The sequence below is a fragment of the Bradyrhizobium sp. genome (genome assembly GCF_035570375.1).
Classification (GTDB): Bacteria; Pseudomonadota; Alphaproteobacteria; order Rhizobiales; family Xanthobacteraceae; genus Bradyrhizobium.
Genome location: NZ_DATMLW010000001.1, coordinates 1 through 54,526 on the forward strand (window position 1 = coordinate 1; position 54,526 = coordinate 54,526).

At 61.6% G+C, this 54,526-nt stretch carries 52 protein-coding genes and 1 pseudogene; 21 read left to right on the top strand and 32 right to left on the bottom strand.

Annotated features, from left to right (window positions below; all coding sequences use genetic code 11):
• Together VNX23_RS00005 and VNX23_RS00010 are read right to left on the bottom strand one after the other, a co-directional pair.
• The coding region (locus VNX23_RS00005; protein WP_325626698.1) for a DUF5939 domain-containing protein at positions 1-1,054 on the bottom strand (1,054 nt) is incomplete at its 3' end.
• Positions 1,055-1,249: 195 nt separating this feature from the next.
• On the bottom strand, positions 1,250-2,008 hold the full coding sequence (locus tag VNX23_RS00010; RefSeq protein ID WP_325626700.1) for an alpha/beta hydrolase: 759 nt from the start codon (positions 2,006-2,008) through the stop codon (positions 1,250-1,252).
• 171 nt (positions 2,009-2,179) lie between these two features.
• Here VNX23_RS00010 and VNX23_RS00015 point away from each other — a divergent pair, with 171 nt between their 5' ends.
• On the top strand, positions 2,180-3,070 hold the full coding sequence (locus VNX23_RS00015) for a GlxA family transcriptional regulator (protein WP_325626702.1): 891 nt from the start codon (positions 2,180-2,182) through the stop codon (positions 3,068-3,070).
• Positions 3,071-3,136: 66 nt separating this feature from the next.
• Here the strand turns inward: VNX23_RS00015 and VNX23_RS00020 are convergent, their stop codons facing one another.
• Complete coding sequence (locus tag VNX23_RS00020) at positions 3,137-3,397, bottom strand: hypothetical protein (protein ID WP_325626704.1); 261 nt, start codon at positions 3,395-3,397, stop codon at positions 3,137-3,139.
• Between the two features lie 523 nt (positions 3,398-3,920).
• On the opposite strand from VNX23_RS00020, the gene VNX23_RS00025 reads away from it, so the two are divergent.
• A complete protein-coding gene (locus VNX23_RS00025; protein WP_325626705.1) occupies positions 3,921-5,327 on the top strand; it encodes a CoA transferase in 1,407 nt (468 codons plus the stop codon).
• Between the two features lie 128 nt (positions 5,328-5,455).
• Here the strand turns inward: VNX23_RS00025 and VNX23_RS00030 are convergent, their stop codons facing one another.
• From VNX23_RS00030 to VNX23_RS00040, 3 genes are all read right to left on the bottom strand, one after another.
• Complete coding sequence (locus VNX23_RS00030) at positions 5,456-6,424, bottom strand: amidohydrolase family protein (RefSeq protein WP_325626706.1); 969 nt, start codon at positions 6,422-6,424, stop codon at positions 5,456-5,458.
• Positions 6,425-6,452: 28 nt separating this feature from the next.
• Complete coding sequence (locus VNX23_RS00035; protein WP_325626707.1) at positions 6,453-7,784, bottom strand: MFS transporter; 1,332 nt, start codon at positions 7,782-7,784, stop codon at positions 6,453-6,455.
• Positions 7,785-7,967: 183 nt separating this feature from the next.
• Complete coding sequence (locus VNX23_RS00040; RefSeq protein ID WP_325626709.1) at positions 7,968-8,588, bottom strand: glutathione S-transferase family protein; 621 nt, start codon at positions 8,586-8,588, stop codon at positions 7,968-7,970.
• A 166-nt stretch (positions 8,589-8,754) separates the two neighbouring features.
• Between VNX23_RS00040 and VNX23_RS00045 the strand changes: the two genes are divergently transcribed.
• Positions 8,755-10,620, top strand: coding sequence for an acetyl-CoA hydrolase/transferase C-terminal domain-containing protein (locus tag VNX23_RS00045; protein ID WP_325626711.1), 1,866 nt, complete (start codon positions 8,755-8,757; stop codon positions 10,618-10,620).
• A 69-nt stretch (positions 10,621-10,689) separates the two neighbouring features.
• Here the strand turns inward: VNX23_RS00045 and VNX23_RS00050 are convergent, their stop codons facing one another.
• A complete protein-coding gene (locus VNX23_RS00050; RefSeq protein WP_325626713.1) occupies positions 10,690-11,469 on the bottom strand; it encodes an enoyl-CoA hydratase in 780 nt (259 codons plus the stop codon).
• Positions 11,470-11,618: 149 nt separating this feature from the next.
• Positions 11,619-12,260, bottom strand: coding sequence for a hypothetical protein (locus VNX23_RS00055; protein WP_325626715.1), 642 nt, complete (start codon positions 12,258-12,260; stop codon positions 11,619-11,621).
• A 336-nt stretch (positions 12,261-12,596) separates the two neighbouring features.
• On the opposite strand from VNX23_RS00055, the gene VNX23_RS00060 reads away from it, so the two are divergent.
• Both VNX23_RS00060 and VNX23_RS00065 read left to right on the top strand, forming a co-directional pair.
• Positions 12,597-13,142, top strand: a complete 546-nt coding sequence (locus VNX23_RS00060; protein ID WP_325626717.1) for a sigma-70 family RNA polymerase sigma factor — start codon at positions 12,597-12,599, stop codon at positions 13,140-13,142.
• A 2-nt stretch (positions 13,143-13,144) separates the two neighbouring features.
• Positions 13,145-13,783, top strand: a complete 639-nt coding sequence (locus VNX23_RS00065; protein WP_325626718.1) for a DUF1109 domain-containing protein — start codon at positions 13,145-13,147, stop codon at positions 13,781-13,783.
• Positions 13,784-13,821: 38 nt separating this feature from the next.
• Here VNX23_RS00065 and VNX23_RS00070 read toward each other — a convergent pair whose 3' ends face one another.
• Both VNX23_RS00070 and VNX23_RS00075 read right to left on the bottom strand, forming a co-directional pair.
• The gene (locus tag VNX23_RS00070) at positions 13,822-14,937 is read right to left on the bottom strand and encodes a DUF2336 domain-containing protein (RefSeq protein WP_325626719.1); all 1,116 of its coding nucleotides are present in this window, start codon (positions 14,935-14,937) and stop codon (positions 13,822-13,824) included.
• A gap of 67 nt (positions 14,938-15,004) precedes the next feature.
• Entirely contained in the window at positions 15,005-16,153 is a 1,149-nt protein-coding gene (locus tag VNX23_RS00075; protein ID WP_325626720.1) for a GGDEF domain-containing protein, read from the bottom strand.
• A gap of 402 nt (positions 16,154-16,555) precedes the next feature.
• Between VNX23_RS00075 and VNX23_RS00080 the strand changes: the two are divergent.
• The 3 genes and pseudogenes from VNX23_RS00080 to VNX23_RS00090 all read left to right on the top strand — a co-directional run bounded on the left by VNX23_RS00080 (position 16,556) and on the right by VNX23_RS00090 (position 18,950).
• Positions 16,556-17,125 (top strand): annotated as a pseudogene (locus tag VNX23_RS00080) (sigma-70 family RNA polymerase sigma factor).
• Positions 17,122-17,820 (top strand): hypothetical protein, encoded by a 699-nt coding sequence (locus VNX23_RS00085; protein WP_325626722.1) that lies wholly within the window; start codon positions 17,122-17,124, stop codon positions 17,818-17,820. The pseudogene VNX23_RS00080 and the gene VNX23_RS00085 overlap by 4 nt, the downstream one beginning before the upstream one ends.
• A 662-nt stretch (positions 17,821-18,482) precedes the next feature.
• Positions 18,483-18,950, top strand: a complete 468-nt coding sequence (locus VNX23_RS00090; protein WP_325626724.1) for a TIGR03809 family protein — start codon at positions 18,483-18,485, stop codon at positions 18,948-18,950.
• A gap of 181 nt (positions 18,951-19,131) precedes the next feature.
• On the opposite strand, the gene VNX23_RS00095 is transcribed toward VNX23_RS00090, so the two are convergent.
• From VNX23_RS00095 to VNX23_RS00150, 12 genes are all read right to left on the bottom strand, one after another.
• Positions 19,132-19,797: a pyroglutamyl-peptidase I gene (locus VNX23_RS00095; protein ID WP_325626726.1), complete on the bottom strand. Its 666-nt coding sequence runs from the start codon at positions 19,795-19,797 to the stop codon at positions 19,132-19,134.
• Entirely contained in the window at positions 19,794-20,786 is a 993-nt protein-coding gene (gene meaB, locus VNX23_RS00100) for a methylmalonyl Co-A mutase-associated GTPase MeaB (protein WP_325626728.1), read from the bottom strand. The genes VNX23_RS00095 and meaB overlap by 4 nt, the downstream gene beginning before the upstream one ends.
• A 69-nt stretch (positions 20,787-20,855) precedes the next feature.
• On the bottom strand, positions 20,856-22,508 hold the full coding sequence (locus tag VNX23_RS00105; RefSeq protein ID WP_325626730.1) for a rhomboid family intramembrane serine protease: 1,653 nt from the start codon (positions 22,506-22,508) through the stop codon (positions 20,856-20,858).
• A gap of 85 nt (positions 22,509-22,593) precedes the next feature.
• Positions 22,594-23,364, bottom strand: a complete 771-nt coding sequence (locus tag VNX23_RS00110; RefSeq protein ID WP_325626791.1) for a hypothetical protein — start codon at positions 23,362-23,364, stop codon at positions 22,594-22,596.
• Positions 23,365-23,429: 65 nt separating this feature from the next.
• Positions 23,430-25,586 carry a methylmalonyl-CoA mutase gene (gene scpA / locus VNX23_RS00115; RefSeq protein ID WP_325626732.1) on the bottom strand — a complete coding sequence of 719 codons (2,157 nt, stop codon included), beginning with the start codon at positions 25,584-25,586 and terminating at the stop codon, positions 23,430-23,432.
• Positions 25,587-25,628: 42 nt separating this feature from the next.
• Positions 25,629-26,093 carry a GFA family protein gene (locus tag VNX23_RS00120; protein ID WP_325626734.1) on the bottom strand — a complete coding sequence of 155 codons (465 nt, stop codon included), beginning with the start codon at positions 26,091-26,093 and terminating at the stop codon, positions 25,629-25,631.
• Positions 26,090-27,958 carry a methylmalonyl-CoA mutase subunit beta gene (locus VNX23_RS00125; protein WP_325626736.1) on the bottom strand — a complete coding sequence of 623 codons (1,869 nt, stop codon included), beginning with the start codon at positions 27,956-27,958 and terminating at the stop codon, positions 26,090-26,092. The genes VNX23_RS00120 and VNX23_RS00125 overlap by 4 nt, the downstream gene beginning before the upstream one ends.
• Before the next feature lie 89 nt (positions 27,959-28,047).
• Positions 28,048-28,539, bottom strand: a complete 492-nt coding sequence (folK, locus tag VNX23_RS00130) for a 2-amino-4-hydroxy-6-hydroxymethyldihydropteridine diphosphokinase (protein ID WP_325626738.1) — start codon at positions 28,537-28,539, stop codon at positions 28,048-28,050.
• Positions 28,539-28,907, bottom strand: coding sequence for a dihydroneopterin aldolase (folB, locus tag VNX23_RS00135; protein WP_325626740.1), 369 nt, complete (start codon positions 28,905-28,907; stop codon positions 28,539-28,541). The genes folK and folB overlap by 1 nt, the downstream gene beginning before the upstream one ends.
• Entirely contained in the window at positions 28,904-29,761 is an 858-nt protein-coding gene (gene folP / locus VNX23_RS00140; RefSeq protein ID WP_325626742.1) for a dihydropteroate synthase, read from the bottom strand. The genes folB and folP overlap by 4 nt, the downstream gene beginning before the upstream one ends.
• Before the next feature lie 105 nt (positions 29,762-29,866).
• Complete coding sequence (locus tag VNX23_RS00145; RefSeq protein WP_325626744.1) at positions 29,867-30,274, bottom strand: DUF4332 domain-containing protein; 408 nt, start codon at positions 30,272-30,274, stop codon at positions 29,867-29,869.
• Between the two features lie 21 nt (positions 30,275-30,295).
• Positions 30,296-30,661 (bottom strand): DUF2267 domain-containing protein, encoded by a 366-nt coding sequence (locus tag VNX23_RS00150; RefSeq protein ID WP_325626745.1) that lies wholly within the window; start codon positions 30,659-30,661, stop codon positions 30,296-30,298.
• Between the two features lie 364 nt (positions 30,662-31,025).
• Here VNX23_RS00150 and VNX23_RS00155 point away from each other — a divergent pair, with 364 nt between their 5' ends.
• From VNX23_RS00155 to VNX23_RS00165, 3 genes are read left to right on the top strand one after another with little or no spacing between them, the layout of a single operon-like run.
• Positions 31,026-32,582: a helicase HerA-like domain-containing protein gene (locus VNX23_RS00155; protein ID WP_325626747.1), complete on the top strand. Its 1,557-nt coding sequence runs from the start codon at positions 31,026-31,028 to the stop codon at positions 32,580-32,582.
• Positions 32,583-32,634: 52 nt separating this feature from the next.
• Entirely contained in the window at positions 32,635-33,933 is a 1,299-nt protein-coding gene (locus VNX23_RS00160; RefSeq protein ID WP_325626749.1) for a glycosyltransferase family 87 protein, read from the top strand.
• Positions 33,934-33,967: 34 nt separating this feature from the next.
• Positions 33,968-35,377 carry a M20/M25/M40 family metallo-hydrolase gene (locus tag VNX23_RS00165; protein ID WP_325626751.1) on the top strand — a complete coding sequence of 470 codons (1,410 nt, stop codon included), beginning with the start codon at positions 33,968-33,970 and terminating at the stop codon, positions 35,375-35,377.
• A 119-nt stretch (positions 35,378-35,496) separates the two neighbouring features.
• Here VNX23_RS00165 and VNX23_RS00170 read toward each other — a convergent pair whose 3' ends face one another.
• Together VNX23_RS00170 and VNX23_RS00175 are read right to left on the bottom strand one after the other, a co-directional pair.
• Positions 35,497-36,276 (bottom strand): class II aldolase/adducin family protein, encoded by a 780-nt coding sequence (locus tag VNX23_RS00170; protein WP_325626753.1) that lies wholly within the window; start codon positions 36,274-36,276, stop codon positions 35,497-35,499.
• Positions 36,277-36,386: 110 nt separating this feature from the next.
• Positions 36,387-38,036, bottom strand: coding sequence for a glycosyltransferase family 39 protein (locus VNX23_RS00175; protein WP_325626755.1), 1,650 nt, complete (start codon positions 38,034-38,036; stop codon positions 36,387-36,389).
• Between the two features lie 274 nt (positions 38,037-38,310).
• Here VNX23_RS00175 and VNX23_RS00180 point away from each other — a divergent pair, with 274 nt between their 5' ends.
• Together VNX23_RS00180 and VNX23_RS00185 are read left to right on the top strand one after the other, a co-directional pair.
• Positions 38,311-39,201, top strand: a complete 891-nt coding sequence (locus VNX23_RS00180; RefSeq protein ID WP_325626757.1) for a DUF308 domain-containing protein — start codon at positions 38,311-38,313, stop codon at positions 39,199-39,201.
• A gap of 173 nt (positions 39,202-39,374) precedes the next feature.
• Positions 39,375-39,788 carry a MucR family transcriptional regulator gene (locus VNX23_RS00185; RefSeq protein ID WP_325626759.1) on the top strand — a complete coding sequence of 138 codons (414 nt, stop codon included), beginning with the start codon at positions 39,375-39,377 and terminating at the stop codon, positions 39,786-39,788.
• Positions 39,789-39,852: 64 nt separating this feature from the next.
• Here VNX23_RS00185 and VNX23_RS00190 read toward each other — a convergent pair whose 3' ends face one another.
• Complete coding sequence (locus tag VNX23_RS00190; RefSeq protein WP_325626761.1) at positions 39,853-40,284, bottom strand: SufE family protein; 432 nt, start codon at positions 40,282-40,284, stop codon at positions 39,853-39,855.
• Positions 40,285-40,395: 111 nt separating this feature from the next.
• Positions 40,396-40,791 (bottom strand): DUF5330 domain-containing protein, encoded by a 396-nt coding sequence (locus tag VNX23_RS00195; protein ID WP_325626763.1) that lies wholly within the window; start codon positions 40,789-40,791, stop codon positions 40,396-40,398.
• Between the two features lie 595 nt (positions 40,792-41,386).
• On the opposite strand from VNX23_RS00195, the gene VNX23_RS00200 reads away from it, so the two are divergent.
• The 3 genes from VNX23_RS00200 to VNX23_RS00210 all read left to right on the top strand — a co-directional run bounded on the left by VNX23_RS00200 (position 41,387) and on the right by VNX23_RS00210 (position 44,200).
• Positions 41,387-42,859, top strand: coding sequence for a PAS domain-containing sensor histidine kinase (locus VNX23_RS00200; protein ID WP_325626793.1), 1,473 nt, complete (start codon positions 41,387-41,389; stop codon positions 42,857-42,859).
• 22 nt (positions 42,860-42,881) lie between these two features.
• Complete coding sequence (locus VNX23_RS00205; RefSeq protein WP_325626765.1) at positions 42,882-43,496, top strand: peptidoglycan-binding protein; 615 nt, start codon at positions 42,882-42,884, stop codon at positions 43,494-43,496.
• A 359-nt stretch (positions 43,497-43,855) separates the two neighbouring features.
• Positions 43,856-44,200, top strand: coding sequence for a DUF1491 family protein (locus VNX23_RS00210; protein ID WP_325626767.1), 345 nt, complete (start codon positions 43,856-43,858; stop codon positions 44,198-44,200).
• Positions 44,201-44,299: 99 nt separating this feature from the next.
• Here VNX23_RS00210 and VNX23_RS00215 read toward each other — a convergent pair whose 3' ends face one another.
• Positions 44,300-45,286, bottom strand: a complete 987-nt coding sequence (locus tag VNX23_RS00215) for a DUF2336 domain-containing protein (RefSeq protein ID WP_325626769.1) — start codon at positions 45,284-45,286, stop codon at positions 44,300-44,302.
• Between the two features lie 247 nt (positions 45,287-45,533).
• Here VNX23_RS00215 and VNX23_RS00220 point away from each other — a divergent pair, with 247 nt between their 5' ends.
• Both VNX23_RS00220 and VNX23_RS00225 read left to right on the top strand, forming a co-directional pair.
• Positions 45,534-45,728, top strand: a complete 195-nt coding sequence (locus VNX23_RS00220) for a hypothetical protein (RefSeq protein ID WP_325626771.1) — start codon at positions 45,534-45,536, stop codon at positions 45,726-45,728.
• A 17-nt stretch (positions 45,729-45,745) separates the two neighbouring features.
• Positions 45,746-46,525: a hypothetical protein gene (locus tag VNX23_RS00225; RefSeq protein ID WP_325626773.1), complete on the top strand. Its 780-nt coding sequence runs from the start codon at positions 45,746-45,748 to the stop codon at positions 46,523-46,525.
• A 67-nt stretch (positions 46,526-46,592) separates the two neighbouring features.
• On the opposite strand, the gene VNX23_RS00230 is transcribed toward VNX23_RS00225, so the two are convergent.
• From VNX23_RS00230 to VNX23_RS00240, 3 genes are all read right to left on the bottom strand, one after another.
• On the bottom strand, positions 46,593-47,159 hold the full coding sequence (locus VNX23_RS00230; protein ID WP_325626775.1) for a DUF1254 domain-containing protein: 567 nt from the start codon (positions 47,157-47,159) through the stop codon (positions 46,593-46,595).
• Positions 47,156-47,734 carry a DUF1214 domain-containing protein gene (locus tag VNX23_RS00235; protein WP_325626777.1) on the bottom strand — a complete coding sequence of 193 codons (579 nt, stop codon included), beginning with the start codon at positions 47,732-47,734 and terminating at the stop codon, positions 47,156-47,158. Before VNX23_RS00235 ends, VNX23_RS00230 begins: the two co-directional genes overlap by 4 nt.
• 94 nt (positions 47,735-47,828) lie before the next feature.
• Entirely contained in the window at positions 47,829-50,099 is a 2,271-nt protein-coding gene (locus tag VNX23_RS00240) for a PBP1A family penicillin-binding protein (RefSeq protein ID WP_325626779.1), read from the bottom strand.
• Positions 50,100-50,705: 606 nt separating this feature from the next.
• Between VNX23_RS00240 and VNX23_RS00245 the strand changes: the two genes are divergently transcribed.
• The 3 genes from VNX23_RS00245 (at position 50,706) to VNX23_RS00255 (ending at position 53,273) form a co-directional block, all read left to right on the top strand.
• Complete coding sequence (locus VNX23_RS00245; RefSeq protein ID WP_325626781.1) at positions 50,706-51,242, top strand: YcgN family cysteine cluster protein; 537 nt, start codon at positions 50,706-50,708, stop codon at positions 51,240-51,242.
• A gap of 123 nt (positions 51,243-51,365) precedes the next feature.
• Positions 51,366-52,940, top strand: coding sequence for an MDR family MFS transporter (locus VNX23_RS00250; RefSeq protein WP_325626783.1), 1,575 nt, complete (start codon positions 51,366-51,368; stop codon positions 52,938-52,940).
• A gap of 168 nt (positions 52,941-53,108) precedes the next feature.
• Positions 53,109-53,273: a Flp family type IVb pilin gene (locus tag VNX23_RS00255; protein ID WP_325626785.1), complete on the top strand. Its 165-nt coding sequence runs from the start codon at positions 53,109-53,111 to the stop codon at positions 53,271-53,273.
• Between the two features lie 3 nt (positions 53,274-53,276).
• Here VNX23_RS00255 and VNX23_RS00260 read toward each other — a convergent pair whose 3' ends face one another.
• Positions 53,277-53,507 (bottom strand): hypothetical protein, encoded by a 231-nt coding sequence (locus tag VNX23_RS00260; protein WP_325626787.1) that lies wholly within the window; start codon positions 53,505-53,507, stop codon positions 53,277-53,279.
• Between the two features lie 74 nt (positions 53,508-53,581).
• Positions 53,582-54,526: Ku protein (locus tag VNX23_RS00265; RefSeq protein ID WP_325626789.1), on the bottom strand; the 945-nt coding region annotated here is incomplete at its 5' end.

Here is a 54,526-nt window from a genome sequence, read left to right on the forward strand (position 1 = left end):
TGGCGTCGAGAAGATGCTGGAAGTGCCGCTGCACCTGAATGTAGGCGTTAAGGTCGCCGATCCGCTCGTAGAGCGCCGTCGAGCCCTTGAGATCGGTGAATACGAGGGTAACGTCGAGAACCGCAATGCCCTCCGTCGCGCCGATCACCTCCGAGCGGAAGCAGTCGCGAAAGGTTTGTGTCATCAGCAGTCGCTTGCCGGATAAGGACGGCGTGAAGTGAAGCTTCGGGCGCTGAAACGTCGCCATCGGAAGCTGCAGGATGCCGAATACCACCGGCAGCTTGCCAGCGTTGCGAACTTCGAACACGACCTTGCCGGGTGCGATGTTCGCTCTGGCGGTCACGCATTTGCCGCCGTCGAGCATGACCGGCACATGGCTCGGCGTTACGCCCGTCCCGCTTGCGACCGGGACAAAAAAATGGGCGTCGCTGTCGAAATCCTGGCCCAGAAGCGCGCCTTCGGCGGCATCAACCTCGAGATTGGCCGCAGAGCCCGGCTCCATGCGGGTGAGCACCCTCACAAGCCCTTTGGCAGCGTCGCTCCATGGCACGCCGTCGGGCAGTACCCCGCCCGGCGTCAATTTGTAATAGAACACGTAATCCCAGGCCGAAAGCGCATCCGGTTTATGGAAGCGGATGCTGCGCACGGCAGGCGAGACCGTAAACGTCACCGTGATGTAATCGTCGAGCGCGGCGTCATAATCGCTTTGACAGAGGTGGCAGTGGAAATGCGTGTGCAGTTTGCGCAGGCTTCGGAAACTCTCGACAACGTCGGAGCACATCGGACAAACGAGCTGCCAGTCCATGTCGAATAGACCAGCCACGCAGGCATGGAGGAAAAGATCGATGCTTTCAGCCTCGGCAATCGATTTCTCTGTGGCGAACTGGATCGGATTGATGCGGTAGAGTGCCTCGTCCGTGCCCGAGCGCAGCAGCATCTCCAGCCGCGAGACGACGCGCGGACTCCAGGATTTGGCCGCTTCGAGCGCGACCAAGCGCTCTTCGAGCTTTTTTTCGTCGATGATCGCATTACACCGCGATAAAACCTCGATCATCCTCGGCGTTCTGTTAAACCCAAATACACAATTCATGAGTTCGGGGCGAGCCCATCGGGGCGGTATTTTAGCTGGCTGCAACCTTACGACTGAAGGTTATGGTTTGTTCGGTTGTTATTGGCCCAGGCTGTGCAAGCTTTCTCCACACAGCCTGGGCCGCAAAGCGGGCAGGTCACTGATCGAGATAATCAGAGGTCATTCCGTCTGATTTGCCGCGGTCTCGATAACTTGAGCGACCGTCGCTGGCTGAGAAATAAAGACGGCGTGACTTGCACTGACCTCGGTAACCTTGGCACCCGAGCGTTGATACATCCAGCGTTGAAGCTGAGGGCTCACGACATGATCCTGGGTGGTCAGGATCGCGTAACTAGGCTTGGTTCGCCATGCCGCCACCGAGACAGCTGTCCCCAAAGCCTTCTCGGCGAGCTGCTGCTGCGAGTCCGCCATGAATTGAGCATCCGAGGGCGAGACGTCCGCCGCATAGACCTCACGGAATCTCGCTGACGGGATGAAGAAATACTTTTGGGGTGCCCGCATGGCGTCGTTGGGCGGGGCGAACTTTGACAACAGTTGACCGCTGGCTTCCCCCGCGTCGGGTTGCAGTGCGGCCACATAGACAAGCGTCTTGACCTTGGGATCGGTGCCTGCATCGGTGATCACCGAGCCGGCATAGCTGTGACCGACCAGCACGACAGGGCCCTTCTGCTGACCAATGATGCGCTTGGTGGCCTCGACGTCCTCCATGAGGCTGGTGAGTGGCTCTTGCACGATAGTCACATGAAAACCGTCCTTGGACAGGATGTCGTAGACGGCCCGCCAGCCAGAGCCATCGACCAATGCGCCATGGACGATGACAATATCTTTCGCAGCCGGCTTGGGCTCGGCGTGAGCCGCCATCGCGCCACCGAGGGCAAGCATGAGGGCAACAGCAAACTTCTTTCGTAGCGTGGACATTTGACTCTCCAAAATCTCGGGTTGTTTGTGTGCCCGCTTTACAAATGCGGTGCTCTCAGAGATAGTGGCACGATTGACATTTTTGATGCCGATTAGGCCATGCGAATTTCCATACTCGCGCTTGAGGGGACGTTCGACTCCGGTCTCTCAACGGTGCTCGATGCTCTTGCGATGGCCAACACGCTGGCGCAATGGGAAGGAGTGCCTACGCCGGGCTTCGAAGTCACGGTGGTGGGAGTATGGCCCGAAGTGCACACGGCGCTCGGGCTGCGGGTGCCGGTGTGCGAAATTGCCGACGCACCGACCCCCGATTGGGTCATCGTGCCAGCGCTCGCGAGCATAGTGCCCGAGAAACTCCTGCCCGCGCTCCGGCATGATGACGTCATTGACGCTCTCGGTGTCTTGCGTTCTTGGCGTAGCGCCGGCGCTCGCCTTGCGGCAGCCTGTACCGGCACGTTCGTGCTGGCTGAAAGCGGCGTGCTCGACGGGTGCGACGCCACGACGACCTGGTGGCTCACGCCGGTGTTCAGGCAGCGTTATCCGGACGTGCGCCTGGATGCGCATCGCATCGTCGTTCCCAGTGGCGCAATGGTGACGGCTGGTGCCGCCCTCAGTCATCTCGACCTTGCGCTCTGGCTTATCCGAAGCAACAGCCCTGAGCTCGCCGCGCTTGTCGCCAAGTATCTTGTCTTCGATACGAGGCTATCCCAATCGGCCTATATGATTTCTGATCACCTTGCCCATTCCGACCCGCTGGTCGAGCGTTTTGACCGTTGGGTGCGCGAGCGCCTCGGCTCAATACTCACGCTCGATTCGATCGCCGAAGCGCTGGGGACCAGCAAGCGTACGTTGTCCCGACGTCTCGATGCAGTACTAGGCAAGACCCCGGTCGAGTACATTCAAGATCTGCGGATCGAGCGTGCCGTTCACTTGCTGAAAACCAGCAACACCAGCGTCGATCGGATCGCGGAAAAGGTAGGCTATGCAGACGGCGCGACGCTCCGCACGCTGCTGCGCCGACGGCTCGGAAAGGGCATACGCGAGCTGCGACCTCGGGAGTGAGTCCGGCGCTGCGCCAAACAAGGTCAATGCCGCCGGCCGTGCCTATCGTCTCACGCCCGCTTCGCCTTAATGAACCTGTGCGGTGATTTGCCCGACGGGCAAAACAGCTATGCGCTTTTCCGCGAAGTCCAAAAAGTCCAGTCCCTCTCGAAAAAATTTTTCGGTTTCGCCGTCGGGCAAAACACTTTTAGAGATTCGCGCGTCTCGTGCTCCGATAGAGAGGGGCGTATCGCGATCGTCAACGACACGTTGGGCGCGGGATGCGATGGATGTGAATAGCGTCAGGCGCGGTTGATCGATCGCGCCGGACGAGAACGCTTTCCGCATACGGCGAAGTCGTGTGGTTCTGGCGCCCCGACGCTGGCGCTAAGTTGGCGACGATGCTCATCCATCGCGCCGATGACGGGGGCAAGAAAGCCCGGTCCCCGGGAAGAGCGCGAAGGAAACCGTAAAACCATCGCGCAGGGAATGCCGTCATGTTTCGGCGTACCTGTGGTGACTAAAGCTTGTGTGCTCTCATCTTTCGCACACAAGGCCGTGGGTGCAGCCGAAGCACCTGGCATTCCCTGCGCCCTCTTTTTGAGGGTGGTCGGCCAAACGACTCGGGCGCGTTCGCGCCGCGGGAGGGTAAACTCATGTAAGGACGTCATTGCGAGCAGCGATAGCTGCGAAGCAATCCAGTGCCGCGGCGAAAGATTTGGATCGCTTCGCTCGCGATCGCGGTGACGGCGACCGAGTGACTTTTGTGACTCAAATACCGAAAGCCAACCGTTCGATTCCGTCATGGCCGGGCTTGTCCACGCCATCCACGTCTTGTTTGATGCTGTCTTGACGAACACATGGAATTGGCATGCAGACGCCCCGCGAAATCCTGACTGACCTCTGGACTCTCGCCGGAGGTCCGCGTGATGCACTCGACTCCGTCACGCTGACGGGAGAAGAGCCGCAACTGCCGTCATCGTTTCGCGTCGCCGCCGCCGCGCAATCAAGCGTCGCCGCGGCCGGGCTTGCCGCCGCGCACCTCTGGCAATTGCGCAGCGGACAAAGCCAGCAAGTCGCGGTCGACATGCGTCATGCCGTGGTCGAATGCCGCAGCGAACCTTACCTGCGCCTCGACGGCAAGCCGCCGCCGCCGGCATGGGATGCCATCGCCGGTGTCTACAGGACGCGCGATCGGCGTTTCGTCCGCCTGCACACCAATTTTCCGCATCACCGCGAAGCCGTCTGCCAGGTTCTGAACTGCAAGGCGGAGCGCGACGCCGTCCAGGCCGCGCTGATGCAATGGGACGCGGAGCCTTTCGAGACCGCCGCCTATGCCGCGGCCGGCGTGGTGGCGATGATGCGCTCACATGAGGAATGGTCGGAACTGCCGGCTGCCAAAGCGCTTGCGCCATTGCCGGTGCTCACCATTGAGAAAATCGGCGAGGCTGCGCCAAAACCCTGGCCGCGGGGCAATCGTCCGCTCGCGGGCTTGCGCGTGCTCGATCTGTCGCGGGTGATCGCAGGTCCCGTGGCAGGCCGAACGCTCGCCGCGCACGGTGCCGACGTGATGCTGATTTCCGGCCCTGTTCTGCCGGCGATCCCGTGGCTCACGATCGACACCGGCCGCGGCAAATTGACGAGCTTTGTCGATCTCAAGAGCGAGCAGGGACGGGCGCAATTGCGCGATCTGTTGACGGAAGCGGATATTTTTTCGCAAAGCTATCGCCCGCTTGCGCTCGCCCATCTCGGCTTCTCGCCGCAAGACGCTGCAACGATCAATCCCGGCATTGTCTATGTGTCGCTCTCGGCCTACGGCCACGCCGGGCCATGGGCGGAACGCCGCGGCTTCGACTCGCTGGTGCAAACCGCAACTGGCTTCAACCATGCGGAAGGGCAGGCGGCAGGCCTCGATGGGGCGAAGGAATTGCCGGCGCAGATACTCGACCACACCACCGGTTATCTGATGGCCTTCGGCGCCATGATGGCCAAGGCGCGCCAGTCGCGCGAGGGCGGCAGCTGGCACGTGCGCGTGTCGCTCGCACAGACCGGGCGCTGGATCTGGAATTTGGGTCGCGTGCCAAACGGTCTTGCGACCGAAGATTTGAAGGGTGAGGCGATCGCGCCCTTCGTGGAAGAGGCGTCATCGGGCTTCGGCCAGCTCAAATCCATCAGCCACTCGGCGAAGCTGTCGAAGACGCCTGCCTTCTGGGAGTATCCCTCGATGCCGCTCGGCAGTCACGCTCCGCAGTGGCCGGCGCGCCCGTCAGAAGCATGATCCGGACCCGAAGGGCCGTGTCAGCGCAAAGTGTGCAGCCGTTTTCCCTCGCGACAAACGCGGAACGCGTTTGCGCGGAGATCATGCCCCAAAAGAATGGCGCGCCGTGTTTGCTCAAACCAGGTCGGTCACGAGAATCCGTAAAGTCTGGCCGGATTGTCGACCAGAATCTTCTTTCGGATGCCGGCGTCGGGCGCCCACACCGGGAGCTGGTCGAGCAAGCGGCCGTCATCGATCTGGAACAGCGGCGTCACGTCAATTGGCTTCTTGTCCGGCGGCGTCACGGAATTCGGATGCGGCCAATCAGTGCCCCAGACAATGCGGTCGGGATTGGCCGCGATCAGCGATTTGGCGAAGGGTACAGCGTCGGGATAATCCGGCGCCTTGTTCGACAAGCGGTAGGCGCCGGAGATCTTCACATAGCCCTTGCCACTCTTCACCGCTTCGACCAGGTCCGCCCAGCCTGGCTGTTCGAGACCAAGCGCTGCGTCCGCGCCGCCGAAATGGTCGAACACGACCGGGACCGGCGAGGAGGCAAGCACGTCCTTGATCGACGAGAGCAATGCAAGGTTGGTGTAGACCTGGACATGCCATCCGCGCCCCTTGACGCGGGCGATCGCCGCCTCAAGGCGCTTGCGTCCGACGCCTGGATCGTTGACACCGCTGGTGGCGAGGTTGACGCGTATGCCGCGGATGCCTGCTTGTCCCATGGCATCGAGATCGCTCTCCGACGTCTTGTCGTCGATCACCGCAACGCCGCGTGCGGTTGCGCCGCGCGCCTTGATGCCGAACAGGGTCGCCGAATTATCGGTCCCGTAGACGCTCGGCGTCACAATCACCACGCGCTCGATATGCAGCGCCTTGTGAAGGGCCGACATTTCCTCGGGCGAAGCCGGCTCCGGTGTGTAAACCCGGCCTGCGAAGAACGGGAATTTCTCGGGATCGCCGTGGATGTGGGTGTGGCAGTCGCAGGCGCCAGCCGGAACATCGAAGTTCACCGCCGTTGCGGGCTGTGACGGCTTTGCCAGTGCAGTTCGGTCTTGCATGGCTACACCGGCGGCAATCGAGGCAAGCAGAAGATCACGTCTGTTGAGCATTTAGGTCGTCTCCTCTATGCGGTTCTTGTTATTCGGCTGCGGCAGTTCTCGCGCTCGCTCTAGCCATGGCGGCGGGATCGCCGGCTGCGCGGGCGGCGAAGAAGGCAATGATCGCCGCCATCAGCGAACAGGCGGCCAGGAAATACAGCCCGGCCTGGAAACTATCGGTGGCGTCCTTGATCCAGCCGACGATGAAGGGGCCGATATAGCCGCCGAGATTGCCGGTGGCATTGATCAAGGCGATCGCGCCCGCCGCCGCCGTTCCCGTGAGGAAGAGCGAGGGCATCGGCCAGAAGGCGGCGCGGGAGCCGTAAATGCCGGTGGTGGCGGCGGACATTCCGAGCAGCGCCCACCAGGAAGCGCCCGACCAGGCCGCAAAGGCCAGACCCAGCGCGCCAAGGGTCGAGGCCACGATCAGGTGCCAGCGGCGCTCCTGGTTGCGGTCGGACGACCAGCCCCACGCGATCAGTCCGATGGTGCCGATGATATAGGGGACCGACGCCGCCACGCCGGTCATCATGTTGGAAAGGCCGATGCCCTTGATGATCTGCGGCATGAAGAAAACAATGCCGTAATTCGCCGTCACGCTCATGAGGTAGATCAGCGAAAGCGCGACCACGCGCGGGTCGCCCAGCGCCCGCATCAAGGTCAGGCGGCCGGTGCTTTCGACCTGGCGATTTTCCGAATCGATGCGCGCCTGCAGCCAGTTTCTCTCATCCTCGGCGAGCCACTCGGCGCGCGCGGGCTTGTCCGTCATCACCTTGAAGATGACCAGACCGAGCAGCACGGCCGGCAAGGCCTCGAGGATGAATATCCACTGCCAGCCCTTGAAGCCGAGAATGCCATCCATTCCGAGAATGGCGGCAGAAACGATCGACGCGACAGCGTTGGCGACGGGTTGGGCGACGAACAGTGTCGAGATCACCCGGCCGCGATATTCGGCAGGAAACCAGTAGGTGAAGTAAAGGATCATGCCGGGGAAGAAACCGGCTTCGGCCGCACCAAGCAGGAAACGAATGATCAGGAAGCTGGTGGGGCCGGTGACGAAGGCGGTGAGCGCGGAGATGATGCCCCAGGTGATCATGATCCGCGCAATCCAGATGCGCGCACCGATCTTTTCCAGAATGAGGTTGCTCGGAATTTCGAACAGGAAATAGCCAAAGAAGAAGATTCCCGCGCCCCAGCCGTAAATATAGGCGCTGAAACCGAGATCCTTGTTCATGGTCAGCGCGGCGAAGGAGATGTTGCTGCGATCGATATAGGCGATGCAGTAGGCAAGCGCGACAAGAGGCAGCAGTCGCCAGGAAACCTTTGCGATGGTTCGATGCTCGATTGTCTGCGCACCTTCCGCAATCGCCATGAAATCCTCCCGTTGCGCCCGTCCGGTGTTAATCCGCCGCAGCCTTTGCTTTCAGACTATCGAGACAAGCGGCGGGCGGAAAGGGCTTCGCGCCAGGCCACGGCTCCCAGGTTTTTGCAAGACCGATACGCAAGGGCGGGAACACGCGCTCTGTGGCACCTGCGCGCCGATTTCGCCGAGCTTTCAGCCCAGTTCCGCCGCGACCGCCTTGCACACGGCCGGCCTTTCGGACATGCGGTCCCGGTGACCCCTGACCTTGGGAAATCGCGCCGGCTCGACGCCGTCGCCCTCCAACCACTGCGCGATCGTGAACAGATAGGGGTCGCAGATCGTATAGCTTTCACCCATCACCCACGGGCCCTTCAGCATTTTGCTCTCGATCAGATCAAAGCAGGCACTAACGGAGTCCGGCACCTTGCGCTTCATCGCCTCGATCGCGGCGGGATCGTCGGCCCAGCGCGTTCCGCGCATGCGGTGGGCATGAGCCACATGCACCGTCGAGCACAGATAGCTGTTGAACGCCTGCACCTCGGCGAAGCGGAAGGGGTCATCGAGCGGCGCGAGGCGGGCCTTCGGAAAGCTCTGCGCGATGAAGGCGAGCATGGCGGGCGTCTCCGTCAATATCCCCTTCTCGGTGACCAAAGAGGGGACGCGTGCCTTGGGATTGATGGCGAGATAATCCGCCGAACGCTGCTCCTGGACGGCGAAGTTGACCCGCATGGTCGAATATTCGGCGCCGGCCTCTTCCAGGGCGATATGAGACGCCAGCGCGCAGGTGCCCTTCTCGTAGTACAACTTCATCATCTTGTTTCCTCCGTCCGACGGTCTGGTGCCGTGACAAAGCTGTTATCGCAGCGGCGCGGCCAAGACCAGCCGGGATATTGCATGCTGCCTGATCAGCGGCGAAGATCAAGCTTGAATTCTTCGTGCACGGCCGGGCCACCCCGGGACCATCCTTGGCAAGAAATGTATGACAAAACTGTTCTCCGATCCGGAAGCCATCGCCGAAGATATCATCCGCGAGGTCGGCACCAGGCTGGTGGTGGGTTTGCCGCTCGGGCTCGGCAAGGCCAACCACATCGCCAACGCCTTGTATGCGCGCGCGGTCGCGGACCGCAGCATCGATCTCACTTTCTTCTCCGCGCTCACGCTTGAAAAGCCGCAACCTTCGAACCTGCTGGAGCGGCGTTTCATCACACCCGTGATCGATCGCCTGTTCGGTGGCTATCCCGAGCTTGCCTATGCGCAGGCCGTGCGTGCCAACGCCCTGCCGCCCAATGTCAAGGTGATCGAATTTTTCTTTCTCGCCGGCAGGTGGCTGCATGTACCGTACGCGCAGCAGCACTATATCTCCGCCAACTACACCCATGCTTCGTCATACCTGTTGGCGCAGGGCCTCAACGTCGTTGCGCAGCTTGTGGCCAAGCGCGTCATCGACGGCGTCACCCGCTATAGCCTGAGCTGCAACACCGATACCACGCTGGACGTGCTGCGCGCGCGCTCCGAAGGCCGGGCGGCATTCAAACTGGTCGGCCAGGTCAATTCCGAACTGCCATTCATGCCCGGCGCCGGAGATTTGGCGGCCGAAGAGTTCGGCGCGGTGCTCGATAGCCAGAAGACCGATTTTCCGCTGTTCGCACCGCCCTCCGAGCCGATCGGCGATACGAAATATGCAATCGGACTTCACGCCGCCGGCCTCGTTCGCGACGGCGGCACGCTGCAGATCGGTATTGGGCAGGAGGGTGACGCGCTGGCGCAGGGACTAATTCTTCGTCACCGCAACGACGGGCAATTTCAGGCGATCATGAAGCGCTTGATGCCGGTACCTGTGCAGCTCTCCGCGCTCGAAACCGGCCCGTTCGAAAACGGACTATATGGCCTCAGCGAAATGGTGTTCGAGGCATTCCTCGGCCTGATCGAGGCCGGCATTCTCAAGCGCGAAGTGGATGGCACCGTGCTGCACGGGGCGTTCTTTCTCGGACCGAAATCGTTTTACCGCGCCCTGCGCGAAATGCCGCCGGACCAGATCGCGCGGATCAAGATGGTGCCGGTATCCTTCACCAACGAGCTCTATGGCGACGAATTGGTCAAGCGCCGGGCCCGCGTCGAAGCCCGCTTTGTCAATAACACGATGATGGCGACGCTGATGGGCGCGGTGATCTCGGACGGGCTCGAAAGCGGGCAGGTGGTCAGCGGCGTTGGCGGGCAGTACAACTTCGTGGCGCAGGCCTTTGCGCTATCGGGGGCGCGCTCCATTCTCACGCTCGAAGCCACGCGGCGATCCGGCGCCAGGCCGCAATCGAACATTCGCTGGAGCTACGGCCACGAGACCATACCGCGGCATCTGCGCGATATCGTCGTCACGGAATACGGCGTGGCCGACATCAGGGGAAAATCCGACGCCGACGTGATCGCAACGATGTTGCAGATCACCGATTCCCGGTTTCAGGACGAACTCAAGCTGCAGGCCAGGGACGCCGGAAAGCTCCCTCAAAATTTCGAGATTCCGCCCGTCTATCGCGAGAATTATCCGGACCGGATAGCTGCGGCACTTCGCCCGGCCCGCGACGCCGGCCTGTTGCCCCCGTTTCCATTCGGCAGCGATTTCACCGATGTCGAGCAGCGGCTGATCCCGGCCTTGCAATTGCTGCAGGAGGCACAGCGCTCGCCACGGCTCTTGCCTGGGTTATTGTGGCAGGGATTCACCGCCTCCGCCGACGCCGCCGACCACGAATGCTTGTCGCGGCTCGGGCTCGACAAGCCGGCAACATGGTCGGAACGTGCCTACCGCGCGCTCGTCAGCGCGGCGCTGGTGCGAAGCCGGCTGTCGGCTTGAGATATGGACCGGCGTCGTGGCGCGAAACCGAGAGCCTGCAATGACAGGGGACTATCGCGGGAATGATTGTCACCTGTTCTTGTTCAAAGGCTTTCGCTTTTCGATGAATGCCGCCATGCCTTCGGAGCGATCCTCCAGCGCGAAGGTCGAATGAAACAGGTCGCGCTCCACGTGGAGGCCTTCGGAGAGCGGCGTTTCGAACGCGCGGTTGATCGCGCTTTTTGCCATCTCGGCCGCAGGGCGCGACATCGCGGCGATCTTCTCGGCGATGGCGAGTGCTTCCGCCATCAACTTGTCTGCAGGTACGACGCGGCTGACCAGACCCGATCGCTCCGCTTCAGCGGCATCCATCATCCTTCCGGTGAGACACAAATCCATCGCCTTGGATTTGCCAACAGCACGGGTCAGCCGCTGCGTCCCGCCAATGCCCGGAATCGTGCCAAGCGTGATTTCCGGTTGGCCGAATTTCGCCGTTTCGGACGCGATGATGATGTCGCACATCATCGCCAGTTCGCAGCCGCCGCCGAGTGCATATCCGCCGACTGCGGCAATGGTCGGCTTGCGGCAGTTAGCGACGCGGTCGCCGCGGATCGTGATGAAATCGCTGGCGAACATCTCGATGAAGTGCTTCGGCTGCATTTCCTTGATGTCGGCGCCTGCGGCGAACGCCTTTTCGCTGCCGGTCAAGACGATGCACCCGATCCTGTCGTCTGCCTCGAGGTCGTCGACCGCGGCCGCGATTTCGCGAAATACTCCAAAGGAGAGCGCGTTGAGCATCTTCGGCCGGTTGAGCGTGATGATGCCGACCGCGTCTTTGCTTTCGACGATGATGTGTTCGAATGTGCTCATGTTCCACCCCGGGTCCTGCTCGGCATGCCGCAATGTGCCTGCTGGCGGAGTGCGCTTCAAGTGATCCTTTGTCTGAGCGCTGTACCGACCGATGAATCCGCGGCTTGCGAGCCGACAGATTCAAATCGCGCCGCAAGAACGCTGTGCTGTCAGGCCATGAACATGCGGGCGGCCGAGGCCATGGTCAGCAGGGCGCCGAAACCGATAAAAATCTTGCCGATCACGGAGGTCTGCTCCCAGAGGGAGCCTTCCCGCCGTGCCGCGGTGACGGGCGCCGGCGGCGGATCGGCCGAGGCCATCGCGGACAACGCCGCCGGCGTAGTGCTGCCCTCCTGCAGGGCGCGGTCGACGTCATTAAGCTGGTCTGCGGCGACGATCCCATTGCTGGACTTGGCCTCGGCCGGATCTTGCGGAAGACCGTTGGCGCGCGGCGGCGGTTTGGCGTCGTCGCTCGGCACGCCCGGTGGTCGCCATTGCGCGTTGGCATTGGCGACGGCTGGCGGAATGTCCGACAGGGATTCGTGGCCATCGGCCGCATCGGCTGTGGCGGCTTTCGTTTCGGTATCAGCCTTCAACGCAAGTTTGTGGGATCGGCGATGCGCGTAGCTTTTCCTGTGGCGCCAACCATGCCTGAGCTTTTTGTGGGGCGTTGGCGCACCGGCGGTGGTTGCCGATTTCGAACTGGCGTCCGCCTCATCAGCCCTCACTGCCGCCTGCGATGGGCCCGCGGAAAACACAAAAAGCCCCGCTGCAAGTATCATTGCCGAGCGGGCGCTCGCTTTGAACATCATTTGGCAATCTCCCCATTTGCCATGATCCGCGGCGAGAAGACACCTCCGGCCGTGTCGGCAACGGGGCAGAAAAAGGGAATCTTCGGACGAGTTCGGGCGAAAACGGGGCAGCGGTCAGGTCGGCTGCGACGGTCCTTTGGACAATACCCTGGAGCAATCGGACCGGGTGTCAGCCGCGGCGATCAGTGTTATGAGCCTTGGGATGAAATCTTTTGTTGCGATTCCCGATCCGATCGAGCGATCCAAGCCTTGTCCAATCTTTATCACGAATTCGTGATCGATGGCCGGCGGCGTAACAAATTGAAAAAACGACCGAAATGAAGCGTGGGAGCGCGCGTGCGCGAAAGTGAAGACGAGTGGACCAGCCTGATGCGGCTGGCCATTTCTGGCGATAGTGCGGCCTATCACCGTCTGCTCAAGGCCGTGACTCCGGTGTTGCGGGCTGGGGCGCGCCGCGGGCTGGCGCGTGCTGGTCAACCGGTCGATCAATCCGAGGATATCGTGCAGGACATTTTGTTGGCGGTGCATCTGAAGCGGCATACTTGGGACACGGACGCTCCGTTCGCGCCCTGGTTGTTTGCGATCGCCCGCAACAAGCTGATCGACGCGCTGCGGCGCCGCGGCCGCCGCGTGTTCGTCAACATCGATGATTTCGCCGAAACGATCCCGGACGAACCTGTCGCGGAGACCGCCTCCGCGAGCGAGATCGCAGCCCAGCTCCAGACCCTTCCGCCCCGCCAGCGCGACGTGTTGCAATCTATCGCAGTTGAAAGCGCCTCGATCCGGGATACGGCCGCGAAATTCGCAATGAGCGAGGGAGCGGTGCGCGTCGCGCTGCATCGCGCGCTCACCAGCCTCACCGCGAAATTGCGGGAGCAATGAAGATGGAGACCGAACAGCTTATTCGAACCCTGGCTGCGGATAACGCGCATCGCGCCCGCCCGGTCGGATTCGTGCTGGCCTTGGCCCTGCTGGCTACGGTGCCAGTTTCGGTGGCGATGTTCCTGGCGGGTCTGGGCGTTCGTCCGGACGTCATGACGGCGATGCACAATCCGTTCTTTGGCCTGAAGTTCGTTGAGACGTTGGCGCTTGCGATCTCGGCCATTGTTGTGAGCCTGCATCTGTCGCGGCCGGAGGCTTCCTTGAAGGGCTGGGGATGGCTGCTGCTGATCCCGGTCGCAATTCTCGCTGCCGGAATCGCAAGTGAAATGATGATGCCGCATGAGGTGCCGATGATGACGCGGCTGATCGGCAGTAATTCGCGGGTTTGCTTGACGTCTATTCCGCTGATTTCCCTGCCGCTGCTCGCTGGCGCGTTGATCGGATTGCGTCATGGTGCACCGGCACGGCCCGCGGTCGCCGGCGCCATCGCCGGATTGGTGTCCGCGGGACTGGCGGCGACGTTGTATGCCGCCCACTGCAGCGACGATTCCCCGCTGTTCGTGGTGACCTGGTACACCATCGCCACCGCGCTGGTAACGGCCGTCGGCGCGCTGGTCGGATCGAAGGTCCTCAGGTTTTGACGATCGCTTTCCGGCACCGGAAGCCTTGAGATCAGCGTTTATGCCGCCGGTGCGGGTGTCGCCATCTGCTGCATGCGATGGAAACGAAGCACCTGCTGCGCGGTCGAGGGCCGAAGCCGCTCGTAGGTGGCCTTGCACGCTTCGAGATCGGAGCGCTCCTTGCCCGCGAGATCGTCGCGCATGTTGATCAGCGCCCGTACGGTCGGCCACGACATCCCGGAAATCTTGGCCAGGATCATGACGCCCTCGGCGCGGGTTTCCACCATCATGTTCTCGGCAATCGACACCGATACGCTGGCCAGCGCCGCGATCGCCGCGTTGGCCTCGTCGAACTTGCCCGCTTCGGCAAATGCGGCCACCTGATCCTCATCGAGTCTGCCGTCGTCATACAGCGATTTGACCAGCGCATGGGCGATCGCGGTTTCCTCCGTCATGGCCGATGGCGAGGTGCGCGCCATCCGCGTTACTTCTCGCACCGCGCTCGACACCTCGTCGGCAAGCGGGGGATTGGCAGCCTCAAGCCGCGCCCGCACCGTCGCCGAAGCCTTGGCAAGCAGTTTCAGATAGAGGTGCCGCGGAATGTTGGGCCGCAGACCGAGGCAGGTCGCTAGGTTGTCGTCCCTCTCCGCGCGAGTGACGAGGCGTGTGAAGCCGCGTTCGGTGAACTCGGCGCCCGGATTGTTGACGGTGCTGTGAACCACCTCGTCGTTGCCCCGCAGCACCAGCACGTCGGTGACGGCGCCGCTGAGAGTCTTGCGTGTCGAAATCGCCATCAAATGCGCCTGGCTTTTGTTGCGCGCAGTCTCGATCAGCGCCTCGTCATCGAGCCGGGTCGACTGGGACAGCACCGGCGCGGCGACCTCGATCGCATCGTCAAACGCCAGTGCACGGATGGTGAGCGGCGGCGCCCGGTCGACCGGCGCCAGCCGGGTCGAAAGCAGCGCCTTCGCGGAATTCTCGATGTGGTGCGTCAGACACTGGAAGACGTCGTCGAACAGCGCGATCTGCTCGTCCGAAAAATCGACGGCGCCGCTGAGGAAGAGATCGGTGACTCGGCGCAAGGTTTCGACCCTGCGCGCGACGGTGCCGTGCGTCAGCGTCGTCTGCAGCTCATCGAGCAGGCTTTCGGAAGTGGATGCGGGATTCGAACTCATGACTCTTTCCTGGAGTAACTGGCCTTGCGGCCGGCGACGGTTCTTCGGCCAAATACGGATGGTCCGATCAGGCGCTGACTATGCCGTTGCGTCCTTGCGCCTTGGCTCGATAAAGCGCGCGATCGGCGCGCGCGAGAATTGCGTCCGGAGTTTCATCGGGTCGAAGCGTTGCGATGCCTGCCGAAATGGTTACCCGCATGCCGGGCGAGAATGCGCTCCAGTCAAGGTCGGCGATGATCGCACGCAGCCGGTCGAGAATCCGCGCAGCCGTGCCATGAGGCGTGTCGGGAAGCACCAGCAGGAATTCCTCGCCACCGAAGCGCCCGAACCGGTCGATGTTGCGGATATTGGCGAAGACGGTGATGCCGAATGTTCTCAGCACTTCATCGCCGGTCGGGTGACCATACGTATCGTTGATGCGCTTGAACCAGTCGAGATCGATCAGCGCGATCGAACAGCACGAACCGGTGCGATGGGCGCGCGAGATCTCTTCTTCGAGCATTCGCAAGATGCAACGCCGGTTCAGCGAACCGGTCAACTCGTCGAGTTCGGCAAGTTCTTCGATGCGCCTGTAGGCTTCTTTGAGAGCCAGACTTTTTGCGTAAAGCGATTGACGCAGCGAATTGGAAAAGATGCCGAGAAACATGGAACGCCCGATGCCGAGGGTGAACACCGACATTGTCGCGAAGCGCTCCATATAGGTCCCGTGCGGGATCGAGATCGGTTTGTCCGTCAACAAAAAAAGCGCTGCGAGCCCCAACGCCAGGATGGTCCAGACGATTGCCGTCTGCATCGGCGTCGAACGCAGCGAACTGAAGTTGAACACCACGAACAACGTGCAAAGAAACATCACGCCGACTTCGGGCGCGACGTAGGCAAAGGCCAGCATGATCGTCATGCTGACCAGCACCTGTGGCGTAACGAAATAATGGTCCTTGAAGCGCTCCGTGAACCCTGATTCCGACAGCGCGATGTTGCCGGCGACCGTAAGCAGGCCGCAGCCGGCAAAGGCGGGACCGATAATCGCCGGGATCGCGCCGACCTGGGCGTAGATCAGCAGCAGAAAGCCATCGATGACATAGCTGATTCCGACCATTCCCTGGATTTGACGGCGCTGTCGTGCGCGGCGCAAAAGCGCCTCGGCCGTCGGCTCGCGGCCCACGCCTTCCAAACTATCCGCAGCTGGATTGAGGAAGGGCAAAGCGACGGTGTCCATGATCTCGCCATTGGTGGAACAAGCGAGAAAAATCTACGTGGCAAAGCCTTTAGGTTTGGTATCTTTCTGCCCGAATGTTCAGCAACAGGGGGCTCAGCCCTTTGTTTGGTATGGAAATTACCTGCGTCCTGGAGCGCGCTTGCCCGCGTCCTCGAGCTGTCTGTCCGCATGCCGCGTTCGGCGCATAATGCTTGCTACCGGGAGGCCTGCTCGGACGTGCCAGGCCGGTCCGAAGGAGCTACAGGTAATATAATACCACCAGCAATGCGGTTGGGCCAGGCCATCGAGACGGTCTGTGCGGCATCTCACAGTTTGAAACCGCTATTGCCATAGTTTGAAGAATCTTGCCTTTTTGATCGAACCACCCGTCATCTCACTCCGACCAACCCTGCGAGACGGCCATTGAGTGCGACACCGGCGGCTTCGGACGAGGTTCTGATCGCTCGGATTGCTCAAGGCGACCGGCTCGCCATGCAGGTGCTGTAAGGACGGCATCATGTCAGGGTGTTCCGTTTCGGGCTGCGGCTCATTCGGGATGAACAGGTCGCGGAAGATCTCATCAGCGAGGTCTTTCTCGATGTGTGGCGTCAGGCCGGCAAGTTCGAAGGCCGATCCGCCGTTTCCACCTGGCTCTTGGCAATTACGCGGTTCAAGGCTCTTTCCGCGCTGCGGCGCAGAAGGGACGTCGAACTCGATGAGAAGGCCGCCAACGCGATCGAGGATTCCTCCGACGATCCTGAACTGGCGGTGGTGAAGAAGGATACCGGTGACGCGTTGCGCAAGTGTCTGACCGCACTTACGGCGGAGCATCGGGAGATCATCGACCTTGTCTACTACCACGAGAAATCGGTGGAAGAGGTGGCGGAGATCGTCGGTATTCCGGAGAATACCGTGAAGACGCGCCTGTTCTATGCACGCAAGAAACTCGCCGAACTGCTGAAGGCAGCCGGCGTGGAACGAGGCTGGCCATGACGGCAACAAGCAGAAAGATGCTGGAGCAGGAACCCGGCGAGATCGAATTGCTGCTGCCATGGCATGCCGCCGGCACCTTGAATGCGCGCGATGTACGCCGGGTTGACGAAGCGCTTGCCCGCGATCCCGAGCTTGCCCGGCAATATGCCGTGATCCGCGAAGAATATGCCGAGACCATTGACCTCAATGAAAACCTCGGGGCGCCATCCACGCGCGCCATGCAGAAGCTGTTTGCGGCCATCGACGCGGAGCCGGCGCGCCAGCCTCGCGCCTCGCGCAACATGGCTGCGAGGTTCACCGGGTTTTTCGCACAACTATCGCCGCGGACACTGGCCTGGTCGGCGAGCCTGGGTGCGCTTGCGCTCTTGCTGCAGGCCGGCGTGATCGGCGCGGTCCTGGTCTACAACCGGCCCGCCGTGTTCGAGACCGCATCGTTGAGCGCCAACGAACCCATCACCCGCGATCTCGGCGCGGCTGCGCTGACGCGCGCGTTGGTGCGATTTGCACCGGACGCGCGCTTTGCCGACATCACCGCGCTGCTCGACAAGTATCAGGCTACGATCATCGAAAGCGCGAAAGGCGGCATGTTCAAGCTGCAGTTCGGCAACCGCGCGATGAGCAGGGACGAGGTCGCCGGTCTCTTGAAAAGGCTGCAAAACGAAAAGATCGTCAGCCTCGCCGCCGCGACGCCCTGAGGCGGCGGTTCGCGCCAAATGATAGGCTTCGCAACCGCGGGCCCCGCGCTTTGCTGAACAACACCAACTTCCGGTCGTTTCAGCCGCACCTTCGTTATTTGGTGCGGGCGTCGCGGTGATTATTCGGGCAAGCCCGCCCAGGCAGGCCTCCGAGATCCCGGATACCGGCATGGCGAAGGCACTAAACCCACCGAGCGCTCCGGCCGTGTCCGACAAGCCGGCGGCGGACGAAATCAGGCCCGCCGCGCGGTGATTCACTGTCCCCGGGCGTGATTTTTGCTTCGAGGAAGGCCGGCCGAAAAAGCTAAAATAATTCTCAAAACGCGTTTGAACGTCCAACGCGCCTGCCGCGACCAATTTAAGGTGGAGCGGTCATCCCTCCCCATCGAAGGCTGTATTCGGCGCGAGCGCCCATCCACCCCAAGCGCCCATATGGCTTGACCCGTCCGGCTGTCCCCCCGGACGGGTCTCTCATTTCGGCGTCGCCAAAGGCCAGCAAGGAAAAATTGGGACCTCAACCACCGGTGTTATCTCTTCCACGATGCTCGCGCGAGCCAATGCGCGGCTGGACATTGCTTTCGTTTTCCACAAAATATATTCGTCACGTCGAGTGATTCGGTCCAGTTGCGTCCGCGTCCTTCGTTTTCCCTGCGGGCTGGTTCATGACCAAACAACTGGACTTGGCTGGTGGTCGCGACGTCGTCGCGCGCTGGTGCACCCTTGCCGAACAGCGGCTCGAATATCTCACTGAGTTGTTCAAGACCGGCCGCTGGCGGCGCTTTCACAGCGAACGCGCTTTTCTCGAAAATATCCAGGAGGCCAAGGCTGCGGTGGAAGCCTGGCGCAATCTTTCCTCGGGCGAGGCGTCCCGAAACAGCCGGGCCATCGACAAGCCGTGGCTCAGCCGCGCCGCTGCGCGTGGAGAGATCTGGCGCGATCGGGTCCGGTTGCCGCTGGTGGCGGAAATTGCGCCGGCAGAGCCGCGAGAGCCTGCAATCATCGCCGAAATCGATTCAGCTTCTGTGGACGATACGTCCGGCGTGTCGTTGCCGGACGACAATGCGTCCCTTTTGACGCAGCAGCTGATGACGATTGTCGAGCGCTATCCGTTGCTTCGCAACAGGCTCTAACGCAACTGCCCAATGACGGTGGATGCTCCGAGATAACGGCGACCGACGTCCATGGTCGCGTGATCCAGCCAAGCGCAGCCCTGCCGCGCTCGCTCTTCTTGACTAGCACAAAAATGCAGCCGGGCAAGTGTGAACGCGCCAGCCGGGAAAGCTGATTGTCGCGGTAGGGTCAATGGGCGCATCACGAGGATGCGGAGCCTCTCGCCGCCTGCCTTGCGAGCTTCACCATTTCCAGCAGCATGGCTTCACCGGCATCGACCAGCTCTTCCAGTGAGATCCGGTGCGGCATGCCCCTGTCTTGATACGTTCGGCCACGGGCCAGCAGCGGAATATGCACGAAAGCGGCGAGGCGAGGACCCTTGCGGCGGCGCGCTGCCTCGATCGCCCGAAAGCTCAGGTAATTGCAGAGATAGCTGCCGGCATCGCGCGAGGCGCGTACGTCGATGCCGGTGCGGATCGCTGCGCGCAGCAGTTTGGCGGTGTGCGGCCCGAACGCTAAAGCATCGGCGTCGGGAGATATCGATCCCTTGCGGGTGCGCGCGTGATCCGCGTCGGGCCAAAGCCTCGTGATGGCGTTGCGCGCGCGGGTCTCGATCCGGACATAAGGTGTCCGGGAGGCGAGGCCGAACATCAACAGCGCATGCGGGCGATGCGAGGCGAGCAACAAGGGCAGTTGCCGGTCGACATTCTCGTAAGTTACCTGAAAGATGTGCCCGAAGATCTTGACGTCGCTCAAAGAAGGGCGGCGCAGCTGCAACAGCCGCGCGACGAGGGGTTCGGTGGGATTGCAGGGCGCACCGGGAAACGGACCAAAACCGGTGATGAGGATGCGCAGGCCTTCGTTCATTTCAGCATATCTGCGATCTGCTCGGCCGCGAGCGCAGGCGTGATGCGGCTGTCTGCAACCTCGGATTCGATTTTCCTGACCTTGGCGCGGATCGCGGAATCCGCGCGCAGCCGCGCCATCATGCGATGCTCCAGCATCGACCACATCCACTTGACTTGTTGATCCTTGCGCCGCGCGGCGAATTCACCCGATGCGTTCATCGCTTTGCGGTGATCGAGAATTTCCTGCCAAAGCGTGTCGATGCCCTTGCCGGTGAGGGCTGAATAGGTCACGACCGGAGGCTGCCAGTGTTGCGAACGGGGTTTCAGTATATGCAGCGCACTCTGATATTCGCCTGCCGCGAGGTTTGCGCGCTTGATGTTGTCCCCATCGGCCTTGTTGATCGCGATCATATCGGCGAGTTCGACGATGCCTTTCTTGATTCCCTGCAGCTCATCGCCTGCGCCGGGCAACATCAGCGCCAGGAAAAAATCGGTCATGTCGCTGACCGCGGTTTCGGATTGCCCGATGCCGACGGTTTCCACCAGGATCACGTCGAATCTGGCCGCTTCGCACAGCAACATCGCCTCGCGTGTTTTCGCGGCGACGCCGCCGAGCGTCCCGGAGGCTGGCGAAGGGCGGATATAGGCATGCTCGGATGCCGACAGCCGCGCCATCCGCGTCTTGTCGGCGAGAATCGAGCCGCCGGTGCGGGCAGAGGAGGGATCGACCGCGAGCACCGCGACCTTGTGACCGCGCTCGATCAGGAACATGCCGAGCGCATCGATGGTGGTGGATTTTCCGACGCCCGGCGAGCCGGTGATTCCGACCCGGATTGCCTTGCCGGTTTCGGGCAGCAATGCCTGGACCAGCTCGCGCGCCGCCGCCTGATGATCGCTGCGCCGGCTCTCGATCAGCGTGATCGCACGCGCCAGCGCCGCGCGGCGGCCGGCGCGCAGCTCCGTAGCCAAAGATTCAATGTCAGCGGCGGCATTCTTACGCGAGCTCATGACTCCGTTTACAACGGCGGCGCGACATAGGCGAGGGGTGGGTAGCCGCCGGGCGCTTCTGATGCGAAACTAATTGGTTTTGGCGCATAAGCCGGCAGTGCGTAACCTGGCAGACATTGACGATGATTCGTCCTGGCAAACGGACATCGCCGTTTCTCTCGCCTCATCGAGCCGCTGTTCGCCCGACAGGGCCAGTGCGAGGGCGCCAAGCACTGTAAGTTTGAAAGAGGGCGGCAGGAACCTGTCCATAACCTCCTTCTGCGCCAGGGCGATTCGCAGTTCCTGTTCCGCCGCTGGAAAGTCCGGCTTCTTCATCAAGAAGATGGCTTTGTAGAAATGTGAACGAGGATCGTCCGGATATTTGCTGACGTACCATGTTGCAGCGGACTCGTGGATATCCGAGTCGGATTTCGGCAAGGCCTGTGGGGGCATGAGAAGCATCGCGGCCTGCAAAGAGCGATAGCTTGAGACGGTCTCCGCGGCGCTGACAACTGTGCCGAGCAGTCCGAGCGCCACGATAACTGCTGCAATCTTGCGAAGCCGAGGTAGTGCGTCGGTTTCGAGCTGTACGTTCAGCAATATCCAGGCGACAAAGGCGCCGGCCACGGCACCGCCCGCATGCGCGCCGTAGTCAATCTTGCCTGACTGGCCTATCGAGAGAAACGGCAAGAGCGAGGGAACCAGGACCTGAAGAGCCCGACCGCGTAGCGCGCTGCGCGTCTCCGGTGCGGTGTATCGAAAACTAAGGACTAAAATCGCTGCGAACATGCCCATGATCGCGCCGGACGCACCAACCGAAACGAGGCTGTGCGGATTGAAGAGGAGCGAACCGCAGGCTCCGCCCAAAGCTCCCATCACAAAAAACGCGCCGAACCAAATGCGGCCGACCATACGTTCCAAAACCTCCCCAGCGAGGACAAGGGTGAGGCTGTTCAGCCCGAGATGGAGCAGATTGGCGTGGAGTAACGGGCCCGTGAAAATACGCCACCACTGACCCTCACCGAGCGTCAGCAGGTATTGAAGGCCACCCAGCATAAGCAAAGTCCTGATGCTCGGTTCAAGCAGCTTTGTTGGCGGGTCGATCCCGAATAGCAACTCCATGGCGAAGATTGTGACCAGGGTCGCAACGAAAATAATCGATAGATAAGGCACAGCCCTCGGCGGCAATTCGACCGCAACAGCGGGCATCGTTTCGGGCTCGCGCAGCTGGCGTAGCACCTCCTCTACAAATCCCCACTCGGGTTGGCCTTGAAGCGAGCTCGACCAGACACTGCCGGCTGCCGGATCAACGGCCAGTGCCGATACCAAGCACAGGGTCCCCGGCGCGGGCAGCCTGATCGTTTTGAGCCGCTCTAGTTGTACTGTGGATGTCGATCCAACTTCGATCACCCGTATGATAACGGGTTTGCGCTCCGGACTGCCCACTCTGGTCTGGTCCGAATATCTCTGGCATTCTTCCACGATATTCTTCAAATCTGGCATCGGCAGGTCGAATTCCTTGCCGGGATGAGCTTCGCGATCGATCAGACAGAGAATAGCGAAGGGAGTGCCATGTGACGTCAGGACAATATCGCTCACCGCGCCAAGGCTCTCCGCTTCGGGCACGGTGCCGACTGCGAAGCCCTTCTTCGCGACGAATTGCTTGGCGAGATAACTACAGAAAGTATCAGCGGGAGTGACAGGCCTGTCGGCCGGAGATGCAGTCGTTATCGTCTCGGACATTTAGCCCCATTAAAGAATTGAATTGGCGCATTCTGCGATAACGATAAAGACTTCGATTGTGTACGACAAGGGTCACAACTGAGGGTTAGTTTGCCGAGGCGTCGTTCTCGTCGTTTTTGGGCCGTGCGCCCCCGAAGATTCGCATTCCCTCCAACGTCAGATATGGCTTTAGCGTCTCCCACGGTAGGAAGATGACATACTGGCCTTCGGCATATGGACCTACCGCGTGGGGCGGATAGTGAAATGTCAAGCCGGAGCTCTTGCCGGCTTCGGTCGAAGGCGCCAGCGTGACCGCACCGATCTTGAGCAGCTTCGGTTCGAGGTTCCTGAACCATTGGGCATTCGCGGTCTCGGTGGCATCTCGCTTGTTCTTTTCGATTCTCAGCGACGCGATCACGCCTTTCAACATCGCTGTCATCGTCGGTCCACTGTCCGCGGTTTCGGTGAAGAAGGGGCGGATACTTATCCGTTTCTTCGCGACGGCGTCCCAAAGTATCGTATCGACATCGGAATTGGGGTGCGCTCCGCCGGTGTCCATATAGTCGGACCTGACGATGCTGACATAATGTCCATCGACCGTCGAACGGACGGAGTATCTCCGCTCGAAGCTCCAGGTGCCGTTGCGAAACAGCACAGGATCCAGCTTGCGCGCGGCGGCAGCGTCCGTGGCGTTCTTTTCGATCCACTTGCGCCCCTCGGCGAGACAATCGGCCGATAGCGCCGCGTCTTGCTTGATCTTCGGGTCCAGGAAGACCGCTGCTTCGATGTTCTTGTTCTTGATTGCGGCATCCGCTTTGGGCTCGGCTGCGAATGCGGCAGCCGTTGCGACACAGGCAATCGCGCCCACAATGCCGATCCTGGGGGCGAACGTAACAATGGCAGAGCGCAAATGAAATCCTTCGAGTGAACCGTTGCGCGGATTTATTCCGCCGCCTCGCTGTGCCCCAGCCTCGCATTGAGCTTGTGGATCAGTTCTTCGGCCGCATCCGCAATCACCGTGCCCGGCGGGAAGATCGCCTCGGCACCCGCCTTGTGCAGCGAGTCATAATCCTGCGGCGGCACCACGCCGCCGACGATGATCATGATATCCTCGCGGCCCTGCTGCTTCAGCGCGGCCTTCAATTCGGGCACCGCGGTCAGATGCGCGGCGGCCAGCGACGACACGCCGAGTATATGCACGTCGTTCTCCACCGCCTGCCGCGCCGCTTCATCAGCGGTCGCAAACAGCGGCCCTATGTCGACGTCGAAACCGAGATCGGCAAAGGCGGACGCGATCACCTTCTGGCCGCGATCATGGCCATCCTGGCCGATCTTGGCGACGAGGATGCGCGGTCGACGCCCCTCCGCTTCCTCGAACGCATCGATCAGCGCCTGCACCTTTTCGACCCGGTTGGACATGGTGGAGGCCTCCCGCTTGTAGACGCCGGTGATGGACTTGATCTCGGCGCGATGGCGTCCGAACACCTTCTCCATCGCATCGGAAATTTCACCGACGGTGGCCTTGGCGCGCGCCGCGTCGATCGCCAGCGCCAGAAGATTGCCATTGCCTTCGCCGGCGCTGCGCGTCAGGGCCGTCAAGGCTTCGTCGACGTCCCTCTGGTTGCGCTCCTGCCTCAGCCGCTTCAGCTTGTCGATCTGCAGCCGCCGGACGTTGGAATTATCGACCTTGAGGATATCGATCGATGTTTCGTTGCCCGGCCTGTATTTGTTGACCCCGATCACCGCCTGCTGACCGGCATCGATCCGCGCCTGCGTCTTGGCGGAAGCCTCCTCGATTCGAAGTTTCGGCAAGCCGGCCTCGATCGCCTTCGCCATGCCACCGAGCTCCTCGACCTCCTGGATGTGGATCCAGGCTTTTGCCGCAAGATCGCGGGTGAGCCGTTCGACGTAATATGAGCCGCCCCAGGGATCGATGATGCGCGTGGTGCCGCTCTCGTGCTGCAGAAAGAGCTGCGTGTTGCGCGCAATCCGCGCGGAGAAATCGGTCGGAAGCGCGAGCGCCTCGTCGAGCGCGTTGGTGTGCAGCGATTGCGTATGCCCTTGCGTTGCCGCCATCGCTTCGATTGTGGTGCGCATGACGTTGTTGAAAACGTCCTGCGCGGTCAGCGACCAGCCGGAGGTCTGGCAGTGCGTGCGCAGCGACAGCGAGCGCGGATCCTTCGGCTTGAACGGTTTGAGGAGCTTCGCCCACAACAGCCGCGCGGCGCGCATCTTGGCGACTTCCATGAAGAAGTTCATGCCGATCGCCCAGAAGAACGACAGCCGCGGCGCGAAGCGGTCGATGTCCAGCCCCGCCTTGAGCCCGGCGCGCAGATATTCGACGCCATCGGCGAGCGTATAGGCGAGCTCGAGGTCTTGCGTCGCGCCCGCCTCCTGCATGTGATAGCCGGATATGGAAATGGAATTGAATTTCGGCATCTTGTGCGACGTGTAGGCAAAGATGTCGGAAATGATCCGCATCGAAGGCGCGGGCGGATAGATATAGGTATTGCGCACCATGAACTCTTTCAGAATGTCGTTCTGAATGGTGCCGGAAAGTTTCTCCGGCGGCACGCCCTGCTCTTCGGCCGCCGCCACGAACAGCGCGAGGATCGGCAGCACGGCGCCGTTCATGGTCATCGACACGCTCATGCGGTCGAGCGGAATGCCGGCAAACAGCGTGCGCATGTCGTAGATCGAATCGATCGCTACGCCCGCCATGCCGACATCGCCGGCAACGCGCGGGTGATCGGAATCGTAACCGCGGTGAGTGGCGAGGTCGAAGGCGACCGAAAGGCCTTTTTGCCCGGCGGCGAGGTTACGGCGGTAAAAGGCGTTGGAATCTTCGGCCGTGGAAAACCCGGCATATTGTCGGATGGTCCAGGGCTGGTTGACATACATCGTGGGGTAGGGGCCGCGCAGATACGGCGCTATGCCGGGCCAGGTCTCGAGGAAATCGATGCCTTTGAGATCAGCCTCGCCATAGGCGGGTTTCACCGGAATGCCTTCCGGCGTGAGCCAGGCTTCTGCGGCTCCCACAGGGCAGGGACCGGCCGTCTTTTCGAAAGAGACATCGGCAAAGTTCGGTATGCGGCTCATTGCAGTCACCATATCACAATCAGCCTCCGAAATTGACACCTGCTAATCATGGTCCGGATGCTGGTGGCTGACGACGCTGTTGAGCTTCTCCGCACCATAATTCTGCAGCGTGGTCTGGCTCGGCAGGTTGGCGATCCCCACGACCCAGCCGAGCCGGGATTCGGTGCCGTATTGGATGGTGGGCGCCACCCGGTCAGGCCGGTCGAATGTGCCGGTCATGATTTCGATCCGCGGGCCGTCGATGCGGCGGAAGCTCAGCGGCGTGCCGCAATCCCTGCAATAGTCGCGTTCGGCAATCGAGGAGGAGCGGAACGAGGCCGGCTTGCCGCGGGTCCAGGCAAAATCGCTCTTTTCGATTTCGGCGAATGAGGCGAAAGGGGCCCCGGAAGCCTTCTGGCACATTCGGCAATGGCAAATGCTGACCTTTCTGGGGGCCGCCGACAGTGCAAAGCGAATGGCGCCGCATTGACAGCCGCCGGTCAGAACGGGTTTCGCAGTCGTGGTCATGTGTGCTTCCGATGGGCCTCCTGCAGGATGCTCAGCGCATCGCTGCCGGCAAAGATGAAATCGTTAACGCCGGCTGCGCGTAAGGCGGATTCCTGCGCACCCGCGCGTCCTGCCAGATAGATATGCTTGGCTTTGGCCGCTTGAAGGGCCTTCGCCGCGCCGGCGGCCTGTTCGGCATAGACCTTGTCGGAGGAACAAAGGCAGGCGACCGCTGCGCCCGAGGCCGTAAAGGCCGCGGCAAGCGCCGCCGGATCGCCAAAACCCTCCGAGGCGACGGCCTCGATGCCGCCGGTCTCGAAAAAACTCCTGGCAAATGTTGCCCGCGCGGTGAACTCGGCAGGGGTGCCGAGATTGGCGAGGAAAACCCTTGGTCGCATCCCCCGGCTTTTGAGTATTTCGTCGGATCGGTCGCGCAATCGCTCAAAGGGCACCGCAAGCCGTATCGGCGCCAGCGGTTCGAACTTGAACCTGGCTTCGCTCTCGGGCGCAAGCTCGACGGGCTTGGTATCCAGCACGGCCACGTTTGTTTCAGCCAAATCCGGAAACTCGCTCGCACCGGTGAACACGTCCTTGCGCCTGGCCACATTGGCTTCACGCGCTGCCCTCGTTGTCGCGACCTTGCCCTGGATCAGGTTTTGCGCGAGCGCAGCAAAGAGGCCGCCGGCCCTTTCGATTTCCTGAAACAGTTGCCAGGCAGCCTCGCAAAGCCGTTGAGTCAGGGCTTCGATCCCGCCAGAGCCGGCCGCAGGGTCTGACACTTTCGCGAGATTGGATTCCTCCAGCAGGATCAGTTGCGTGTTGCGCGCGAGGCGCCGCGCAAACGGATCGGGTAGTCCCAGCGCAAGCGTATGCGGCAGCACCGTGACGCTGTTGGCGCCGCCAAGTCCGGCCGAAAATGTAGCCATCGTCGCACGCAGCATGTTCACATAAGGATCGCGCCGGGTGAGCATGCGCCAGGCAGTCTCGGCCGCAATGAAAACGGGCTTTGGCTCAAGCCCGCACGCCGCTTCGACCCGCGCCCATAGCAGCCGCAGCGCGCGAAATTTCGCGATCGTCAGGAACTGATCGGCATCGGCGGAGAGGCGGAACGAAATCGCAGCGCGGGCGCGCTCAAGCGCGATGCCGCCGGCTTCAAGCGCGCGAAGGTAGGCAACCGCAAGCGCGAGCGCGAACGACAGTTCCTGGGCTTCGGAACCGCCGGCATCATGCACCACGCGCCCGTCGGCGAGCGCAAAGGGTCCCCTGAAACCGCGGTCCATCAGATCGCCGATGATTTTGGCGAACGCCTTTTCCAATTCGGGCCACGACGCCGCGTTCGTGCCCCGCACTGCCATGGTGGATAGCGCCTGATAATTGAAGCGGATATCGAGCTTGGCAGGATCGACGTGCTTCTCTTCAATCAGATCCGCGAGATTGGCGCCCGCATTGTCGCGCCCCAACACGGGATTGAGCGCGATTGAAATCCCGGCATCGAACATGATGCGGTCGAATAGCCGTTTGAGCGTTTCAGGTGCCGCATCGACGACGCCAAAGCCGCGCGCACCCGGCCCGCCGGCAAATTCGATCTGAAGCCCGGCAGCGCCGTTCTCGAGATCCTCAAGCGCTTGCGCATTGGCCGCCGCGGCATCGGGATGATCGATGCGCTGCATGATTTGCCACGGCGCGGCCAGAGGCCGTCCTGCAATCGGCGCTGCATCGCGCTCTCGACGGTAGATCGGCTCGATCCGCAATCCGTCGTAGGTTTTGCCGACCAGCTTCTCGAATGGCGCACCCTTGAGCACGCCGTCGACCAGCTTGCACCAATCGTCATAAGTCGCGGACGCGAAATCCGCTGCAAGCGGCAGGTCGTCGGTCACGGATGTCATTTGCGGGCAGCCTGCTCCGGTGAAAGCGCTATACGTTGGCCGAAATTGCCACGGGCGGGTCCCCAAGCCAAGAACCTCACCCGGTTGGCTCAACCGAGGTCCGGCAACCGCTCGATACCTTCGGTCGAAAGTCCGGCCAGCGCGGAAGCCACTTTGCGGCCGGCGATCACGCGTTCTGGCGCGATCTCCGCCAGCGGGACCAGAACGAAGGCGCGTTCGAACAAACGGGGATGCGGCAGGGTCAGTTCCGCCTTCTGCATCGAGACGTCGTCATAGGCGATCAGATCGAGGTCGAGCGTGCGCGGTCCCCAGCGCGGCTCGTGACCGCGGTCGCGTCCGAATTTCGTCTCTATTTTCTGGAGCGTGAACAATAACGCATGCGGATCGAGGCCGGTCTCGATCTCGATGCAGGCATTGACGAATTTCGCCTGTTGCGGCTCGCCCCAGGGCGGGGTCATATAGTCTGAAGATCGCGCGAGCAGGGCGCCCTGTGCCATGCCGCAGATGCTGGCGATCGCTTTCTTGAAGGTCGCGCGTACGTCGCCGACATTGCCACCTAGCGCGATCAGGGCGCGGGCCATCAGGATTGCCGCGTGCGGGTTAGGACCACCCCGACATCGTCGAAAATCGCAGCGATCGGCGCGTGCGGCTTGTGGACCGTGACCTTGACGGCGCCGACCTTCGGAAAGGCGCCCAGGACGGCATCGGCCACCGCGCCGGCCGCGCGTTCCAGCAATTTGTAATTGGCGTTCTTGAAGGCTGAGGTCGCGGTTGCGACCACGTTGGAATAGGACACCGTGTCGGCCAGTCGATCGGTGCGCGAGGACTCCGACAAGTTGATGGAGAGTTCGAGGTCAATGACGAAGCGCTGTCCGACCTCGGTCTCATGATCCATCACGCCATGGCGGGCATGGATCACGACGCCGGTGATGAAAATCGTATCGCTCATGCCTTTTCCCAGACCGCTTCTGCCACGCGCAATGCCTGTACGGTGTCGTAGACATCGTGGGTCCGGATGATCCGTGCACCGCGCTTTGCCGCTATCAGATGCGCCGCGATCGATCCACCGAGTCTTTGATGCGGCTCCGACGGCGATATCGAACTGATAAAGCGCTTGCGCGATGCGCCGACCAGGAGCGGGAGGCCGAACGTGCCGAACTGATCGAGCCGGGCGATGGCCATCAGACTTTGCTCGGGCGTCTTGCCGAAGCCGATGCCGGGGTCGAGCACGATATTTTCACGGGCAATCCCGGCCTTCGCGGCGATCTCCAGCGAGCGCGCGAAGAATTCGGAAATATCCCTCATGATGTCGATGCCACCTTCAGCGCTCTCGCGATTATGCATGATGACAAGCGGGCAACCTCGACCGGCCAACAGCCTCGCCATGTCGGGGTCGCGCTGCAGACCCCAGACGTCGTTGGCGATCTTGGCCCCCGCATCAAGAGCCCAGACGACAACGTCAGATTTCACGCTGTCGATCGAGACGGGAATGCCGAGAGAAACGATATCGGCCAGAATCGGCTGCAAACGTTTCAGCTCTTCACCGGCAGAAATTGCCTTCGCGCCATAGGGGCGGGTGGATTCGGCGCCGATGTCGATGATGTCGGCGCCTTCCGCGATCATTCGGCGGGCCTGTGCCAGCGCGCGGTCCGGCGCCATGAACTGGCCGCCGTCCGAGAACGAATCCGGCGTGACGTTGAGGACGCCCATCACCGCTGGAGACGGCCGTGACAAGAGTGCCTGCCAGCCTGGTCGATTGGCCGAACCAGCCGAGGTGCCGTCTCCGGACGAGATCGCGATCATGGGGTCGCTTTGCGCGGTCCCCGCAGGCAAGTCAAGACGCCGAAAACGCGGTTTGGCCCCCTTTGCCGCCCTGGTCGTGGAGGCAGGTCAAGCCCCCAACGCCGATCAATATGTGATTTTGGGCTGAAGCTTGCGGGCCTTGTCGATCAACTGCTCGACCGACCTCTCGGAAGGGAGGACACGGACGAGCTTGCGCCTGATGTTCACCTCTTTCATGTTCTGCGCCAGACGAGCGGGGTTGCGCAGCGCAAGTTCCCGGACCGTGGCGACGCCGGCTGCGCGCATCAATCCGACCTTTGCCTTGCCCATGCCGGGAATCCGCATGTAGTCCGAGAAATTCGCCCATGCGAGAAGTTGCTGTTCGCTGATGCCGGTCTTTGCGGCAAGTGTCTTTCGCCCTTTGACGGTCCGCGCCGCCTCAAGCAGCCTGTCCGTCGTGCGTATGCCCAGCGATTTCAGTTTTGCCGCGGCAAAAGTCGGTAAACCGTCAATCTCTGAGAGTGGGTATGTCATGGTACTCGATTCGAAAGGTGCTTAAGCGAACTGGCTGAGCCCCGGTGTGCCTGCAATGATCTCGCCCATTTGGTCCGGTCCGATCTTGTCGCGGCCAAATCGCAAGAGTTCACGCGCTACATTCTGAATCTCGCCTATTCCCAGGCCTAACCCCATCAGTCTGGTGCCGACCGCCATCAGGCCGGTACCCATCAAGCTCGCAAGACCGCCTTCGTTGCCGGAAGCGATGATCGCGGCTTCTGCGCCTGGAATCCTGTCGATTAAGGCTTGAACCTTGTCGGAGGGCCCCTCATTGCGAAGGAAACCCAGGATGATGCCGATGGTTTTTTCCGCGACAGCATCATCGATGCCGGCCTTGGTGGCCAGCCGCCCAATCAGTTCGTCCATTGTGCCCCGTCCCTCAGCCGATTTACGTGCCGGGTCCTTCCTCGCTCGTTATCTTGATCGTGCGCGCGAAGAATTACAAGCGATGACCAGCTTCGGAGTCGCGATTCAAGCTCAATCGCGTAGCAAGTGTTGCAGTAATGCAAGAGCCGGCAGGGATTTCGGTCGAATTTCTCGCAATCAAGCTCAGTTTCGTTCCAATTCTCTACAACAAAAGAGAGAACACTGGCCGATTGCGCGTCCGCGAGATGGGTTTTCGCTTCGCCAGGGGCACTTCGATCGTCGACTTTGACCGGTTCCAATCGACTTGCAACATGGAGTATAATTTCGCGACTGTGTTGCGACGCGCGCGCGAAAAGGCGATGCAATGGCGACTTCCGAAACTCGGACGATCGACACTGACGAGAAGATTTTCATCGGCAAGGGAGAACAGCCGGCCTGGTTGACGCTCGGACTTGCCAATCGTCACGGCCTCGTCACCGGTGCCACCGGGACCGGAAAAACCGTCTCGCTGCAGGTGATGGCCGAAGGATTTGCGCGCGCAGGCGCTCCGGTGTTCGCAGCCGACATCAAGGGAGATCTTTCGGGTATCTCCGAGATGGGCGAGGCCAGGGACTTCATCCTCAAACGCGCCGCTGGGATGAGCCTCAGCTTCCGGCCCGACCGCTTTTCGACCGTTTTTTGGGACGTTTTTGGCGAGCAGGGACATCCGGTGCGCGCCACCGTTTCCGAAATGGGGCCGCTTCTGCTCTCACGCATGATGGATTTGAACGACGTGCAGGAAGGCGTGCTCAACATCGCTTTCCGTGTGGCGGACGAGCAGGGATTGCTGTTGCTGGACATGAAGGATCTGCGCGCGATCCTGTCTTTCATCGCCGATCATGCCGCCGAGCTGACCACACATTATGGAAATGTCTCGAAACAGACGGTGGGGACCATCCAGCGCCAACTCCTGGTGCTGGAAAACCAGGGTGGCGACAAGTTCTTCGGCGAGCCGGCGCTGGATTTGAAAGATTTCATGCGCAATGACCGTGACGGTCGCGGTATGGTGAACATCCTGGTCGCGGACAGGTTAATGCAGAGTCCGCGGCTGTACGCGACCTTCCTGCTGTGGATGCTTTCGGAACTGTTCGAACAGCTACCCGAGGTCGGCGATCCCTTGAAGCCCAAGCTCGTGTTCTTCTTCGACGAAGCGCATCTGTTGTTCAATGACGCGCCGAAGCCGCTGATGGAAAAAATCGAGCAGGTCGTGCGCCTGATCCGCTCGAAGGGAGTCGGCGTCTATTTCGTCACGCAAAATCCGATCGACGTGCCGGACAAGGTGCTCGCCCAACTCGGCAACCGCGTCCAGCATGCGCTTCGTGCCTTCACCCCGCGCGACCAGAAAGCGGTTGCGGCGGCCGCCCAGACTTTCCGAGCGAATCCGAAACTCGACACCGCGCAAGCGATCATGGAACTCGGCAAGGGTGAGGCGCTGGTCTCTTTCCTGGAAGGAAACGGCATTCCGGCGATGGTGGAGCGTGTCATGATCCGGCCGCCCACGGCGCGGATCGGACCCATCACTCCCGAGGAGCGCAAGGCGATCATCGATTCAAGTCCGGTAAAGGGGAAATACGACACCGCTATCGATTCCGAATCCGCCTACGAGGTACTGCAGAAGCGGGTTTCGGGTACCGCGGCCGGCGGCACCGGCGGCGGAATTCTCGGGCAGATCGGCGCCATTGTCGGGACGATTTTCGGAACCAACACGCGAGGCAGAATGTCGACCGGTCAAGTCATCGCACGAAGCGTAACGCGCTCGGTTACCAACAAGGTCGTCGGCGGGGTGGCTGCCGATCTCGGCAAGTCGGTCGGGGGCTCGGTCGGCAATTCCGTCGGTCGCGCGATCGTTCGTGGTGCCCTCGGCGGGCTGTTGCGGCGATAGAACTTGTGCTCCCTTGCGACGTGATATGCCCATGATTTTCAGAAAGTGACGCGTGCTGAGATATCCGTCGTTGCGAGCGCCGCTCGATGTTCTCTTCCTGATCTGCTGCATCGTGCTGAGCGCCGACGTTCTCGGCCCGGAGATCTTCGGCAACGGAAAGACAAAGGACTATCCGCTGTGGTTCTGGGCCGGGCAGCAGGTCCTGCACGGCGGGAATCTGTACCCGAGCGACCCGAGGGCCTATTTCGAGTTTATCTATCCGCCGCTGTCGGCCGTTCTGCTGGCGATCCCCAGCTATTTCGGCAAAATCCCTCTTTATACTTGTCTTAGCCTGCTCAACGCCGCCGCGTGGTGGATAGCGGCGCAGCTTTCGAACGCGATGACGGGATCGGGAAGGAATCCGGAGCCGTGGCTGGCAGCGCTTCCGGCCATTGTCACCGTGACCTTTGTCTTTGACATGTTCGATCTCGGCCAGCCCAATCTCGTTCTGCTAGCGATGATGATGCTGGGATTCTGGTGGCTGCAGCTGGGTCATCCGTGGGCGTCAGGAAGCATGTTTGCGCTGGCGACCGCGATCAAGGTCTTCCCGGTGGCGGTGCTTCCTTATCTCGTGTGGCGGAGGCATTGGGCGTCGGCGGCGAGCATGGTCGTGTTCCTCGGAATTTTCCTGTTCGTCGTCCCGGCTCCCGTGCGCGGCTTTCAGCACAATGTCGCCGAGCTGAAAACCTGGTACGAGGGAATGGTCGGCTCCAGTTCGGAGCAGGGGTTCGGTCAACGTGGCGAGCAGAACTGGTCGTGGATCAACCAATCCATCATCGCAGTGACGCATCGCCTGACGCGGCCGGTCAACTACAATCAGGATGATCCGGCCAAGGCGCCTGCGTACATGAACCTGGTCGATCTCGATTTCAAGACGGCCAACTTGGTGGTGATCGGGATTTCCATCGCAATCGGCCTTGCTTTCATCGCCGTGATGCCGCCCCGTTCGCGCCGAACGCCCCGCTCCGATGCCGAAGAACTCGGCATCCTGTTTTGTCTGATGACGGTGGCTTCGCCACTGGCCCGGCAGTATTATTTCATCTGGCTGTTGTTCCCGTTGACCGTCCTCCTGCACCGAGCGGCCTACGATACACGGCCGCTTGCGCGCAGGGGGACGTGGGCCGTGCTTGCCGTTGCCGCCTTGCTTGTAAGCCTGTCGCTTCCTTTCTTTCCGAATGATTTGCAAGCCTTCGGAAACAACCTTATTGCCACTGCGGCGATCGCTGGCGGACTGGCGTGGCACATGCTGAACCCGCCCCCGGATGGCAAGGCCAGCTCTTTGTTTGCTTCGTCCGACGCGCCAAAGAGCTGAAGAATAAATCAGGCAACCCTAAGGAAAATCGGAAATGTCCGACGTATCGCAGCTTCAAAAGGTTCTCGATCGCATCGATGCCGAGTTCGATAACAGCCTCGAGCGGTTGTTCGCGCTCTTGCGGATCAAGTCGATCTCGGCCGACCCGGCCTTTGCCGCAGATTGCAGAGCGGCGGCCGATCATCTTTGCAAGGATATTGCGACGCTCGGATTTGCAAGCGAGGTGAGGCCGACCGACGGTCATCCGGCCATCCTCGCCAAAAGCAACAGCGGTCGTGCAGGCAAGCGGCCGCATGTTCTCTTCTACGGTCACTATGATGTGCAGCCGGTCGACCCACTCAATCTCTGGCACCGACCGCCCTTCGATCCGCTCGTGACCAATCACGCCGATGGACGCAAGATCATCGTTGCGCGCGGCGCGGAGGACGACAAGGGCCAGCTCATGACGTTTGTCGAAGCCTGCCGCGCGTGGAAGGCGGTGACGGGCTCGCTGCCCCTCGACGTCACCATCATCATCGAAGGTGAGGAAGAAGTCGGTTCGAAGAATTTTGTTCCGTTTCTCGAGAAGAACAAGCAGGATCTGAAGGCAGACTTCGCACTCGTCTGCGACACCGGCATGTGGGACCCGAATACGCCTGCGATCACGACGTCGCTGCGCGGGCTTGTTTATGACGAGGTCAAGATCAAGGCCGCCAATCGCGATCTGCATTCCGGCATTTTCGGCGGCGGCGCGCAAAACCCGATCCGGGTTTTGACACGGATCCTCGGCAGCATTTTTGATGAAGAGGGGCGCATCACCATCCCGGGCTTCTACGACGGGGTCAAGGATCTGCCGGCCGATATTCTCGCACAATGGCAGAAGCTCAACCTGACGCCCGAGACATTTCTCAAGCCGATCGGATTGTCGATCCCCGCCGGCGAAAAGGACCGTCTGCTGATCGAGCAAATTTCCTCGCGCCCGACCTGCGACGTCAACGGCATTGTCGGCGGTTATACCGGAGAGGGGTCGAAGACAGTGATCCCGGCGGAAGCCTCCGCAAAGATATCGTTCCGCCTGGTCGAGGGGCAGGACCCCGACAGGATCCGCAAAGCGTTTCGCGATTATGTCACCGCGCGGCTGCCCGGAGACTGCCGGGTCGAATTCACCGAGCATTCCAATGCGCCGGCGGTCGCGCTCGACTGGAACATGAAGCCGCTCGCGGCGGCAGGGCGCGCCTTGACGGAGGAATGGGGCAAGGAGGCGGTCCTGATGGGGTCGGGCGCCTCGATCCCGATCGTCGCCGACTTCAAGCGCACCCTCGGACTTGACACGGTGCTGGTGGGGTTCGGGCTCGACGACGACAACATCCATTCGCCGAACGAGAAATACGATCTCAGAAGCTTCCACAAAGGCATTCGTTCGTGGGCGCGCATTCTCGCATCCCTTGCGGAGCAGCCGCGCTGATCGCGCCGCCGTTCTGCGCAGCCAGCGCCCAAAGTAAGAACGCCGCCCGGGATTGGGCGGCGTTTGATTCACAGTGCAGAGGTAGTCGAGCGAAATATTACACCGGCCCTTCGGATTTTTCAATTCCTGTAACTCGGATCGAGACGATCGAGTTTGCGCAGCAGCGCCGGCCATACCAGCGTGGTCGAACGCAGTTCTTGCCGCTCGGGATTCGACAGCAGCTCCGTATTCTTGTCGATGACTGCCGGATCGACGGGATAGACCAAGGGACCGAGCATCCGCGTGCGCACCTGCATGGTGCAGGCCCGTTCCAGGTGGAACATGCGCTCGAATGCGGAAGCAACCGACCGGCCGACCGTGAGCGTACCGTGGTTGCGCAACAGCATGTGGTTCTTGTTGCCGAGATCCCTTTGCAGGCGCGGGCGTTCGTCATGGTCGAGCGCGATGCCTTCGTAGTCGTGATAGGCGAGGTCGAACGTGACAAGCTGCGCGGTCTGGTTCAGCGGCAACAGACCTTCCGGGCAGCTCGCCACCGCCGTGCCGTCAGGCGTGTGCAGATGGATCACGCAGCCGGCATCTTCGCGCACCTCATGGATCGCCGAATGGATCGTGAAGCCTGCCGGGTTGATGCTGTAGGCACTCCTGGTGAGCTGGTTGCCGTCGAGATCGACCTTCACGAGGCTCGACGCAGTGATTTCATCGAACATCAGCCCGTAAGGATTGATCAGGAAATGATGTTCCGGGCCCGGCACGCGCACGGAGATATGGGTGTCGACGAGATCGTCCCAGCCGTAATGGGCGATCAGGCGATAGCAGGCGGCGAGGTTGACGCGCTGGTTCCACTCGGCCTCGGTCATACCCGAGGGCACTTGCTGCAGGCGAGCTTCCGCTGGTGACATGACCGCTTCTCCCAATCGATAAAATTATGTCTGAGCCTATTCGCGCTGCTGCCTCGCAGCAAGGCAGAGGGCGAGCTTGGCAGTTATGCTGCGGTGAAGACAGCGCTGCTTTAAGGCGGCGGGATCGACAACAGGCCCGAGATGCTGCGGCCGCGGATGTCGTATACACGGGCAAACACCACGTCGTCGCGCTTGATCTCGACCAGGACAGGCGCGGCAAGTCCCTTGCAGTAAAATTCACCCAGCGTCATGGCGAAGTCGGCACCGTTGCTGTGCCAGTCGATCGAAAAATCGGGCCCGAGCGCGACCTGCGCCGGTCGCTGCGGGCCACACACCGCGACCTTCCACTTGCGGCCCTTGGGCGGAGCGTCCTGCCTTTCGGCGAGCTGTTCGCGCAGCTCGTCGGAAGCCTGCTTGAACGCGAGCCCCCAGTAATCCAGCATGAAGCGGTCGTCGGCGCCGCGCACGGTGCCGGCCACGTAGTTGAAATGTGTATATTGGTAGGGGTGCAGGCGGATCATTTCGCCTAGCGACAGCAAGAGACCGAAGCAGAAGGCGGCAAGCACCGCCGGCTGCCAGCTCCGGCGGCTCTGGCCCAAGCGGGTCATCATCCAGGCAAAGGCCGTGCCTGCGAGCACGGCCATTGGCGGGATCACGAAGATGAAGTGCCGGATGCCGTTATAGAGTGCCGGCCGCTTCACCATCGCGATCGCAATCGGCAGCGTGGCGGCGAGCATCAGCATCAGGAGAATGGTCTTGCGGCGGGCGGTCACGTCGCGGCGCGGGAACACGACGAAGGTGCCGACGATGCCGGCGAACAAGAGCGCCAGCAGCACCTCGGGAAGCTGAAGTGCAAACAGCGTCGGCAGATACGACCAGGGCATATCCGGCACCGACACCAGGGCGCCGTCGAACATTTCTTTCCACGGCCGCTCGAAGAAATGCGAGAAGTAGGTCAGCGCCAGGAAGGGATTGCCGGGCTCGATGATCGACCATGGCCAGATCAGACCCATCACGAGGTAGCCGAGCACGAGGCCCGGCAACAACATATAGAGGACATGGGCGAACCGCCGTATCGCTTCCCGATTTCCCTGCGTACGGATCTCTTCCATGAACAGGGGCACGAATCCTATCAGCGCATAGACCAGGGCCAGGCCGCCGAGGATACGCGAACCGATCGAAAACCCGGCGCCGAGACCGATGATCAGGATTGTCCGCGGCGAGGGGTGCGGATATTCCTGGGCAAGCCGTACCAGGCCCATCATCAGGATGATCATCGCCACCGCGAAGGGCGCATCCTTCGGGTTCATGAACATGTGCCCGTAGAAGATCGGGCACAGCGCCAGCAGCAGCAGACTGGCGAGCCCGGCAAACGGGCCGCCGACCCGCCGGCCAAGTCGCCAGGTCACCGCCAAGCCGACGATGCCGACGATCGCACCCAACAGGCGGCGCGTTTCGAACAGCTCAAGGGGAATTACCTTGTGCAGCAGTGCGGCGGCCATGTCGAAGCCGCCGCCATACATATAAAGATTGGCGAACGACAGCGCGGCGGCGTCCTTGAAGCCGGAGCCGTACATCCGCAGCAGCAGGTCGGCATATTCGGCGTGGGTGTAATCGTCCCAGCCTAGTCCATAGTCGCGGAAGGTAAGGCTCGCGACCAATCCGACCACAACCAGCACCAGGATCGCGACATCGTCGCAGGTTCGCTCCACCGAGCGCCGTGAAGGCGTGTCGATAGCCGAGGTAGTGATCGAAGACATGGCGATTGGTAACCCGGTGTCCCCTCTGGCTCCAGTTGGCGCCTTTGGGCCTCATCCCCGGCTTCCATATAGCGCAGTTCCATTACCGAGTAATTGGGAATTGTGGCGCAATTTCCCCGGTGCAACGCAACATGGGTTAGTTTGTCGCTCCGAAGAATCAGGCCCTAGTCGGGTAGCGCTGCGCGATTGCGGTTGGCGAGGCGTGCAATATGACGGTATCGTGGCAATTGGTGAGGCTGGCAAATTTTGCCAATACGCCTCAGGGGTCAGTTTGATGATGATTTTGATGTTGATTGCCGGCGTCGGCTGCCTGTTGGCGGGCCTCCTGGCGATCGGTTTCGGAATCCCGGTCAAGGAATTCAGTTTTGGCAACACCCTTATTGTGACGGGTGTCGTCGGCGCTTGCGCGGGGCTGATTATCCTCGGCATGGCGGCCATGGTGCGCGAACTGAAGGACATCGCCGGGCGACTTGGCTCCGGGCTCTCTTCCAACCTGCCCGAAATGGGGACCCAGCCGACGTCCGCGGAGGCCGGCGAAGGGAATGGATTTTTGTTGATCCGAGATCAGTCCGCCGGCGCTCATTCCGAGGGCACGGCAGCCGGCTTGCAGTCGACAGCGCCTTCGTCGGCGCCGTGGCTCGATGCCGCCACGGCTCGCGACCGCGCCCGTAGCGAGGCGTCGGCGGCGCCCGAGCCTGTCGGGGCCCCGCCTTCTCCCAAACCTCGCCGAAATCTGATGTTTTCCTCGAACTCGCGGAAGGAGCGCGAACGCGCGCCTGCGCGCGCGGCCGAGCAACCCGCAGCTGATCCGCGCGCCGCTCCAGCGACGCCCGTTTCGGAGCCGAGCGAGACCCCGCCGGCGACGTTCGAAGACGCTTGGCCGAAATCGGAGCGCGCCAGGTCTGCTGATGCGTTGCCGAGGCGCGGCGGCCGCGCGCCCTCGACCTTCGGTGAGGCGAGCACCGGCGCGCCGGGCCATGATCGAACTCAGCCGGCCGCCGGAAACGAGGCGAAGCCGCCCGTGACCGTGCTCAAGTCGGGCGTCGTCGACGGAATGGCCTATTCCCTCTATTCCGACGGTTCGATCGAGGCGCAGCTGCCGGAGGGAATGATGCGGTTTGCGTCGATCGACGAACTGCGCGCGCATCTCGATCAGCGCTCCTGACCGGGTTTGCTTCGGCGCACCTGATCGACGAAAAATTCCCGCGCCTCTTCTTGTCAGCCCTCAAGTAATCCGCTCATATTCCAAAGGTAGTTCGCTCATCCCAAAGAGTATTGGCGCGGCGGGTTATCGTGCGATATCCAGTTTTGCGATGAAGAATTTAAGGGTTCGGGCCAATGACCGACGCTGCCGGCAAGAGTTTCATCGACCTGACCGCAAATATCGTGTCGGCCTACCTCAGCAACAACCCGACCCCCGCTTCAGAAATTCCAGGCTTGATCAACCAGATTCACGCCGCCCTCGTGCGGGTGTCGACCGGCCGCGCCGAAACGCCCCTTGAACCCGCCAAGCCGGCGGTTTCGGTCAAGAAGTCGATGACGCCCGACTACCTGATATGTCTTGAGGACGGCAAGCGCTTCAAATCCCTGAAGCGGCACCTGCGCTCGCAATACAACATGACGCCGGAGCAATATCGGGAAAAATGGGGTCTTCCGCCCGACTACCCGATGGTTGCGCCGAATTATGCGGTGGCCCGTTCGCAACTCGCCAAGAAAATGGGCCTTGGCCAGCAGCGGCGACGGCGCAAATAAAGCATCGAGCGAAGCGGGCCGCCCGTTCGCACGACGAAGATTTCAAGAGAAGAGAATCTGAAAATCAGGTGGCCGCGGCCAGCGTCTCGCGCGCATCGGAGCGTATCCGCTCGACCATCGCACGCAGGCCGTTGGAGCGCTGCGGGGTGAGGTGTTCGCGGAATCCGAATTCGTCGAATATTGCGATGGCGTCGGTCGAAAGAATCTGCTTCGGCGTATGATCCGAATAAAGCGTCAGCAGAATTGCAATGAGTCCACGCACGATATGGGCGTCGCTATCGCCACGATATTTCAGCAACGGCTCGCCGGCCTGGCTGCGCGCAATATGTTTCGCGAGCCAGACCTGGCTCACGCAACCCTGAACCTTGTTGACCGCGGAATGATCGGCCTGCGGCATCGGCTCGAGCGAACGGCCGAGCTCGATGACGTACCGGTAGCGGTCGTCCCAATCGTCCAGCAGCGCAAAATTTTCCCGGATTTCGTCGATCGTGATCATGTTCCGAGCTCAAACCCTCAATCACCATATATAGGGTCGGGGCGCGCCGAAAGCGATACTGGGCATTGAAAATGCGCCATTGTTCCCGGCCCGATTTTTCGGGCCCGAAGCTTAAGGCGCTGGCGTGCCCCGCCACTCGATCTGCATGTCATCTGCGGTCAATGTGTCGCGCGGAAGGACTTCGGCGAGCGCAGGATCCGCTTTCCGGGAGGGGGCGCCGATCGAACCCGTATGATCGGGCGGACGCTTGTCGGTGATGATGTGGTACAATTTGCGCGCGCCGGCGTGCGCGCGCTGGCCGATCATGGTTGCGGCCTGGCCGCCGACTTCACAGGCTGCCGGCTGACGCTTGCAAAACTGACCCACGTCCGAGACCGCAGCGGTGGCGGCGGAGACGGCTTCGGACGCCTTGAGCTGTGGCGTCTTGTCGGATTCCGCCGTCTTGTCTCTCGGCAGGAGCACGAGCACGAGTCCTACCCAGAACGCCAGGCGAAGCAGAAAAAACATCTCGCGACCCCGAATCGCCCTTCTCGATCTTGCCTTGAACCCTGAAAAGTTCTCGTAACCACCCCTCGATAAAGCGCCAGTGTTTGCATTGAGGTTAAATCGCGGGGAGTTTGCCAAAAAACCGCGCGATTTGACCCGGTGTAAATGTTCGATAGATGCCGGTCACCGGGCGTGGATCGGGCGGTTTTGCTCGCGTCCACCATTTCGAAACCATAAGGTGCGATGCCCGGAAACCAGGTGTTCACCATCTGCATCGATTGAGCGCCGCTATGGCGTCCGAAAGAGCGGTGGAGATGCCGTCTGCGGCGACGGCGCGGACGCTCCTTAGCGTTCGTTTAATTTCACTCTGACACGTTGGCGCAACGATAAGGCGGCGTTCCGGCGCGTCTTTTCCAAAGAACAAGTGGTCCGGTTCTACCATTCGCATCCCGTTGCAGCGGACAGCTTTGCGAATGTCAGAATCAAGGACCGCTTGCAAATACGAGATTCCGCTGGAGTTCAGGATTTGACATTCGCTCTGCGAACCCGCGGCCAGATGGGAAGCGAATGTCAAATCCACTCCATTAGCCGCGCGAGAGCCGTGACAGCTGTGAATATGATCCGCGATGGTCTCGACGCGCTGTTGCATCCGTCCGCGCGATTTGATGCGTTGACGCGTGCGCGGCATCACGCTTTCATCGCACCGCGGCTGCTCGCAAGCCTCACCGCCCTTGCTGCCTTTCCGATCTATCTTGCCGTGCGCGGCGTACCCACGGCGCTTGAGGCCGTTATATGCGGATTGCTGATCGCGCCCATTTGGCTGTCATGGTTTCTGTCGCGCACAGGCCGCTATGGGGGGGCCGAGGATCGATATCGCCTGCTGGCAATGAGCATGAGCGACGTCATTTTGTGCCACCATCGTAATGGCGCGGTGCAGTTCATATCTCCCGCCGCGGAGGCGATGCTGGGCGCCCCGGTGGCGCAGCTACTCGGACACGGCCTGTTTGACCGCGTCCACGTTGCCGATCGTCCGGCCTATCTCACCGCGCTTTCGGAGGCGGCGCGCGGCGAGGCCTGCAGCGTCGAATTTCGGGTGAGGCGAGATATCGCCTGTGGTCGCGAGCGGGGGCAAGGCAATAGCGTGGATTTCATCTGGGTCGAGATGCGCTGTAAACCGCTCGAGCCCGTAGCGGAAGCGGCGAGCCCGTCACAAGCAGGCGTGGTCGCGGTGCTGCGCGATGTGAGCGAACGCAAGAACCAGGAACAGGCGCTCGATCTGGCGCGCAATGCGGCCGAGAAGGCGGATGCGTCCAGGACCCGCTTCCTCGCCACCATGAGCCACGAACTGCGCACGCCTCTCAATGCCATCATCGGCTTCTCCGAGATGATCATTCAGGAAGACGCGTTGATGCTGGACGCGGCGCGCCGCAAGGAATACGCGCAACTGATCAACGATTCGGGTCAGCATCTTCTGTCGGTCGTCAACGGCATTCTCGACATGTCCAAGATGGAATCCGGCAATTTCGATATCACGCCTGAACCCTTTCCGCCACGCGATGCGCTCCTCAATTGCTGCAATCTGCTGGCATTGAAAGCGCGGGATAACGCCATCGACCTCGTCACGCGCACGCCCGACAATCTGCCGGTCATGAACGGTGATCCGCGTGCCTTCCGCCAGATCGCGCTGAACCTCGTCTCCAATGCCATCAAGTTTACCGAACGCGGCGGAACGGTGACGGTTTCGGCCGCTGTGGAAGGCTCACGACTGGTGCTCCGTGTCGCCGACAACGGTGTCGGCATCGCAGCAGATGATCTGAAGAGGATCGGCGATCCCTTTTTCCAGGCCGGCAAGACATACGAGCGGCGACATGAGGGGACCGGGCTTGGGTTGTCGATCGTGAAAAGCCTGGTCGCCCTGCATGGCGGCGAGATGACCATGCGAAGCAGGATCGGCGAAGGAACGACGGTTACGGTGGCGCTGCCGCTGACTTTCACGCCACCGGTGGCGCCCTCAAGCAATGTCACAACGGTCAGCCCGTTGCGGACTGCAATTTCGGACCGAATTCTCCAGGTAAAAAGAAGTGCCTAGAAACATTTCAAGAGATGACGACATGTCGCGACGCCGCCGGGGTGGCAAGACCGCGGCGTTCGAGGACGTTGAGCGCAACCTTTTCCTGCGTATCCTGTTGCGTAGTCCGAAGGACACGTTTGCGGGCGCGACGGCCTTTGCTCTCGTCGTTGCCATCATTGCCAACGCCTTGTTCCTCCAGGCGGGGCGCCATCCTGCGCCGATGTTCGGCTCGGTCACGCTGCATTCGGCCGGCGCAACGCCAGCCAATCCATTGCCGCGTTCGCGTCCGCTCGATGCCGAGGATTCCAGGCCGGCGGAAAGCAAGCCTGCCGATCCGCTGGCCAATTTTGTCAAGACGACAGGCGCAACGCCGCCTGCGCTAGCCGTGGTTCCGCGGCCGCCTGGGGCGATTCCGGTGATTTCCCACAGCGACTCCGCGGCTAATGCTGTGATCGGCTCACGCCGGGTGGCGGCAGTGCAGCGCGCGCTCACCGATTACGGCTACGGCCAGTTGAAACCCACGGGCATCATGGGTCCGGATACGCAGGCCGCGATCCAGAAGTTCGAGCGAGCGCGGAAGCTTCCCGTGACGGGCCAGTTGTCCGATCGGCTGGTGCGCGAACTGACGGCCACGATCGGACACCCGATCGACTAGAGCTCCGATTCCGAAGTTCGCAAGCTATCGCGGCGACCTCTGATGCGAACTTCGGAATCAAAGGAGCTCTAGCAGCTTTTTTATTCTAGTGCGGCTTTTGAATTTGAAGTTCCTATCAGGAACTTGCCGCGATACCGATAGGAACATCAAATTCGCCGCCCTAGAGCTCCGATTCCGAAGTTCGCAAGCTATCGCGGCGACCTCTGATGCGAACTTCGGAATCAAAGGAGCTCTAGCAGCTTTTTATTCTAGTGCGGCTTTGAATTTGAAGTTCCTGTCACGAACTTGCCGCGATACCGATAGGAATATCAAATTCGCCGCACTAGCGTCCTGTCAGCCGCTGGCCTATCGTCGATCGCATGCGATTGAAAACCAGCATATGGGTGGCGGCCTATTTGCGCCGCTGCCAGGCCGCAGGCGTGTTTGGTGCGGTGCGCCGGCGGGGCGCGGAAGAGGCGGGTGCGGTATTCGTCAAGGTGGCGCTGCTCGATGGCAACGCCATGCTCTATGTGCCGGCACCGCAGACGGTCTATGACGACAGCCGCCCGATCGAGCGGTTTTTCCTGGCTGCATCCAAGGAACCTGTTCCGGAAAGATCCGTGGAAGAACGGCTTCAGAAGGAAGTCCGATTCGACCCCGATGCATGGATCGTGGAGACCGAGGACCGCGCAGGGCGGCATTTTCTCGATCTGGCGCGAGACTGAAGCGGAGCGCCGATTCCTTGCGCGCAAAACTCTTCCGTCATTCCGGGATGGCGCGCAAAGTGCGTGCGGCAAGGTCATACGAACGTCGGAACTGGAACGCTAGCGTCCCGAGCCTTGCGAACCCGTGCGCGGCAGGACGCCAGCGCCGGGAAGTTGCGGCCCGGAGCGGGTCTGTCCCGGTGCCGGCCGGGCGCGATTGCGTTCGTCGTCGTAGAGCGCGGGACGGTACCTGGCACGCGCAACCGCCATGGTCGAGCCGCGCCACGCTGCCAGCATGATCAGGGCGGAACGCTCACTCAATATGTCGAAAAGGCGCGATAGCCTGTAGACCGCGGAAACAGAAGTGCCGATTTCGGGCTTCAAGAACAGCAACACCCGCTGGAACACCGGGCTCGGCATGCCAAGCGCCTTGGCGGCGCAGGCCAGCGGCTCGCCACCGAGGTCGTTGACCACCAGCGTCGAGATTTTCCACGGCAGGATCAGCGTTTCGCTGAGTTCGAGCGTGAAGTTTTCGACATCGGCGACAAACGCGGCCATTTCCAGCGCCTCGATGGCGCGCTCTGCGCGCGCGACAGGAACGCGAGGCGATGCCTTCAACGGCGTCTGCGAAAGATTGTGCAGGATCAACGCGCGCTCGCTCGAGCTCGCGCCGAAAAACATGGCGCTGAGCTCGGCGGCATCCGCTGGCTGCATCGACAGAGTTGAGGTCAGGCGCAGTTGCGCCTCGCCCGGTGCGCCGGACGGCGGCGTAGGTAAATCTGCAGGATTTGAATCGGCAGAAATCCCTTGCGCCAGCGACACCGGCTGATCGGCCGGCCTGAGCCGGAGTTGTCTCAAGACCGGAGCCGGCGTGCCCGGATAGATCGCAAGCCGCGCCCGCACGGCTGCGCGCGTAGCGTCGTCGACTTGATCGATCAGACGAGAGGTGAGCTCGACGAATTGCCGTGCCTCTTCCTCGCTGTGGGTGGAGGCCTGGACATAGAGATCGGTGAGCACGCGAAGCAACGTTGGACGGATGTCGACGCCCTCGCGGCGGGAGAGACTCATCAACCCGTCAAAGCCCGGGAATGGCGGAGGATTGGTCATAACAGGGTACGCGACTGAGTAATCTTTCGCGCCAGCCTAGTTCACGCGCTTTAAAAGCTCGTTAAGGAAAACAATCCCTGAAAGCTTCCCGCTTGATTTGCGCCCACTGTCCCATCGCGTGTCATCCGGTGATCGCTGCGGGAAAAAGGCGCGACGGCGTGCATTAAGATGCTGTTAACCACGTCCTGTTCTTAATGACGCCGTCGCTGCAATTCGCGTCGCAAGCGGCAATCGGAGAGAATGCGGCATGGGCACCATCATTGAATTTCCGGCAAATGCGCCATCGCGCCGGCTGGGAAGCATGGATGGCGTCTCGCGCGAAGGCATGGGAACCGTCCTGATCCTTCCCGTCATCCGGATCGAGCGCCAGTCGGAGGAAACCAGTGGCGGTCGAGGACCGGAAGAAGGTACCGCTCCCGGCCGTCGCCGTCGCCGGCGCTGATCAATCGGACATTCGATATGCCGGATACGTTTCTTCCGATCCGGACCAGATTACGAAGTCGCACTTCCGCATCGCTGCTGACGCTGTTCGCGACGGGGGCGGTGCTCGCTGGATGCAGCGGCGGCGATTTCGGCCGCACCCGGCAGGATTTCCTCAACGACGACATGCACCGCTGGATGGGCGTCGAGGCGACGGGCAGCCTCGGTTTGCCGTCGTCGCAATTCCAGCTGACCGACAACGAGCGGCAGCTTCGCGATCTTGCCTATCCCCTGATCGAGCCGCCGCATTCGCGACCCGCCTGGAAGAGCGTATTCGGCGACTACCAGCCACTGCCTGCGCCCTGGCGACAGAGGGTGCTGTTCGATCGCACCGCCTACGGACGTCTCTTGATCGATGAGCCGCACCGCTCGCATGCCTCTCGCTATGCGCAACTGATCGACGACGTGCGCGACGACCTGACGCGCTTCGAGCCGTTTTATGCGACCGCCATCCAGGTTATCGATCTCGACAAAAAGCGAAATACCAGCCTTGCCCATGTCTCGCAATTGTCGCCGCCCGAGCACGCCGATGCGGTGGCACGCATGCAAGAGAATACGCTGATCGTGCAGTGGGTTCAGCAGTGCCTTGAGCGCAGGATATCCTCCTACCGCTGGGCGCTGGAGCGTTTGGTGATCCAGGCTCCCGACAACATGGCCTCCGACGCCGATCGATTGATCGGCGAACTCGCCGCGCGGGCTGCCCATCCTCCGATTGTGGGACAACCCGTCGTCGGGCCCGCGCTGACGACGCGGGGCTAGTGCGGCGGATTTGACGTTCCTGTCAGTTTGGCCGCGTGTGCGTTATGGCACCTCGGTTTCGCTCGCATCAGCGTTTCGCCGGGGTCGGCTCCGCCTGCACCTTGCAGTTGGATGCGGCCAGACTGGCTTGCGCCTGCGGCATCAGGCCGGGCTCGGGCGCCAGTGCCTTCATCACGATCAGTCCGGCCGCCGTGGGAGCATCGATGATCAAGCGGTCGGCCGCCGTCACGTCCTCGTCTTCCGGCAACTCGGCGTGCTGGGCCTCGGTCATCAGGTCGAGTTCGATCACCTTGCGTCCGGCGGATCGGTCGTTGATGGCGTAATAGGCGACTTCGTTGCGCGTGTAGAACGACACAGACGTATAGGCCTGGCTCACGGGGACCGTCAGCTTGATCGGTCCTTGCGACAGGTCGTAGCGGCAGATCGCCACCGCAAAAGCCGGGTCCATGAAAGGCAGCGGCGCGTTGCCGGGATCCGGCTGCGGCAGCGATGTGACGGCGTTCAGCCTGGTGATCGGCGCAAGGCGCGAATAGGCGTCCTGGGTCGCAATCCGCGGCAATCCCAGCACGCTGACCAGATGCACGATGCCGCCCAGCAGCACCCCCGCGACGATGGTGAACAGAAGACGGATCATCGGCAGCCCACCGTGGCGATCGAAGGCATCGGGGCATCGCGCTGGCTTCGCGTCGCCACGCCAACCGGCGTATCGTAAAGGCGAAGCACCAGCGCATAACGTTCAATGCCGCCGGTGGGCAGCCAGTTTCCGGCTCGCGATCGCGCCGCCACCCTTACCTCGAACGAACCGTCGGCGCTGCGCACGATTTCCTGGCTGGTGAAGCCGTAACGTTGCAGCGAATTTGCAACCAGCCGCCCCTTGGAATCGTAGAGCGTCAGCGTCCAGAACCGCGCAGCAGGCGTGACCCCGCTCACGATGACGTCGCACCGGCCATCGAGCGGCCGCTTGCGATCGTCTGATGTGGCCGAAAATGCCACGCCGTCCCCCGTGCCGACCGGGAGTTCACCGCTGCGGGCAATCGAAGCGCGGGAGTAGGGGTCGATATCGGCGGTGCCGGTTTTTGGCCGCGCCGTCCAGGCGCCGATCGTCAGGGCGCCGAGATCGGTGCCCCGGGTCGCCGTCATCCATGTCGCGCCAAGGCCGACGACGGTAGCGAGCATCAGCGCGAGCAAGGTGATGAAGATCAGCCGCACGGGCTAAAACCCCAATTCCGAAATCCGCAAATCAGCTTGTAGCGACATTGACAGGAAAAACATCAACTTGGCGCGGAACGTCAAATCCGCCACATTAGTTCTTGCGCTGCGCGGAGGGCGCCGGGTTGTCGGGCGATGCCGAGGCAAAGCTGTCCGGAAAACCTGGAGAGCTTGAGGACACCGGTTTGGGTGGTTTGATCGGGTCGCCCGCGGTCTTGGCGGCATCGTCGAGCAATTTCTCCACGTGAACCAGAATGTCGGCGCCGCGTTTGGTGAGAACCGGCGGTGCCCCTTTGAATTCCGCAGGTTTTGCAGCGCCGTTGGCCGCCACATTCGCCGAAGCCGGAGCAGAGGGCAGTTTCGTGCCCGCGCCGACGCCCGGCAGCTCCTTGATCTCGACGCCCTGATGGGCTGCGACCATGATGTCGTGCCAGGTCTGCGCGGGCAGCGAGCCTCCGGTCATCCGGTTGGTCGGGGAGTAATCGTCGTTGCCGAACCAGACGGCGCAGGTGAAATTGCCGGTATAACCGACGAACCAGGCGTCACGATAACTGTTGGTGGTGCCGGTCTTGCCGGCGGTCGGAATGCCATCGAGCGCGGCGCGCCGTGCCGTACCTTCGCTGACGACATGGCTCATCATTTGCGCCATGTCGGCGGCAACCGATGCCGGAATCGCCTGGAGCGGCTTCTTGCCGTCGCGATCGAAACGCCAGACCAGATCGCCGGCGCCGGTGCGCACCTCCAGAACCGCATGGGGGGTGACCGACTTGCCCTTGTTGGGGAAGGTCGCATACGCCACCCCGTGTTCGAGCACAGTGACTTCGTCGGCGCCGATCGGCAGCGAGGGGGTGTCCGGCAGCGGCGCCCTGATGCCGAAGCGGCGCGCGACCTCGACGATCTTGGCTCGGCCGACCTTCGCCGGGTTTGATGCCTTGCCGCCGAGCGCGATCGACAGCTTCACCGGAACGACGTTGATCGAGCGGGTGATGGCCTGGGTCAGCGTCACGGCGCCCGAATAGGAGTGGCCGTAGTTCTGCGGACACCAGTTGCCGATGCAGACCGGGCCGTCGACGATGATCGAGGTCGGCTTGAAGCCGTTGAGCAGGGCGGTCGTATAGACATAAGGCTTGAACGAGGATCCGGGCTGCCGGTAGGCGTCAGTGGCACGGTTGAACTGGCTGGCGCCGTAGTCGCGGCCACCCACCATCGCGCGCACCCCGCCGTCGAGATCGGCGACCACGGAGGCGGCCTGGGTTGCGTGATAGTCGCGGCCGAACTGCCGCAGCTGATTTTCGATGGCATCTTCCGCGGCGCGCTGCACGTTCATGTCGATGGCGGTGCGAACCACGAAGACGCGCTCGATGTAGGATTTGGGAAACGTCTCGACCAGCTTGCGCATCTCGTCGAACGCCCAGTCGAGATAATAGTTCGGGGAGTTCTCGTCGCGGCGATCGACGGCGGTCGCCGGATTGCGCCGCGCACCGAACACCTGACCTTCGGTCATGAAGCCGGCATCGACGAGGTTGTCCAGCACCACGTTGGCGCGCGCACGCGCGGCCGGCAGGTTGATGTGGGGGGCATATTTGGTCGGCGCCTTGAACAGGCCGGCAAGCATCGCGGCTTCCGCGAGATTGACGTCGCGCGCCGACTTGTTGAAATAGAAGTGCGCCGCGCCGTCGACGCCGAACGTGCCGCCGCCCATATAGGCGCGATCGAGATAGAGTTTTAGGATTTCGTTCTTGGTAAGGCGCGTCTCCAGCCAGACGGCGAGAAATGCCTCGTTCACCTTGCGCTCAATGGTGCGCTCATTGCTCAGGAACAGGTTTTTGGCGAGCTGCTGCGTGATCGATGAACCGCCTTGCCGCACCCCGCCGGCCTGCGCATTGGTCAGGAGCGCGCGAAACGTGCCTGCGACGTCGATGCCGAAATGCTCGTAGAAGCGCCGGTCCTCGGTTGCCAGCGTTGCCTTGATCAGCACGTCCGGAAAATCCTCAAGCGGGATCGAATCATTGTGCTTGATGCCGCGGCTGCCGATCGGATTGCCGTAACGGTCGAGGAAGCTTACGGCGAGATCGGATTTCTTCAGCCAGTCTTCGTCGGCGGTTTCGCGGAAAGCCGGCACGGCCAAAGCCAGCATCAGGATCAGGCCGCCGAGCCCGATAGTGGCGGCCTCCGACAAGGGCTCGATGAAGACCCAGCGCTTCCAGCGACCGACGTGGAAGCGGTCCATGAAGGTGGAGTACCGCTCGTAGAGTTCGCGCGCGCCCTTGCCGGTAGAGAACAGGGTGGAGTCGATGCGTGCGTCGAAATCCAGCAGCCAGTGCCGGATTTTCCGTTTCCATTCCGTGGGCACGATCTTGCGCACTGGCTTTCCGAAGTTCGCGACTCGTTTCCAACACCCCTTGTATGAATTTCAAAAACAAGGAGCTACCGTAATCTCAGATTCTAGAGCTCCGATTCCGAAGTTCGCAAGCTATCGTGGCGACCTCTGATGCGAACTTCGGAATCAATGGAGCTCTAGCAACTTGTTGATTCTAGTGCGGCTTTGAATTTGAAGTGCCTATCACGAACTTGCCGCGATACCGATAGGAACTGCAAATTCGCCGCACTAGCGTTGGTCATCGATCGAAGTTCCCGGTCGGGCTTGCTGCTTGCAATGAAGGAACCTCAAATCAGCGGCATCAGGACCCTCGATCAGTATCGTTTGAAAGCGCTTCAGGCAGGTTGGCCGGGCACTGTCGGGACGTCTTGCGGGAATGTTGCGGCAAACCCAAGGCGTTTCCGGCGATCGCGGGCCGTTTCCTCTGTAACCGAGCGGAGGCCATAAACCAATGGTCCGCCTCATGATTTTGGCAGTCACAGATAACATCATCCACCACTTCGTCATGCGGTCCTGCAACCCACTTGCACCTCTGCCGCATCAACCCCTAGAAGGGCGCAGGTCAAAAAGCCGCGCGCAGAGCCAGGAGCCATGACCGCCAAGCCCAAGCCAGCTTCCGAACAGGAAGGATTCTTCTGGAAAACCAAGGCGTTGGAGGAAATGTCCGACGCTGAATGGGAAAGCCTGTGCGACGGTTGTGCACGTTGCTGCCTCGAAAAACTCGAGGATGAAGACTCCGGAAAGATCTATTTCACCCATGTCTCCTGCAAATTGCTGGATGCCGGTCTTTGCGCCTGCAAGGACTACGCGCACCGCTCCGAGCAGGTTTCCGACTGCGTCAGGCTCACGCCTGCCAATGTCCGCACCCTGAACTGGCTGCCGCCGAGTTGCGGTTACCGTCTGGTGGCCGAAGGCCGTGACCTTTACTGGTGGCACCCGCTTATTTCGGGTGATCCCAACACAGTTCACGAAGCCGGCGTTTCCGTGCGCGGCCGGGTGCGCGGAACCGAAAACGAGATTCCGGACGAAGACCTGGAAGACCACGTCGTGCAGTGGCCGGTGCAATTGCCAAAGCGCGCCCGCATCAAGAAGCCGCCGCGCCCTGAAGATCAGAGGCTTCTGAAATAGTTCGCTGATACTGCGGCGGGACGCACCCATGCGCGCAGGCGGCTGCCGCAACCGCGATTCGCTGCCTAAATACACTAACGAGTCCAAGGCGGCCTTGGTCGCATTCCCCGAATACCGCTCCGCATGAACAAGTTCGAACGGCAGGGCCGCCAACCGGCCGACCAACAGACATTGCCCGCAGAAGCGGGTGAGCTCGCGTCGGTGCCTGCAGACATTCTCGATATCAGCGACGCACCGCCGATTGCGCCGCCCGCACCGCTCACCTCAGGCGAAGTCCGCACCATCCTGACCAGCCTGATGCTGACGATGTTTCTGGCAGCGCTCGACCAGACCATCGTCGCCACCGCCTTGCCGACCATCGGCCGGCAATTTCACGATGTTTCCAGCCTGTCCTGGGTGATCACCGCCTACCTTCTCGCGTCCACCGCAGTCGCACCGGTTTTTGGCACCCTGAGCGACATCTACGGTCGCCGCGCCACGATCATCACCGCAATGAGCCTCTTCATCGTGGGCTCGGTGTTGTGTGCGGTGGCGCCGAACATGCCGGTGCTGATCGTGGCGCGCGGCCTGCAAGGCCTCGGCGGCGGCGGCATCCTGCCGATCGTGCAGACCGTGATTGCGGACGTCGTCACGCCGCGTGAACGCGGCCAGTACCAGGCTTACTTCAGTGGCGTGTGGATGGCTGCCGGAGTCGGCGGCCCCATCCTTGGCGGCGTGTTCGCCGAACACCTGCATTGGTCGATGATCTTCTGGATCAACCTGCCGCTCGGGCTGACGTCGCTGGCGATGCTGCTGCCGAAGATGAAGAAAATCCCGGTGTATCACCGGCTGCGGAAGGTCGACTGGCTCGGCGGCATTCTGCTGATGGCGGCAGCCGTGGTGTTCATGCTGGTCCTGACCTGGGGCGGCAACCGTTATTTCTGGCTTTCGCCCGTGATCATATCGATGATCGGGGCGTCGGCCGCGCTTGCGCTTTCGTTCGTGTGGCACGCCTCGAGGGCCCAGGAGCCTTTCCTGCCGCTGCCGCTGATGGGCGGAACGGTGGTGCCTTACGCGATGGCCTGCGGCGGCTGCGCTATGGGCGCGATGCTGGGGCTGACCGTCTACCTGCCGCTCTACTACGAGGTGGTTTATCACCTGACCGCCAGCGAAGCCGGACTTGCCTTGATCCCGCTGGCCGCGGTTTCGACCGGCGGCGCAGCCATCGCCGGTCGCGCCATGGCGCGCTCGAGGCATTACAAGCGGGTCGCCATAGTCGGTACGCTTTGCGGGGCGGTCACCGGCGCAGTCCTGGCGCTTGCGCCGATGCCGCTCTGGCTGTTGCTGGTGCTGCTTTCAATATTCGCGGTGGGCCTTGGCACCGCGTTTCCGGTCTCCACCGTTTCCGCGCAGAACGCGGTGGCGCGCTCGCAGGTCGGCACCGTCACCGGCGCGGTGAATTTCTTCCGCGCCCTGATGGCTTCTTTCACCGTGGCCGTGTTCAGCGCCATCCTGCTGGCGGCGCTCGGCGCGGATATTTCACTCTCGGGCGAACATCGCGGTCCGGTGAGCTCGATACCACCGGCTGACATGGTCGCGGCGTTCCGATTCGTGTTCGGCGCTGCCGCGGTCATGCTCGTTGCCGCCTCGCTCTGCATGATCCTGATGGAGGAAAGGCCGCTCGCCGGCCCCGCAACGCCCGTCGACATGGCCGAGTAGGGAGCTAGCGCGGAGGATGTCTGAAGTCCGATGTCGATCGGAAAGCCAAAAATTGCGACCTTTCCGGTAACCCGGCGTTCAGGCTCTTCGTCAATGTACTCGCAACCAATGCTGTTTAGATTTGCGGGCGTAGCGGAAGAGGCGAGCCTTTGTGCACAGGAGTTTTGAATGCAGCAATTGATTTCAAGATTCCTAAGCGATGAATCCGGGGCAACCGCCATCGAATATTGCCTGATCGCAGTCGGCTTGAGCATCGTGATTCTCACCGCGGTTAACGGCATCGGTACCAGCCTCAACGCCAATTTCAGTTCGATAAATACTTCACTGAAATAAGGACTACTGGTCTTCCGCATTCAGCGCCCGCATCACCGCGATGCGCGCGAACATCAGCCAGCCGCCGCCGACCTCGGCCGCGTTGATCAGGTTCTCAACCGCGACTTGCCAGCGTTGCTGCCGCTGGACGGTTTTCGGAAGCTTCATGATATAGTCGGCGGCTTGCTGCAGCGTCGCCAGTTCGCGGCCGCCGCGCAGGCGTATCGGCTCTTCGAAGGGTGCCGACCAGGGCATCTCAGGCTGCAAGCTGTCGGGGCGGCAAAATCGCTCCGTCAAATCCGGTCAAGCCTGGCCCCGAACACGTTGCGCTACCCGGCCTTCTTCGATCGAGCCGGAGTGCGCGCCGCTTTCTCGGCTTTCCTGGGTGCTTGAGTCTTGGTTTCTTCCTTGGCGGCGCGCTTGCCGCTGATTGGCAGCAGCATTTCGCGCTGGCCTTCCATCCGCTTCTTCGTCTTCTTTCCCTTGGCGGCAGGGGCGGGCGCCTGGCGCTCGTTGGCGAGGCTGCGCTTGAGCGCGTCCATCAGATTGATGACGTTGCCGCCGGTCTTGGGCGCGGCTTTGGCGGTGGGTCGAATACCGCTGCGCTTTCTGTTGATCAAGTCGATCAGCGCGGATTCATAGTGATCCTCGAATTTTTCCGGCTCGAACGAACCCGACTTTCTCTCGACGATGTGCTTGGCGAGATCCAGCATGTCCTTGGTGACTTTCACGTCCTGGATGTCGTCGAAATATTCCTTTTCGCTACGCACCTCGTAGGGGTAGCGCAACAGCGTTCCCATCAGGCCCTTGCCGAGCGGATCCAGCGCGATGATGTGCTCGCGATTGGTCAGCACCACGCGGCCGATCGCGACCTTGTTCATGCTGCGGATGGTTTCGCGGATCACCGCGAAGGCGTCGTGGCCGACCTTGCCGTCAGGCACGAGGTAATAGGGGCGGATCAGATAGCGGTTGTCGATGTCGGCATGCGGCACGAACTCGTCGATCTCGATCGTGTGGGTCGATTCCAGCGCGATGTCGTCAAGTTCCTCCTTCGACACCTCGATGTAGGTATCGGTATCGACCTTGTAGCCCTTCATGATGTCGTCGGCGGCAACTTCCTCGCCGGTGTCCGCATCGACCTTGGCATATTTGATGCGGTGGCCGGTCTTGCGGTTGACCTGGTTGAAGCTGACCTTTTCCGTGTCCGACGTCGCCGGATAAAGGGCGACCGGGCAGGTCACGAGCGAAAGGCGTAAGAAACCTTTCCAGTTGGC

Coding starts and splice junctions, on each gene's coding strand:
- VNX23_RS00120 (WP_325626734.1), bottom strand. CDS start 26,093: ATGACCACGACTGCGAAACCCGTTCTGACCGGCGGCTGTCAATGCGGC.
- VNX23_RS00070 (WP_325626719.1), bottom strand. CDS start 14,937: ATGAGTTCGAATCCCGCATCCACTTCCGAAAGCCTGCTCGATGAGCTG.
- meaB (WP_325626728.1), bottom strand. CDS start 20,786: ATGAGCTCGCGTAAGAATGCCGCCGCTGACATTGAATCTTTGGCTACG.
- VNX23_RS00090 (WP_325626724.1), top strand. CDS start 18,483: ATGACCAAACAACTGGACTTGGCTGGTGGTCGCGACGTCGTCGCGCGC.
- VNX23_RS00190 (WP_325626761.1), bottom strand. CDS start 40,284: ATGATCACGATCGACGAAATCCGGGAAAATTTTGCGCTGCTGGACGAT.
- VNX23_RS00105 (WP_325626730.1), bottom strand. CDS start 22,508: ATGTCCGAGACGATAACGACTGCATCTCCGGCCGACAGGCCTGTCACT.
- VNX23_RS00155 (WP_325626747.1), top strand. CDS start 31,026: ATGGCGACTTCCGAAACTCGGACGATCGACACTGACGAGAAGATTTTC.
- VNX23_RS00170 (WP_325626753.1), bottom strand. CDS start 36,276: ATGTCACCAGCGGAAGCTCGCCTGCAGCAAGTGCCCTCGGGTATGACC.
- VNX23_RS00015 (WP_325626702.1), top strand. CDS start 2,180: ATGGCCAACACGCTGGCGCAATGGGAAGGAGTGCCTACGCCGGGCTTC.
- VNX23_RS00215 (WP_325626769.1), bottom strand. CDS start 45,286: ATGACCAATCCTCCGCCATTCCCGGGCTTTGACGGGTTGATGAGTCTC.
- VNX23_RS00075 (WP_325626720.1), bottom strand. CDS start 16,153: ATGGACACCGTCGCTTTGCCCTTCCTCAATCCAGCTGCGGATAGTTTG.
- VNX23_RS00210 (WP_325626767.1), top strand. CDS start 43,856: ATGCGATTGAAAACCAGCATATGGGTGGCGGCCTATTTGCGCCGCTGC.
- folP (WP_325626742.1), bottom strand. CDS start 29,761: ATGATCGCGATCTCGTCCGGAGACGGCACCTCGGCTGGTTCGGCCAAT.
- VNX23_RS00245 (WP_325626781.1), top strand. CDS start 50,706: ATGACCGCCAAGCCCAAGCCAGCTTCCGAACAGGAAGGATTCTTCTGG.
- VNX23_RS00065 (WP_325626718.1), top strand. CDS start 13,145: ATGGAGACCGAACAGCTTATTCGAACCCTGGCTGCGGATAACGCGCAT.
- VNX23_RS00220 (WP_325626771.1), top strand. CDS start 45,534: ATGGGCACCATCATTGAATTTCCGGCAAATGCGCCATCGCGCCGGCTG.
- VNX23_RS00125 (WP_325626736.1), bottom strand. CDS start 27,958: ATGACATCCGTGACCGACGACCTGCCGCTTGCAGCGGATTTCGCGTCC.
- VNX23_RS00025 (WP_325626705.1), top strand. CDS start 3,921: ATGCAGACGCCCCGCGAAATCCTGACTGACCTCTGGACTCTCGCCGGA.
- VNX23_RS00010 (WP_325626700.1), bottom strand. CDS start 2,008: ATGTCCACGCTACGAAAGAAGTTTGCTGTTGCCCTCATGCTTGCCCTC.
- VNX23_RS00205 (WP_325626765.1), top strand. CDS start 42,882: ATGTCGCGACGCCGCCGGGGTGGCAAGACCGCGGCGTTCGAGGACGTT.
- folB (WP_325626740.1), bottom strand. CDS start 28,907: ATGAGCGATACGATTTTCATCACCGGCGTCGTGATCCATGCCCGCCAT.
- VNX23_RS00055 (WP_325626715.1), bottom strand. CDS start 12,260: ATGATGTTCAAAGCGAGCGCCCGCTCGGCAATGATACTTGCAGCGGGG.
- VNX23_RS00255 (WP_325626785.1), top strand. CDS start 53,109: ATGCAGCAATTGATTTCAAGATTCCTAAGCGATGAATCCGGGGCAACC.
- VNX23_RS00040 (WP_325626709.1), bottom strand. CDS start 8,588: ATGATGAAGTTGTACTACGAGAAGGGCACCTGCGCGCTGGCGTCTCAT.
- VNX23_RS00145 (WP_325626744.1), bottom strand. CDS start 30,274: ATGACATACCCACTCTCAGAGATTGACGGTTTACCGACTTTTGCCGCG.
- VNX23_RS00030 (WP_325626706.1), bottom strand. CDS start 6,424: ATGCTCAACAGACGTGATCTTCTGCTTGCCTCGATTGCCGCCGGTGTA.
- VNX23_RS00260 (WP_325626787.1), bottom strand. CDS start 53,507: ATGCCCTGGTCGGCACCCTTCGAAGAGCCGATACGCCTGCGCGGCGGC.
- VNX23_RS00095 (WP_325626726.1), bottom strand. CDS start 19,797: ATGAACGAAGGCCTGCGCATCCTCATCACCGGTTTTGGTCCGTTTCCC.
- VNX23_RS00085 (WP_325626722.1), top strand. CDS start 17,122: ATGACGGCAACAAGCAGAAAGATGCTGGAGCAGGAACCCGGCGAGATC.
- scpA (WP_325626732.1), bottom strand. CDS start 25,586: ATGAGCCGCATACCGAACTTTGCCGATGTCTCTTTCGAAAAGACGGCC.
- VNX23_RS00150 (WP_325626745.1), bottom strand. CDS start 30,661: ATGGACGAACTGATTGGGCGGCTGGCCACCAAGGCCGGCATCGATGAT.
- VNX23_RS00250 (WP_325626783.1), top strand. CDS start 51,366: ATGAACAAGTTCGAACGGCAGGGCCGCCAACCGGCCGACCAACAGACA.
- VNX23_RS00035 (WP_325626707.1), bottom strand. CDS start 7,784: ATGGCGATTGCGGAAGGTGCGCAGACAATCGAGCATCGAACCATCGCA.
- VNX23_RS00230 (WP_325626775.1), bottom strand. CDS start 47,159: ATGATCCGTCTTCTGTTCACCATCGTCGCGGGGGTGCTGCTGGGCGGC.
- VNX23_RS00045 (WP_325626711.1), top strand. CDS start 8,755: ATGACAAAACTGTTCTCCGATCCGGAAGCCATCGCCGAAGATATCATC.
- VNX23_RS00200 (WP_325626793.1), top strand. CDS start 41,387: ATGATCCGCGATGGTCTCGACGCGCTGTTGCATCCGTCCGCGCGATTT.
- VNX23_RS00175 (WP_325626755.1), bottom strand. CDS start 38,036: ATGTCTTCGATCACTACCTCGGCTATCGACACGCCTTCACGGCGCTCG.
- VNX23_RS00180 (WP_325626757.1), top strand. CDS start 38,311: ATGATGATTTTGATGTTGATTGCCGGCGTCGGCTGCCTGTTGGCGGGC.
- VNX23_RS00195 (WP_325626763.1), bottom strand. CDS start 40,791: ATGTTTTTTCTGCTTCGCCTGGCGTTCTGGGTAGGACTCGTGCTCGTG.
- VNX23_RS00020 (WP_325626704.1), bottom strand. CDS start 3,397: ATGCGGAAAGCGTTCTCGTCCGGCGCGATCGATCAACCGCGCCTGACG.
- VNX23_RS00185 (WP_325626759.1), top strand. CDS start 39,375: ATGACCGACGCTGCCGGCAAGAGTTTCATCGACCTGACCGCAAATATC.
- VNX23_RS00050 (WP_325626713.1), bottom strand. CDS start 11,469: ATGAGCACATTCGAACACATCATCGTCGAAAGCAAAGACGCGGTCGGC.
- folK (WP_325626738.1), bottom strand. CDS start 28,539: ATGGCCCGCGCCCTGATCGCGCTAGGTGGCAATGTCGGCGACGTACGC.
- VNX23_RS00225 (WP_325626773.1), top strand. CDS start 45,746: ATGCCGGATACGTTTCTTCCGATCCGGACCAGATTACGAAGTCGCACT.
- VNX23_RS00165 (WP_325626751.1), top strand. CDS start 33,968: ATGTCCGACGTATCGCAGCTTCAAAAGGTTCTCGATCGCATCGATGCC.